This is a genomic window from Epilithonimonas tenax DSM 16811 (assembly GCF_000428485.1).
GTDB classification, from domain to species: domain Bacteria; phylum Bacteroidota; class Bacteroidia; order Flavobacteriales; family Weeksellaceae; genus Epilithonimonas; species Epilithonimonas tenax.
Map to the genome: position 1 here is coordinate 57,672 of NZ_AUAA01000005.1, position 57,671 is coordinate 115,342.

Consider the following 57,671-nt stretch of genomic DNA (forward strand, 5'->3'; position numbering starts at 1 on the left):
TTCTTATCGAAGTTGTGGTATCATCATTAGTGTATTGGGGAATAACACTTCGGACATGCTGATATGGCTAAGGAAAGAACAAGGCCAAAAGATCAAATGGGCAGGAAATCCAGAAAAAGAAACGGTTTCCGAAATCAAAGACGGTGTAGAGATCATCAAATTCTCGCCCAGAAAATCCTTTGAAGTCTGGAAAGAATATGTGAAAAATACAGCGCTCCCTTGGAAAACCAAAGAAATAGAATCTGCAAAATGGATCACTTCAATCATCCTGAAAGCGTCTCATTCCAAATCTTCTCATATCTCTGACCTTAATGCCCAACTGAAAGAGCTGAATGAAGAATTGGATGCGTTTTCCTACACCATCTCGCACGATCTTAATACACCACTGACGGTTATCAAACTCAATGCGCAGCTGATGAAAAGAATGCAGCAGCCTGATGAGAAGACTCAAAAATTTTTGAACACCATCATTACGCAGGTAGATGCTATGAGCGATATGATCAAGAATGTTTTGGAACTGAGTAAAATCAAAAAATCAGAAATCGAACTCAAAAATATTGAAGTTGATGATTTGATTAATAAACTGGCAGAAGATTCTAAAATCAGTTTTGACTCTCCTCATACAGAGGTTATTATAGAAAATACACCGGAAGTTTTAGGCGATCCAACAATGGTTTACCAGGTGTTTGGAAACGTCATCGGGAATGCAATCAAATATTCTTCGAAGTCTTCTAAGCCGAGAGTCAAAATCATTGGGGAAGTGTACGAAAGTGCTGTCACCTACAAAATAACAGACAACGGAATTGGAATAGATAAGCAGGACGCTGGGAAAATGTTTAAGATCTTCAGCAGAATGAGTAATGCAAAAGCCTTCCACGGCAATGGTGTGGGCCTCAGTATTGTTCAGCATCTGATGGAGAAAATGGGTGGCGAGATCACGTACGAAAGTGAAAATGGAATAGGAACTACTTTTATTTTAAAATTTCAAAAACCGGATTATGATTTCAGCATATCTTAAAGAGCAAACAAGGCAACACCACGACGAAACGGAGGACAATCTGCAGTCTAAAAAGATATTCGACAAGTCTTACACACTTGATGATTATAAAAAATTACTGCTTTACAATTACAAACTGATCAACCAATACGAACCGCAGATCGCAGAAAAGCTTAAAGATCACACAGATCTTAAACTTGATCTGAGAAGTAAAATAGAGGCTTTAAAGATTGATCTTGAGAATCTAAACATCGCTATCGAAACTGAAAATCCTATTAGTAATCTGGAAAACGAAGCAGAAGCGTTCGGTGCATTGTACGTGATGGAAGGCTCTACGCTTGGTGGAAATGTGATCGCAAAACAACTGAAAAAAAATCCTGAGTTTGAGAATGTAGAATTCAACTATTTCAGTATGTATGGTGAGAACACAGGACCATATTGGCAGGAATTCAAATCGATTATTGATGAGCAGATTACCGAAGAACAGTATGAAGATTGTGTAAACGGTGCGAAGAAAGCGTATCAATTATTGTCATCACTAGTGATTACCAAAAAAGGAGCGAAAAACTAATTTCACTCCTTTTTTTATGGTTAAATCTGAAAAGATTATTTCTCTATTTTAACAAGCTCAACATCGAAAACCAACCAAGAGTTTGGAGGAATCACACCGCCTGCGCCTCTTTCTCCGTAGCCTAATGCTGGTGGAATAAGCAATGTCGCAGCTTCTCCTTCTTTAAGAAGCAAGATCCCTTCATCCCATCCTTTGATCACTTGACCCACGCCAATTGGAATGTCAATGGGTGCATTTCTTTTGAAAGAGTTATCAAACTCTTCCCCGTTGATCAGCTTTCCTGCATAATGCACAGCGACTGTTTGTCCGGGTGTTGGATTAGCGCCTGTTGTAGTTTTTGTAATTTTGTAGTACAAACCAGATTCCGTAGACTGCATACCTGCTTTCATTTCATTGACCAATTTCTCTTGGTTCGCCGCAAATTCTGCCAATTTCTTAGCTTTTTCTGCTTCAGCTTTTGCTAAGTATGCTTTGTTATTTTCTTCGATTTTTGCTTTACCTTCTGCGAAGATTTTTGCGGCATCATAGTGTTTATACGCGTCACCTTTAGCGAAAACTGCTACTTTTGTCAAGACGATATCAGTTTTTGGTTTGTCCTGAGGTCCTTTTTCCACATTAGCGATAGAATCGATGGTTGCTTCTCCTCCTACTACCTTCCCGAAGATCGTATGTTTCCCATCCAACCAAGGTGTTGCGATCTCTGTAATGAAGAACTGAGAACCATTGGTATTAGGTCCGGAGTTAGCCATAGAAAGGATTCCTTTTCCTGTGTGTTGAAGATCATTTCTCTCATCACCGAATTTATATCCAGGGTCTCCCATTCCTGTTCCTTGTGGATCGCCACCTTGGATCATAAAATCTTTGATCACTCTGTGAAAGATGGTTCCATCGTAGAAAGGCTCGCCTTTTTTCTTTGCTTTGTTCTCGATCTTACCTTCTGCAAGACCTACGAAATTGGCCACTGTTACCGGAGATTTTTCATCTTCGAATTTAACCAAAATCTCTCCTTTGCTTGTTACAAAATTTCCATAAAGTCCGTCTGGCAGACCTTTATAAACTTCTTTGTCTATTTCCAATGTTTTACAATTTAATAGTGTTAATAATGTTATAGAAAGTGCTATAATTTTTTTCATTTTATAATAATAGTTTTTTATAATACTTTTACTTTGATGATCAGTGGCATATCATTACTTATCTTTTTACCATCGCCATAAGTTCCGTACGCTAAGACAGACGGCACCAGGATTTCTACTTCCTCTCCTTTTTTCAGATATCTGATGACATCTTCCACAGCATCCATTTCTTTAAAATGACCGAATACAACCTCCGTATTTCCTATGGGATTTTGGTATAATTTGGTTCTGTTAAAGTCATAAATATCATATTGATAAGAAACTTTGTCACCATTGTTTTTACGCGGCAAGCTTTCTAGGTTTTCCCGATCTACCCAGTAGTTCATCCCCATAGGATAGTACTTTATAGCCTGAGCGTTGATCCAATCCTGTATCTGGTTTCTTTCAAGACTATTCAGATCCTTGGTTCTCTTTTTAGAAATTTCCATATCGCTTTCAGAAATAAACTGTTCTCCCGTGTTTGGCAGTGGATTCTGCTTGGCACAAGCTGATAAAAGCATGATTGATGCGATAAGAATTGTTTTTTTCATATTTTAAAATGTTTTTGAACACCGGAGAAGGTAAGGGTCAAAAAACTCTGGCAAAATTAAGAATTTTCACAGACTTAATTGGCATTAAAACAAAAACCGGAAAATAATTTCCGGTTTTCGCTTTTCAATTTACTTTTTATTTAATTCTATACACCGTATACATTTTCTTCTACCAATACTCTCCAGCCGAAGGTGTCTTCTGCTTTATTAGTCTGGATATTCACCAAGTCATTTTTCAACTGTTCTGCAAAGCTTTCTTCGGGCGAAAGTTTTGGTAATGTAAGATGCTCACCTTGGTAACCCAACGCTTCAAAGATACTCGTTACTACGGCGGTACCAACACCCCAAACCTCTTTCAAAGTTCCGTTTCGCTGTGCTTCTATGACATCGGTCACTTTTACGTCACCAATCACCACATCAATTCCCCTTCTTTCCGCTAGTTGAAGGAAGCTGTCTCTGGTAACACCATCCAAGATCTTATCAGATGTTTTAGGCGTATAGATGGTATCGTTTATTCTTACAAAAACGTTCATCGTTCCACTTTCTTCAAAATATTCGTGAGAACAGTCATCTGTCCAGATGATCTGGTCATAACCTTCTTCTATCGCCAATTGTGTTGGGTAGAAAGATGCCGCATAATTTCCGGCCGCTTTTGCAGCACCTACACCTCCACTTGCTGCTCTGGAGTAATGATCAGAAATTTTAACAGAAACAGGCGCTGTGTAATAGCTTTTGGCTGGTGTTGCAACAATGGCAAACATATATTTTTCTGAGATTCTTGCTTTCAGAGCTTCTTCTGTGGCAAATAATAGTGGTCTGAGATAAAGAGACATTCCTTCTCCTTGCGGAATCCACTCTCTGTCTATATCGACCAATGCCTTGAGGCCATTCATGAAGATCTCTTCGGAAATCTCAGGAATTGCTAATCTTTTTGCGGATTTGTTAATGCGTTCAAAGTTCTTTTCTGGACGGAAAAGGAATACCTGACCATCGTTATCCTTATACGCCTTCATTCCCTCAAAACATGCTTGCCCGTAATTGACCCCCATCATAGCTGGGGTAAAACCTATCGGACCGTAAGGAATCAGTTGAAGATCCCCCCATTTTCCATTCTCGTATTCACAAATTATCATATGATCTATAAAAGTATTCCCGAATGAGAAATTACTGGGATCAAATGTAGAAATTCTTGGGTTTGAAGATTTTTGGATTATCATTTTTTAAATTTTAATTGAGGTATTACAAATATATAATAATTATTTAATAATAAAAATTTAGTTTAAATTTGTAAAAAAAATAATTTGAAAAGAGAATTGGTAGAGACAAATGATGGAAGTAAAACCCTTTTAATCAATGATTTGGGAGAAACTTACCATTCAAAACATGGAGCGCTTCAGGAAGCAATCCATGTATTTATCAATAATGGACTTAATCTGATAAATACTTGCGAAATTAATATTTTAGAACTCGGTTTTGGAACAGGTCTTAATCTTTTAGTGACAATTGATGAATATTTGAAAAATAATAAAAATCAGAAAATCAATTATTTTGGAATAGAAAAATATCCGATTTTTTTTGAAGAAGCGTCAGAACTTGCCTATTCCGAATTATTTTCGACAGATTTTGTAAAAGAGTTGTCTCTGAAAATCCACGAGTTAGATTGGGAAACCTCTAATGAGTTAACGACTTGTTTTAGCCTAAAAAAAATAAAAAAGGACTTTTTTGATTTGAAGGCCACAGATCTTCCGCTGATTGATCTTGTTTATTTCGATTGTTTTGGCGCCAGAGTGCAGCCAGATCTTTGGGAAATGGAACTGTTAGAAATCGTAGCTTCTAAGATGAGATCAGGATCTTTACTGACAACCTACTCATCCAAAGGAAGTGTACGAAGAAATCTGATTGAATTAGGTTTTGAAGTGGAAAAAAAACAAGGCCCTCCGGGAAAAAGAGAAATGATGATTGCCTGGAAAAAATAATTTTACATAAATTAGTAACGCCAATTGACAGCTATGATAGATAAGATCAACATCCGTGTTTATGCACTTTGTATAAAAGATAACAAGATTCTAGCACTGCACGAGGAATATGCAGGAGATTTCCTCGTCAAATTACCTGGAGGCGGTCTGGAATTTGGCGAAAGCACTATCGAGTGTCTGAAACGTGAGTTTCAGGAGGAGCTTAATATTGATATTAATGTCACCGGACATTTCTACACGCAAGATGACTTTCTTGTTTCAAGGTTTCGGGATAACGAACAACTGATCACCATTTATTATCTGGCAGAAATCCTAAATGAGGAAGATCTTCTGATCCTGGATCCTTGTATAGAAAAGACGGAATGGTTTGCTTTGGATGGCGGGAATCCTTTTCAGCTACCCATTGATAAACGTGTTTTTGATATGGCAAAAGAAAAATTCCTGAAATAAGCTTCCTGAATTTTTACGAGTTAGATTCAATCAGGCTTCGTTAGAACATTATAAATTCCAAAGCAAATCTTCATATTTTTTCAGAATAATATCTTTAGAAAAACGAGATTTGATAGAAGTTTTGATGTCTTCTTTGTTACCGTTTCTGTGTACAACGTGCTTTATTTTTTCAGCAAAATCATCGTAGTCTTCAATATTTGCAATTTCTCCGTTGACTTGGTTAATGATTATTTCATCAATTCCGCCAGGACAATTGTTGGCGAGCGCGTAAACACCACAGGTTCCGGCTTCCAAAAGTACATTGGGGAAACCCTCATATCTGGAAGAGAGAATGAAAAGATCAGCAAATTTGAGATACTGGTAAGGGTTGCTTTTCCTGCCGTGAAACATAACGTGATCCAGACCCAACATTTCTTTCATTTGCAGAAGCAATTCTTTGTCTTTCCCGTCACCCAGGATATGCAAAAGAATATTTTGATTTTTGAGACGTGAAAAAACTTTCAACAAATTATCAAAACCCTTTCTGGCAGATAGATTCCCGATAGCAACGACGTGCTTGTATTGCGGAGAAAAGTCGGCAGGTCTTTCGGATTGCTCCAGTTTTTCTTCAATAAAATCTACATCAACCGGATTATTTATTTTCACTAGTTTATTTTTCCTTATCCCAAAATTATCAATCAGATCTATCGCCATATCATTGCTTTGCGCTATGATTCTTTCGTAACTGTTATAAAACTTGTAAAAAAATCTGATTTCTTTTCTGGTAACATGTTGAGACACAACGTTTGTTTCCCGCGCGATGAATTTTGTCTTCGGGAAAAGTTTTATAAACAAGGACAAGTAAGCATTGACTTCTCCAAATCCGGAAAAAACAATATCAGGTTTCCGCCGTTTAATTTCCAAAAGAATCGGCTTTAAGGAATTTCTAATGCGCGGTGTTTTGATATCAATGATCTCAATATCCGGTCTAAGGAAATCAAGATAAGCACCTTCTTTTCTAAGTAGCAGAATAGATGGTGAGAATTTTTCTCTGGGCAGATGATTCGCAATCGTTGTGATAATACGCTCTGCACCGCCGGTTTCCAGATCTGGCAATATGAAAATAATTGATTTTTTCATCATTCAAAATTACAAAACCGAATTGATTTTTCAAATAAAATAAAATTGCCAGTTATTGTCCGGCAATTTTATTTTTAATTCGCAATATCACTGATGAATTTGATTCTCAGAATCCTTACCTCCTCATCTGTGAGGTCATCACCATATTCTGCAAGAAGCGTTTTCATACTGTCGCTTTCTGAGTTTTTCATAAAATCCATAAATTCTTCTACAATATCTTCATCAAAATTCTCATTGACATAATAATCAATATTCAGTTTTGTGCCTTGGTAGATGATACTTTCCATTTCGGAAAGCAGATCTGTCATAGATATGTTTTTAGCTTTGGCAATATCCTCCAGATCTATTTTTTTATCTGTGTTCTGGATGATGAAAACTTTGTGACTGGATTTGTTTGCCACTTGTTTTATCACTGTATCCTGAGTTCTTTCGATCTCATTTTCTTCAACATATTTTTTGATAAATTCCGCAAAGTCTTTACCGTATTTTTTCGCTTTACCTTCGCCCACACCGTAGATTTTTGCTACCTCTTCTACGGAGACCGGATATTGTACAGTCATATCTTCCAAGCTCGGATCCATAAAAACTGTGTATGGCGGGATGCCGTATTTTTTGGCAACGGTTTTGCGAAGTTCCTTAAGTTGTCCGAATAACACCTGATCCAGACCACCGCCAGCCTGTATCTGCACTTGTTCATTGTCGGCTTTGCTTTTGGATTGTGCAAGGTCATACTCTCTATCTTCGGCAATTTGGAACGTCAGTTTTGATGTTCCATTGATGACCTCTTGTCCTTTTTCAGAAACTTTCAAAACGCCGTATGTTTCGATGTCTTTTTTAAGATAATCCTGAACAGTAGCTTGTCTGATGATAGATTTCCAATAATTGTCACTCTCAGATTTTCCAAAACCAAAATATTCCGTCTGTTCCAGTTTGTACGACTTGGTCACAGCGGATTCTCTTCCTGTAATCAATGAAATGAGATCCTTGGTTTTGAATTTTTCGCCCAAAACCTTGATCATTTCAAGGACTTTTTTCAGGTCTTTGGTAGCATCTTTTAAAGTTGGTGGATTTTGAGAATTGTCACACATCAGCGCGCCTTCACCTTTTACGGGATCAAATATCTCTCCAAAGTAATACAGTAAATACTGCCTTCTGCTCATAGATGTTTCTGCGTATCCAACAACTTCATTCAACAACTGAAGACCAATTTCTCTTTCTGAAACTGGTTTTTGAGCAAGGAATTTTTCAAGCTTTTCTATGTCTTTCGGATCGTAAAAGGCCAGGCAGTAGCCTTCTCCTCCATCTCTACCAGCACGGCCTGTTTCCTGGTAATAACTTTCCAGAGATTTTGGAATGTCATAATGGATGACAAACCGTACATCCGGTTTATCAATTCCCATACCGAATGCGATGGTTGCCACGATGACGTCTGCTTCTTCCATCAAAAATTTGTCCTGATGCAAAACTCTCGTCTTTTGATCTAGTCCCGCATGATATGGCAAAGCATTAATGCCATTCACCTGCAAAAGCTGAGCAAACTCTTCCACCTTTCTTCTGCTAAGGCAATAGACGATGCCCGATTTTCCTCTATGCTGATTGATGAATCTTACGATTTCCTTGTCAACATTTACTTTTGGGCGAATCTCATAAAATAAATTGGCTCTGTTGAAACTTTCTTTATAAACAAGTGCATTATTCATGCCCAATGTTTTTTGGATATCGTCCTGCACTTTTGGTGTAGCAGTGGCGGTAAGTGCAATGACGGGAACGTCTGCAATTTTATCAATAATACCTTTCAGGTTTCTGTATTCCGGGCGGAAATCGTGTCCCCATTCCGAGATGCAGTGCGCTTCGTCAATAGCCACGAATGAGATCTGAACATTTTTCAGAAAGTCAACATATTCTTCTTTGATTAATGATTCCGGCGCTACGTAAAGTAGTTTGGTTTTACCGGCAGTGATGTCGTCCATCACCTGCTTGGTCTGGGTTTTATTAAGAGAGGAATTAAGGACATGAGCCACGCCCTCATCAGAAGAAAGTCCATTGACAGCATCTACCTGATTTTTCATCAAAGCAATCAATGGAGATACCACGATGGCAGTTCCTCCAGAAATAAGCGCTGGTAATTGATAACAAAGTGATTTTCCACCGCCAGTTGGCATAAGAACAAACACATCTTTACCATCTAACAGTTCAGTGATGATTTGCTCTTGTTGGCCTTTAAATTTAGAAAATCCAAAATATTTTTTGAGTTCGGCAGATAAGTTGATGTCTTTTGTGTCCATCCTTTGATATAGTTTGCTAAATTTGCATATAATTACAGGTTATACAAATTATTGATAATAATTTTTGTTGTTTTTTTAGATAAAAAAATGAAGCCTAAACTTCATTTCGTAATTTCAAATTATGGAAGTGAAGATACAAAATTAATATTATTAAAAAAAATAATAAAACATTTTAAATTTTGGACCCAAAAGAAATTCTGTTTAATGCGCATCAGGCGCTAGATATTGAAATAAATGAACTTACAAACCTCAGAAATCGCCTGAACGACAGTTTTGTAAAGAGTGTTATAGCGATCAACGAGATCAAAGGGAAATTGATTGTTGTAGGGATCGGAAAGTCTGCGCATGTGGCCAATAAGATTGTTGCCACCCTTAATTCTACCGGGACACCTTCCCAATTCCTTCACGCAGCCGAGGCCATCCACGGTGATCTTGGAGTGATTCAAAAACAGGATATTGTTCTTTGTATTTCCTATTCGGGCAACTCACCGGAGATTGTTAATATTCTACCTTTTTTGAAAACATATTCTACCGCGCTAATTGCTATGACTGGCAATATAGAAAGCAAATTAGCAAAAGCAGCAGATATTATTCTCAACACACACGTCAACAATGAAGCTTGTCCTAACAAACTTGCTCCAACAAGTTCTACAACAGTACAAATGGCGCTAGGAGATGCTTTGGCAGTTTGCCTGATGGATCTGAAAGATTTCAAGGAAGTCGATTTTGCGAAGTTTCATCCGGGTGGAAGTCTTGGTAAAAATCTAACTGCAAAAGTGGAACAATTTGTTTCGAAAAATAAACCGGAAGTGGATCTTGATGCTTCTGTGAGAGATGTGATTATCTCTGTAAGTGGATCCAAACACGGCATTACTGTGGTTGTAGAAAAGGGCGAAATAATGGGTGTGATTACAGATGGCGACATCCGCAGAATGCTTCTGAATCAGGATGATATATCTAAAGTGAAAGCGTCTGACATTATTAGTAAAAATCCTAAAACCATTGATAAAAACCAACTGGCAAAAGAGGCGATGAAGATCTTAAAAGAATTCAATATCGGGCAATTGGTTGTCACGGAAGAAAATCTGTACTTTGGCATCATAGATATCCATAAATTGCTGGACGAAGGAATAAATTAAATTGGCCTGCTTTAGCATATCAGGTTCTAAAAAGCAGATTTAAAAATTATTGATCAATAATCATTTATAAATAACAATGAGTGAACAAAAAGAAATGTCCTTTCTTGGGCATATTGGAGAGTTAAGATCGCATTTGGTAAGATCTATTTTAGCCATCATTATTCTGGCAATTGTGGTCGGATTTAATATCAATTGGGTGATGGATCATATTTTTTTCGGTCCCACCAGAAGTGATTTTTTCACTTTTAAAGTTGTGAATCATTTTTCCAGAGAGATCACGGGTGCTGACAGTTTTATATTACCTGCCAAGTTCAGCGTTCAGCAGAAGCAATTATTCCAACAGTTCAACGTGATGATGGCGGTTTCCATTTTTTCAGGTATCGTTTTGGCTTTTCCTTACATCGTTTGGGAAATTTGGAGGTTTATCAGTCCGGCATTGATGCCAGCTGAAAGAAAAAACTCAATTTTTTATATCAATTCTGTTTGGATCCTTTTTATGCTTGGGGTTATGACGGGTTATTTTTTGATCCTGCCTTTCGCAATTAATTTCGGATTACTTTTCAAAGTATCTGATAATATTGTTCAGTTATTTGACTTGTCAGATTACACGACTCTATTCTTACAGGTAACGATGGGCATGGGTGTTGTTTTCCTTTTTCCGATTGCAGTTTACATCCTCACCTCCATTGGTGTTTTAACGCCTCAATTCCTGAGAACATACAGACGTCACGCTATCGTTTTGATTATGGTGGTTGCTGCCATTATCACCCCTGCTGATGTTTTGAGTATGATGGCTGCGGCGCTACCACTGGTTTTGCTTTATGAGATCAGTGTCATCATGTCGAATGTGATTTACAAGAAGATGCAGAAAAAAAATCTAAATAAAGATCTTACGAAACTGTAAAAGATTAAAAATATAAAATGAAAGTCAGCAATGTAGTCTATTGCTGATTTTTTTTGACTAAAAAATTAACTCGGATTATCCTGTCTTACTTCCTTTATGATGCTACCAAGTAATGCATCTCTATTACAAAGAGTGGACGCACTATTCTTTTAAGGTGCAAATTGAAGAACATCATGTTTTCCTTGAATCAAACACAGATAACATGCTGTTAAAATTTGATTACCATCTACCAGCACTTTGTTTATAACCATAAGCGTATCAGATACCCACGCTCTTTTCTATCTTTTATATGCAGGAATGGTTAGAAATAATTCCTAACATTAATTGTAACCCATTCAGGAAAAAAGAGCTTTTTTTAACAAATCATTTTTCTTACTTATTAAAAATAAAACTGAGATCATTCTCTGATAATATCTTATAATAATTAATGTTTTTTCTAAATCTCCATAACATAAAAAAAAACGGGAAATCTAAATTAGATAGATTTCCCGTCGTGATTGATAAAATATGGTAGAATTACTTCAAAGCATTAATTGCTTCTGTATAATTTGGCTCCTGTCCTATTTCCGGAACTTGCTCTGTGTAAATCACTTTTCCTGTCTCGTCCAAAGCCACAACAGCTCTGCTCAACAAACCTCTCAATGGAGAGTCGCTAAGCGTTACGCCATAGTCTTCTCCGAAATTTCCACGGAAATCTGAAAGGATCTCTACATTATCCAGACCTTCTGCTGCACAAAATCTATTAAGCGCAAAAGGTAGATCTCTGGAAACATTGATTACCACAGTGTTTTCCAATGAACCAGCTTCCTTGTTGAATTCTCTTGCAGATGCTGCACAAACACCAGTGTCGATGCTTGGGAAGATATTTAACAACACTTTTTTCCCTGTATAATCAGCCAGGTGCTTTTCTGAAAGATCCGCACCAACCAGTGTAAATTCCTGAGCGATAGTTCCAACTTCCGGCAAATCGCCAACGGTATTAATAGGATTTCCTTTGAATGTAATTTGTGACATTGTTTTCTGTAATTTATTTTTTCAAAGTTAATGGTTGATTTCTGAATTCTCAAACAATTAATTCCACTTTAATAAAATTTAACTTTTAGGCGTAATTTAAAAAACAATTAATCCATTTTTAAACAAAAATCACCTTTCAGCTATCAAGAAATCATTATAAAATACGTATTTTTGTGATTCAAAACGAAATAAAATCAACGAAATAATGTCAGAAAAATCAAAAATCATTTACACGCTTACGGACGAAGCGCCAATGTTAGCAACGCATTCTTTTTTGCCTATCGTTAAGGCTTTCACAGCTGTTGCAGACGTTGATATTGTTCCTAAAGACATTTCTCTTGCAGGTAGAATTCTTGCAAACTTCCCAGAGTATCTTTCAGAAGATCAAAAGATCGGAGATGCGTTGGCAGAATTGGGACAATTAGCAACAACGCCGGAAGCAAACATTATAAAATTACCAAATATCTCTGCATCAGCACCTCAATTAGAAGAAGCAATCTCAGAATTACAAGCGAAAGGTTTTGCTTTACCAAATTATCCTGCAGAACCAAAGAATGAAGAAGAAAAAGCAATCAAAGCTAAATACGCGAAAGTTCTTGGATCAGCGGTAAACCCTGTTTTAAGAGAAGGAAACTCCGACAGACGCGCACCGAAAGCTGTCAAGAATTACGCTAAAGCAAATCCTCACAAAATGGGCGCTTGGGCTTCTGATAGCAAAACCGACGTTGCGAATATGCAACAAGGCGACTTCTACGGAACAGAAACTTCCGTAACGGTAGAAAATGATTCCAAATTCAAAATCGTTTTCTTTGGAACTGACGGTTATGAAAAGATTCTAAAAGACCTTGCACCACTTAAAGCGGGTGAAGTGATCGATTCTTCTGTTTTAAATATCAATGCATTGAAAGCGTTTGTTCAGGAAGCCATTGAAGAAGCTAAGCAAAGAGGCGTCATCTTATCTGCTCACCTGAAAGCGACCATGATGAAGGTTTCTGACCCAATCATCTTCGGAGCGATTGTGGAGACTTTTTTCAAAAATGTTTTTGACAAATACAAAGATATCTTTAAAGAATTGGATGTCAATCCAAACAGTGGATTGCAAAATCTTTACGATAAAATTGCCGGAATTCCACAGGAAGCGGACATCAAAGCTGATATTGATAAAACAATGGAGGAAGGTCCAAAAGTAGCAATGGTCAATTCTGATAAAGGCATTACCAATTTCCACGTTCCATCCGACATCATCGTTGATGCATCTATGGCTGCACTCATCAGAAATGGCGGAAAAATGTGGGACAAAGCTGGCGCTGAAGAAGATACTTTGGCAATTATCCCAGACAGATCTTATTCCGGTTTCTATCAAGCAGCGATTGATGATATGAAGAAAAACGGAGCACTAGATCCTAAAACGATGGGTTCTGTGCCAAACGTGGGATTGATGGCTCAAAAGGCTGAAGAATACGGTTCTCACGACAAAACTTTCCAGGCAGATGCGGATGGAACAATCAAAGTTCTTGACGGTAATGGAAATACTTTGCTTGAGCAAAGAGTGGAGCAATTTGATATCTTTAGAATGTGCCAGACCAAAGATGCACCAATCCAGGATTGGGTAAAATTAGCTGTCAACAGAGCTAGATTGTCTGATACACCTGCCATTTTCTGGCTAGACAAAGCAAGAGCACATGACAGAGAAATGATCAAAAAAGTAGAGAAATATTTATCTGACTACGACACAACTGGACTTGATATCAAGATCCTGGATGTAAAGGATGCAATGACTGAAACGTTGGAAAGAGCAAGAGAAGGGAAAGACACCATCTCCGTCTCCGGAAACGTTTTGAGAGATTATTTGACAGACCTTTTCCCTATTTTGGAACTGGGAACTTCTGCAAAAATGTTGTCGATCGTTCCATTGATGAACGGCGGTGGACTTTTCGAAACTGGTGCTGGTGGTTCTGCACCTAAACACATTGAGCAATTTATCGAGGAAGGATATTTGCGTTGGGATTCTCTTGGAGAGTTCTTGGCGTTGCAGGCTAGTTTAGAACATCTAGCACAAACGCAAAACAATACAAAAGCTCAGATTTTAGCTGATGCTTTGGATGAGGCTAATGCAAAATTCTTGGCAGAAGACAAATCTCCGGGAAGAAAATTAGGAACTATCGACAACAGAGGTTCGCATTTCTACCTGGCTACTTATTGGGCAGAAGCTTTGGCCAACCAAACCAAAGACGCTGAGATCGCTGCTAAATTTGCGCCTGTTGCACAAGCATTGACAGAAAACGAAAGCAAGATCAACGAAGAATTGATTGGCTCTCAAGGCAAAGCTCAGGAAATCGATGGTTATTACAAACCTGATTTCGATAAAACTGATGTTGCGATGAGACCATCAGAAACACTCAATACAATTGTGAACGACATCTAAACCGTGTTAAATATTACATAAAACCCTCGGCAAATGTTGAGGGTTTTGTGTTTTAACTCTATTTTTGGGCAGCTATTTCCGTCTTCCGCTCCCAATCTTTTTTCCCTCGCCTATGCCAGCGCAAAAAAAGGATTTCCGCTCAAGCCGGGCTGCTATCATTCAATGGTATAAAATATTGTAAATTATTCATTGATAATTTATAACTCATAATTAATTATAAGCTTTTTGATATGAAAAAAATCTTCCTATTTTTTCTATATGTTGTTGGGATGTCACAGCTTGATGCGCAGGACAGAATAGATAAAGCCATCCAGAATCTGGAACAGAATTATCCACAGGAAAAGGTCTACCTTCTCTTGGACAAAGAAAAATATGTGGTTGGTGACCAAATCTATTTCAAGTCCTTTGTATTCAATGGTTACAACCGTTCTACCATCTCCAATACGCTTTTTGTGGAATTGTATGACCACAGTAAAAATCTCGTCGACAAGAAAACGGTTTTCTTAAAAGACGGAGAAGGTGACGGCACATTTGTCCTGAATGACTTCCTGAATGAGGATGTCTATTTTGTAAGAGCTTACACCTCTTGGATGGCCAATTTTCCGGAGGCATTCAACTTTATGAAGGAGGTTCCAATCTATAATCCGACTTCTGAACAGAAACTGGTTCTTGATAAAAACACAAAATGGACAGCCAAGGTTTTCCCGGAAAGCGGAACCTTCATTGACCAAGTTCCAACCAAATTTGCTGTGAGATTATTGTCTCAAGGAATACCGCCAGCGGCATGGAGTGGCTACGTCATCGATTCTGAGAAGCCCAATGAGAAATTGGCAAGCTTTAAAAATCTTGATGAAAATGTAAGCATCTTTACAATCACACCAAAATTTGGTAAAATTTACAAAGCAGTTATTGCAGATAGCAAAGGTACAAAACAAACAATCGCATTACCTACGGTTTCAGGTGCAGGGATCAATCTTCAATTGACCAACGATCCAAAAGGGATCAATTATAAACTTTTGGGGACCAATCTTACCCAAGGTTTACAAGGTTATAGTATTGTTGGGACTATTAATAATCAACTGGTTTACAGGGCTAATATCAAAACCAATACGAGTGAAGCTTCTAGCCAGATTCCGAACAAAGTGAGTGACGATGAAACTGCAGTTCTGAACATTACGGTCTTCGATGAGAAACAAAATGTTGCCGCGCAGAGATTATTTTTCGTCAATCCAAAAAGACTGAATCTTGACGAACCAACTTTGGCTTTTGCCATGAATAATGAACCGAGGGCTTTCAATAGTTTCGATATAGAACCAGACGAGGAGCATTCCAGTTACACAGTTTTGGTAAAGGAAAAGAATCCTTCTGAGAACAAAAATGAAAATACAATCTTGAGCGCAAAATGGCTCACAGGAGATTTTGTATCGCCCATCTTCGATCCGTCACAGTATTTTGAAAAAAACACAGATCCCGAAGCGCTGGACGCTTTATTGATCTCAGAAAAATGGAAACGTTACGATTGGGAGTCTCTCTTGGCGGGCAAAACTCCAGACTTCAATTACAAACCTCAGAAGAATCTTTCGTTCAAGGGAAAAGTAACCAACAATGGGCGTTTCATCCCAAACAAAACGATTAATTTGCTCATGCAAACGGAACATTCTGATAAAAACTTTGTTCCAGCAGTGACAGATGAGAATGGATTTATTTATCTAGAGAATATCTACTTTGACGAACCTTTAACCATTTCTTATTACCTTAATAAAGACAAGAAACAGACCAGCGATACTGATAACCTGAATATTACTTTCCAGCCCTTGGTTGCTAATGTTCCTTACAAATCCGCCTTACCTTCCTCCAACTATCATTTGGCTGATGATCATAATACCGCAACAGATCCAGGCATTGCCAAGGCCATTCAAAATAGAAAAAACAACAAGGGAATTGATGATTTCAAAAAAGAAACATTGATTGAAGAAGTCAAAGTAACGGCGAAGAAAATCGATAAAAAAGCAGAATTGGATAGAGAACTTTCGAGCGGAAAATTCAGCAGTATGAATGCTACAATTTTTGATCTGGTAAATGAAAATCAGGATGCTCAGACTTCTCAGAACATCCTGCAGTGGCTGCAAGGAAGAGTCGCAGGACTTACCTTCACCATGGATAGTTTTGGTAACTACATCCCGAGCATCCGAGGTTCTCAAGCGAGCCTGTTTATTGACGAGATGTCTGTAGATCCTGGTATGATCAGCTCTCTTCCAATCAGTAGTATTGCGATGGTAAAAATTTTGAAAAATGACGGTCTGGTTGGCAATGCGATTGCAATCTATACGCGCCGCGGCAATATGATTGCTGAGGAAGATAAAAACAAGGAGAAGGTCAACAAGCTTGTTCTGAAGGGTTATGACAAAGCCACAGAATTTGAATTACCAGACATCACTGGAGATGCTTACAAAAACATCAAAAACGATACCCGGGAAACACTCTACTGGAACCCTTCTCTTTCCGAAGATGGCGGATTGGCTCCGAGAGCTAAATTCTTTAATAATGACGACGCCAAAAACCGACAGATCATCATCATCAGCTTTGATAAAAATGACAGACTACTCTATTACAATGAAATTGTAAAATAATTGTTAAAATACGATTAAAAAGACTTTTCAATGGAAAGGTCTTTTTTTATGGTCTAATGTTTGGATGAAACCAATCAAATATAAACATCAAAAATTTAACATTATGCCGTACATCACAAAAGACATTGACAAAAGCTACAGTATTTATTACGAAGATTTCGGACAAGGACAGCCTGTTATTTTAATTCATGGATGGCCACTCAGCGGTAAATCCTGGGAGCCGCAAGTGGCAGCACTTATGGGTGCAGGGTATCGTGTGATTACATATGACAGAAAAGGTTTTGGGAAATCGCATCCTACCATGGGCGGTTATGATTACAATTCTCTTACAGACGATCTTCTGGAACTTATCACACAATTGGATCTTCAAAAAGTAGTACTTGTAGGATTTTCTATGGGAGGTGGTGAAGTGGTACGGTTTCTTAGCAACAACGGCGCAGAAAATATAGACAAAGTGGCTTTGATTTCTTCAATTATCCCTTTGGTCAAACAAAAAGAAGATAATCCTGATGGCGTTCCGGAAAGTGACTTAAACGACATTCTCGAAAACCTAAAAAAGGATCGTGTGACTTTTCTTGAAGGTTTTCACAAAAAATTTTATAATTACGGACTTTTATCGCAAACCGTGAGCGAGGCTCAATTAAATTATGACTGGAGTATCGCTTCTCAGGCATCACCTATTGCTACAATCAAATGCGCGGAAAGTTGGGCAAATACAGATTTCCGAATAGAATTGAAAAACGTGACCGTTCCTACGTTGATCGTTCACGGAGATGATGATAAGATCGTTCCTATTGCAACAGCTGGCGAACAAGCAGCGAAGGGAATTGCCAATAATCAGTACCACGTGATTTCTGGCGCTCCACACGGCCTCAATGTGACTCACGCTGATGAACTCAATCAGATTTTAATTAATTTTCTTAAGAATTAAGAACAACAACAAGTTAAAAATAGAAAGCAATGACTGAAAAGTGATTGTTTTTTTTAATGATGAGCTGACAACAGATTTTGAATGATAGTTCCAATTTCTTCCGGCTGATTAACAGTCATAAAATGTCCTCCACCCGCGATCACATAATCAGGTTTTATATTATTGATAGGTATAATCCGGTCTTTGTTGCCGTGAATGTGAATGGAATGAGTGGGACTGACTTCATTTTTCCAATTCACAATCTCGTGGATGGCCCACGAAAAGAAATTGGGATCTGTATCGTGAAGAATATTTTTCAAAAGTTGTTTTTCTGATTCAGTTTCGATGCCGAATAGCCAATTGGTAATGAAGTTTTGTTTTTTGAAGATTGATTTTGGAATTAATTTGTTCAATTTTAATTTTCCTGTCAATCTGTAAACAGATGGCAATTCATACTTATTTTTTGCCGAAGCAATCAGAATGATTTTGTCTGTCCTAAGGATTTTAGAAATCTCTACCGCCACTATCCCACCGAAAGATAAACCAATCATAATAGGATTCTGGCTGGTGATTTTTGATGAAATCCTTTTTGCGTAGTTGGCTAAAGATTCATTTTCAATTGGCGCAATCCAATCAACAAATTCTATATCCAGATTTCCGAAATCAATATTATCGAAAACCCGTCTGTCCACACCAAGACCACTGAAAATATAAATTGTATTCATTTTATTCATCATGAAACTTCAATTCAACAAAAAAGACTGAATTTCTTCAGTCTTTGATTTTATAACATTTTTAAGGTATTCACTTCCAATTCCGTTAGGATTCTCCAATGTCCTCTTTTTATATTTTTCTTGGTAAGTCCTGCAAACATTACTCTGTCAAGGGCTTCTACTTCATAACCCAATTTCTGAAAAATTCTGCGGACCACTCTATTCCAACCGATGTGAAGTTCTATACCGATTTCATTCTTCGGTTTCCCTTCGATGAAAGAAATGCTGTCTATCTCTGCCACACCTTCTTCCAGACGAATGCCTTCGCCAATCAGTTTCATATCGTCATTCGTCAGTTTTCTGTCAAGGGTGACGTGATAAATTTTTCTCATCGCGAAAGATGGATGCGTCAGTTTTTTCGTAATATGACCATCGTTGGTCAATAGGATAACGCCTGTCGTCTGTCTGTCCAGTCTTCCAACGGGGAAGATTCTGTAAGGTGACGCATTGGCTGTCAAATCCATGACGGTTTTTCTGGCTTTTTCGTCTTTGGTTGTGGAGATATAACCTTTGGGCTTGTTCAATAGAACATAAACTGGTTTTTCCGGCGTGATATTCTGGCTGTCAAAAACAACTCTATCGGTTTTCTGAACCTGATAACCCATTTCTGTCACCACTTTCCCGTTCACTTCCACAAGACCTTGCGCGATCAGTTCGTCCGCCTCTCTTCTACTGCAAATCCCAGAATTGGCAATATATTTATTAAGTCTAATGGTATCTTTGTGTACCTCTTTACTGATTTTTTCTAATCTTCTTTTTTGGATAAAAGATTTAGTTTTATCTTCAGTCGTTTCCGGTCGGATGTATGGTTTTTTGTTGCTAGGCTTTCTATTAAATGGTTTTTTGTCACCATCTTCGTACTTGTCTCTGCTGTCAAAATGACGCTCGCCACCTCTTGTCGTCTTCGGTTTACGTGCACCACCTGCAGGAGGCCTGCTTTTGGACGTTCTTTCGCCAGAGCCACGGGAGTTTCCAGAAGGTCTGCTACTACCTGCACTTCTTGGTTTTTTATCTCTTTCTGGTCTTTTTCCGTCTTCGCTCATTCTAAAAATTTTTGCAAAGATAGTGAATTAGTTAAGAGTTACGAATTCTGAGTTTAATAATTACGAAAATTGAGAATAATGTAATTTTAAATTGCAAATAAATAACAACCTTTTGTAGAAAATGTAATGATAGCTTGCACTCCAAGCTGTTTCATCAGAACGGCAATCTGTGCGCGATGATAAGTAGAATGGTTGATAAAATGAACGAAAATCTCTTGTACATAATTTTCAAAAGCATTTCCTTTTGAGTTTCTATAACTGATTTTGTCCATCAGTTGTCTTTGATTAAGTATGAGCGAACTATGGATCTAATTTTCATCATTAATATGGAGTAATTCATCATCAGCATTGTTTTGCCAGACTTCAGATCCTGCTTCTCCGAAGATTCTTGCCTTCCATATCTGATGTGCATTCAGAATATGATCAAGAAGAGTTCTGCTTTTTCCGTTCCAGACGGCATTATTTTCAAGATAATTCTGTATCAATATGTTATTGAAATGCTCATTATACTTTCACAGATCGAGAAAATGCGCTTTCATTACTCAAACATCTCCGCCAAACGTATGGGTTTTATTTGAGAAGAATCATACAATTCCGAAACCGACTTTTTAACTTCCAGTTTGGGATAAAGATTGACCCCAATGATTTTGATCTTCCCTTGTTCGACCCAAGTTTGCTCCTTGGTAGCTTGTGCGAAAATCATTTGCTGGATTTCCCCAGACTTTAATAATTCAAGATAACCGCCTTTTTCTTCGATGTCAAGAAATAGTTTCCAGGATTTTTCTGCGAACTGCCGCGTCATATCTTCTACAAAATAGCTTCCGGAAGCGGCATCCTCAAAAACATTGATAATACTTTCATACGCCAAAACGATCTGTTGTTTGAAGGCGATTTCTTTGGACAATTCTGATGGATCTTCAATCTTGTAATTATTACAAAAAACAGCGTCTGCTCCGCCAATCATAGCAGAAGCCAATTCCAGTGTAGAACGGATCAGATTGTTGTCCTGATCGTTTGCAGCCTTATTTCTGAATGATGTCTCAACGAAGATATATGGGATAAGATCTTTATCAAATTCCTTAGAAAGCTGATTGAAAAGATATTTGAAAGCCCGGATCTTTGATATCTCAAAGAAATACTGACTTCCAACCGCAAATTTGAAGCTCAATCGATCCAAAATTCCGGACCCCAATTTCTCCACCAATTCTTTTGATTTGGACAAGGCAAAACCCAATTGCTGAATGATAGAAGCACCAGAATTCTGATGAAGACTGACATCCACACAGATATTGCGTTCGAATGATTTTGCTAATAATTCTGCGGCAAGATGTGCATTGATCTCCGCTTCGCGATCATCAGAAAAAACATCGATCAAAGAAACATACCGATTGTTTTCATCTGTAACAATGTGTCCTGCAAAATCTTCATTATTGATAAAGATGGTCTTATCATCTAGGCCTTCCACATTTTCATTAAGAAGAAAAGCAAAGGCCTGATCTGTCAATCCATCCTGGAATTCTGCAACAAGGTGCGTGCTCTCCTCAATCTTTGGAAGGATCTTGTAAACAGAATTGTTTTGATAATATGGTTTTACATCTATATTTTCGAGATTCTCTTTTTGAAGGAGCTCATAGATATTCTCTGTTTTAAGTTGCTTTTTTACAAGCTCTTCCCATTTTTCCAGCGCACTCATAGTTAGGGTTTTATATTACTTTTTTGCAATTTTAGAGCTGTCTACTACCAAGATGAAAATCTCTTCATTAGGTTTTTTCATAAAGTAATTTTCTCTGGCATACTTCTCTTTTTCCTCCTTGTTGTTCATGAGTTTACGGTAGAATTTGTCATTCTTTTCGTATTCTGTCTTATAGAAATCAAGTTGGTTTTCGTAACGTTTGATCTCACCATTCAGTTCATTAATCACCAGAAAAGAGGTGCTGTCAAAAAACACCATCCAAACCAAAAAACCGACAAGTGTCAAAAGATATTTGTTGAAAATGTAAGTCTGGAAAAATTTAAGTGCTGGTGATTTTTTTTTGATTTCTTTGATAAGTTCTTGCATAATCGTAACTTTTAAAACACTGATTTCAACTCTAAAATCTGATGTCTAACTTCCAACATCTCTTTTTAATGAGCTTTTTTGAGAGAATTATTAATCACTGTTGTCAGAAAATCAATAGCCACAGAGTTTTGTCTCATGTTCGGGACAATAAGATCTGCTTCGTTTTTGGAAGGCTCTATGAATTCCTGGTGCATTGGTTTCAAAGTGGTCTGATATCTGTGCAGGACTTCCTGCAGATCGCGACCTCTTTCCTGCGTGTCTCTTCGGATTCTTCGTATCAATCTCTCGTCTGAATCTGCGTGTACAAAGACCTTGAGGTTAAACTCTTTCAGTAATTCTTTATTAGTCAAAACCAAAATCCCTTCTACGATCAAAACATTTTTGGGTTCTACCGTGATGAGATCTCCTGTTCTGGAATGCGTCACGAAAGAATAAATAGGCTGCTCTATACTCTGGTGATTTTTGAGCGCTTTCACATGCTGCAACATCAGTTCAAAATCAATGGATTTTGGATGGTCGTAATTCAGCACTTCTCTTTCCGATAAAGTCAAGTTTGGATTATCGTGATAATAATTATCCTGAGAAAGCACATTAACACCTTCTATATTAAGCTGTTGTAATATTTTGTTTACAACTGTAGTTTTTCCGGATCCTGTTCCTCCGGCAATTCCAATCACGAGCATCGTTACTTTTTTTACAAAAATAATATAATTTTAATTCCTACTCGTTTTTTAACAGGTTAAATTTGAAAAACTGGAAATAAGATAAGCCAGTCAAACGAGATTTCTGATTATCGTGATCCGTTTGATCCTTGTGAACGCATATTTTCCTGAACCGCAGATTGCAATCTTACATTATTGCTCGGAGATTGCGATCTTGTATTTTGAGACTGCCGACGGACGCCATTATTGGTGTTGGTCTGACCTCTCACATTATTCTGACTTCTCACACCACTATTCTGCGTTTTTGTGCCATTGTTTTGATTGGTATTGATGGTTGGCATCTGTCTGCCTGTGGTATTACGGTTGGAATCTTTATTCTGATTACGGCTGTTATTAGACCTGTAAATATGGCCGTTTCTGTAAGAGTTACTTTTACTATCGGAATAGATAATTCCTGGCGCATACCAGTATCCATCTGGTGATCTGTAATAACCATCAACATAGGTATTAGAATAGGTTTGATCATCAGAACCTTTATAACCATTATGATCCTGTGTTGCACTTCCCATACAAGACATAAGAGAGATTGTGATGAACGACGGGACCAATATTTTAAATAAATTTTTCATTTTTCTAAGTTTTAATAAGCATCTTAAATGACAGTAATTGTTTAATGACAAAGAATCTGCCAAGTGGGGTGTGAGCAAATTTTACAATGAAATGCTTGTGACTGATGACAACTATTCTTCTGGTGAAATCCCAAGAATATAATAGAAAACCGCAAGATCCCGGGCGAGAAATTCTCGGGTGTGATTCCTGTAAAAACTTTCATTTTTTGTCACATCCCGGGCATCAAATCCCAAAGCGTTCATCCCGTTATTTCTTGCGAAGAACAAAGCACGCAGGTTGTGAAACCCTTGCGAGACGATGATGACGTTTTTTTGTTTGTAGGTGTTTTTGCAGTTTAAGATACTTTTGTGTGTATTGAAACCTTTCGGGTCTTTTAGGATAATTTCTTCTGGAACACCTTCGTTATAGACCAAGAATTTCTTCATTGCTTCTGTCTCATCGTAGTTCTTGCTTTTCTCTCCACTTACGATGATCTTTTTGATCTTTCCGTGGTGGTACAGTGTTCCTACAGCGTCCATCCTTGCTATAAAATAAGGATTTGCAACACCGGAACGCATTTTCGGAGAGGTTCCCAGGACCAATGCACAATCCCTTGGTGGCACTTTGCTGATTTTGTTGTACGTTCTACCACTGGTAAGCGCAAACACCCAGAAATTGGCTAATATCATCAGCAAAAACCCGAATTCCAGAAGCCTGAAAGATATTTTCAAAAAATTAGTAAGCGCCCTAAGCATAATTAAATCATATCAAAGTCTAAGAAAATTCTCTTGCTCATCGCAATGGCTGTACAAGGTAAGATTTTTCCCTGATGTTTTTCCTTATCGGTCAGATATTCGTCGTCTGTCATATCCACCTCGCCTGCTTTCAGATAACAAAGACAGCTTCCGCACACGCCGGATTTGCAGGAATAAGGTAGTTTGTAGCCCAAGTCCAATAATTGATGAAGGATTTTTCGTTCATTATTTTTAAGGATAATACCATCCTTTTCTATATGATTGAATTTGATTTTAACTTCAACATTTTCAATGAGTGGGAATTCTTTTTCTCTTGGGTAGATGTCTTCATTATAAGCCTCGAACAATTCGAAATGGATATTTTTCTTCGGAATACCGTGGTTGTAGCAGGCATTGGCTACAGATTTTATCATGGCACCAGGACCGCAGATCAAGACTTTGTCTGTGCTGTCCCAGATGGTGGATTCCTCGTCATCCTCGTCCAGATGTAGGATTTGGTTGATGATAAGCGATACTTTCTTTTCATCGATTCGCCCTTGAAACAGTTTGTCTTTCACAGGCTCCTGCGAAATGAAATAGAAGCATTCCAATCTTCCGCCAGATTCTTTCTGAATATTTTCCAATTCATTTTTAAGAATAATATCATCGTAATTTTTGTTTCCGTAAAAGAGGAAAATCCTGGTCGATGGTTCTTCAATCAGTATATTTTTGATGTGACTCAAGATTGGCGTAATTCCAATCCCAGAAGCAAAAGCGATGATTGTTCGTTTCTCATTTGGTTTAGAATTAAGGAAGAATCTACCCAAAGGTTCACTTACAGAAATCTCATCACCTGCTTTATAATGATCAAAAAGAAACTTTGTAGAACTTTCTTCACCATTGATTTTAATTGCTAAAGCCAATTTTTGTTCAGAAGGTGCAGACGTAAAAGAATAATCGTTTTGAATTTCCTTCTCTTTAAAATGATATTTTAACGTCACATATTGCCCAGCGCGAAATTGAAATCGAAATTTCAACGCTTCAGGAATCTCCAGTTCCAAAGCAAAAGCTTGTTTGGTCAGTTGTTGTTTTTTAGCTATTTTTAGCCTGTGAAACTGAGGTTGGTTGGCTACTGTTAATTGATTCTCCATTGTCAAGAACCAAATTTAATGAAAATTGACAAAAGAAAAAATCTAAATTCAAGACAAGCTCGTAAATTCATTTAAATTAAAATTCTATGAAAAAAATTATAATATATTCTATCTTGTCACTCAGCTTTTTAGCTTGTAAAAAAAACGACGAAAAAGTCGCAGAAACTCAGGCAAAAGAAGATTCGACACAAGTTGAACCTTCGAAATCCGAAGCCGACGTCGCAGAATTGATAGAATTTTCTCCGGAAAAAATGACAGCGTACATTCAAAATAAAAATCCCGACACCTTGTACGTGACCAATTTTTTCGCCACTTGGTGCGGACCTTGCATGCAGGAAATTCCGTTTTTCCATAAAAAGATGGAAGAACTGCAAGGTCAACCTGTGAAATTCACCTTTGTAAGTCTTGATAATAAATCCGACTGGGCAACCGAAGTCAGTGATTTTGCAGATGAATATAACATCAGAAAACATGTCGTATTACTGGACGGAAATCTTTTGAAATCCGAGTTTTTCAAAGATAATTTCAAAACTTGGACAGGAGAAGCCATTCCTTTTACCGTGATTAAAAAAGGTGATAGATCTGATGAAACCGTAGGATCAATGAGCGAGGAAGCTTTAAATCAAAAAATTAAAGATCTAATGGCGTATCAGCCAGCTTCAAAAAACGGAGAAAAGAAAGAAATAACGCCTAGTTCGGTTTCTAAAAAAGCTTTGAAATAATCTGAGAATGCTGACCAAACGCTTCTTTTTTTTGATCTCCTTTTTGATGATTTTTGGAATGATTGCGTTTGTCATCAATCTGAATACTGGTTTTGCCCAGCTCTCATTCAATGATTTTGTGAATTCCGAAACGGATCAGTTTCAAATCGCAGGATTCAGAATCAATCGCGCACTAGCAATGGTTTTGGCAGGAATTGCAATCCCGACGAGTGGATTTCTTTTACAGGAATATTTCAAAAACCCTTTGGCTGGTCCTGATGTGTTGGGAATCACGTCGGTTTCCAGTTTGTTTGTAGCGTTTTATATTTTTTTTTCGCAAGATATTGTGATTCCGGATTTCCTTCAGAATAGTTTCATCAGTTTGTCTTCGATTTTGGGAAGCGTCGTTTTGATGATGGTTTTACTACTATTTTCAAATCGTTTTCGGGATAAAAGTTTCATTATCATTTTTGGATTTTTGATTTCAGCTTTGGCTGGAGCAGTGGTTTCATTTCTTCAATTTTATGTAGAAAGTCAAAGTCTGAAAAATTACTTACTGTGGACTTTCGGAGCCAATAACCAAGCCAATTTGACGCAAATCTCAATTTTGACCGTTTTAATAATAACAGGACTTCTTTTCACTTTCAAATCCATCAAACCATTGATTGGAAATGCTTTGGGTTCAGCTTATGCGCAGAGTTTTGGAGTCAGTCAATCGAAATTGAAGATCAGTATCATTGTGGCCTCCTCCATTCTATCGGCTTCTGTGACGGCTTTTCTTGGGCCGATTTTATTTATCGGTGTTGTAGTGCCTCATTTTTCCAGAATGCTTTGGAATCCGGCTCAACTGTGGCACCAGTGGATTTTGAACATTGTTTTAGGAATTTTAATAATGCAGATTTTCTCCGTTCTTTCCGAACTCAGTCAGTTTCCGATTAATATCATTACGACTTTTTTCGGTATTCCGGTGATTTTGTTGATGTTAATAAAAAACAAAAGATAATGGGTTTTCTTAAAATTAATAACGCATCAATCGGTTATTCCGAAGCATTAATCTGTGACATCAATACTTCCTTAGAATTAGGTGAAGTTTGCCTTTTGATGGGAAATAACGGCATTGGAAAAACAACTTTAATCAAATCCATTCTCGGACAAAATAAACTTTTAAACGGCGAAATTTCTATCAACGGAACATCAATTCTGAAACTGAATCCAAACGAAATCGCTTCCCAAATTGCCATCGTCTTTTCTAAAGCCGAAATTCCTGATAATTACACCGTTACCGATTTGATCTCATTAGGAAAATACATCCACTATCCTTATTATTTTAAATTGAATGAAAAAGATAAAACTGAAATCAGTGACATAATTGACAAACTAAATCTCACACAATTTCGAAACAAAAAATTAATCGAACTGTCTGACGGAAATCTTCAGAAAGCCTTTATAGGAAGAGCCTTAGCACAAAACTCGTCCTTCATTATTTTGGATGAACCAACAACGCATCTGGATGAGGAAAACAAATTGATGATTCTTTCATTGATTCGAAATTTAGCGAAAAATGACAACAAACTGATTCTTTTCTCTTCCCACGACTGGCGGTTGGCAAAGGAGTTTTCCGATCAAATATGGTGGCTCAAAGATCAAAAACTCATCAGCGGCATCTCTGAAGAAGTGATTCTCAATAATCCGCAACTGATTACACCCAAGATCTTGGATTTTAATATCAAATTCCATCCACCTGAGATCGATGCACCGAAATTGGAAAAAGAAATGATGTTTTCTTTTTTACAAAAAAACTTTGCCTCAGATTTGACTAAATTTAAATTGACGTTTAAAAATAACAATTGGGAACTGAAAACGGAGATTTTTTATGACAATTATCATACCTTGACAGAAATTAAACAATCTCTGCAAAAGCTGATTAATATTGATCATCACAGTTAAATTACAAATGTCATATTTAAAACATTGAGATTCGCATAGTAATTAAAATACTGTAAATCAACAGGTTAGATAATACGAACAATAAATACTATGCATGCATAGTATTTTTTTTATATTTGTATAAAGCACTTCAATATGCCAGTTATGGAAAAGAAAAATTCAGAAAAAGTCGAAAGTGTTGACTTAATGCTCAAGTCGGCTTGGTTAGCAGTTTCAAAAATGTATTCGGATCAGGCTTCCCTGTATAATTCAACTGCTGTACAAGCACTTACTTTATTGAAAATCGATCCAAAGGAAGGAACCAGAAGTACCAATCTGGGACCAAAAATGGCGATTGAACCTACTTCTCTTACCAGGATCATCAAACTTCTGGAAGACAATGGCTATATATATAAGGAGAAAACGACAACCGATAAACGTGAAGTCATCATAAAACTAACAGATAAAGGCATCAATTCCAGAAACTTATCAAAGGAAGTTGTTCTCAATTTTAATAAGAAAATACTGGAAAGAATTCAGCCAGAGAAATTTGAAGTCTTTAAAGAAGTGATGAACGATATTTTGAAAATCGCCAACGAACTTAATAATAGAAAATAATCATAAATCTTAAGAAATGAACAGAAAAATAAAACACGTTACAGTCCTAGGCTCCGGCGTGATGGGTTCCGGAATTGCCTGCCACTTGGCTGGTAACGGCATTCAGGTTTTGATGTTGGATATGCCTCCGAAAGAATTGTCCGAAAAAGACAAGGCTGCGGGCGTAAATCCAGAAAGTAAAAAATTCAGAAACAGTGTAGCTCAAGGTCATCTTGACACTGCTCTGAAAAGCAATCCTTCGCCCATCTACGACAAATCTTTCGCTTCCAGAATTACAGTTGGAAACTTCGAAGATGATTTGGAGAAAATCAAAAATTCGAATTGGGTGATTGAGGTGATTGTAGAGAGATTGGACATCAAACAATCTATGTTCGAAAAAGTTGACAAACTTAGAAAACCTGGAACTTTGATTACTTCTAACACGTCAGGAATTCCGATTCATCTGATGTCAGAAGGAAGGTCAGAAGATTTTCAGAAGCATTTTTGCGGAACGCATTTTTTCAATCCGCCAAGATATTTGAAATTATTTGAAGTAATTCCAGGTCCGAAAACGGATAAATCTGTCGTTGATTTCTTTATGTCTTACGGCGAGAAATTCCTAGGAAAAACGACTGTTCTTTGTAAAGATACACCAGGTTTTATTGGTAATAGAATCGGTGTTTACTCGATGGCGAAAATTATGGAACTGACTGAGGAAATCGGTTTGACCATTGAAGAAGCTGATTCTTTGACAGGAGATTTATTGAACCGTCCAAAAAGCGGAACTTTCAAATTGGGAGATTTGGTTGGATTGGACACCGCTTTCAACGTTACGAAAGGACTTCAAGCCAATTTGAAAGAAGACGAAATGGTTCAGGCTTTGAAAGATTCAAAGACTTTAAATCATTTAATTGAAAATAAATTCCTCGGCGATAAAGCTAAAAAAGGATTTTATTATAAAGAAAAAGACGCTGGCGGAAATGTCAACCGTTTTGTTCTGAATTATGAAACGCTTGGCTACGAACCGACAAAGCAACCAAAACTTCCAATTGTAAAAGCGGCAAAAGAAGCCGGAAGTTTGAAAAATCGTTTGCCGATTTTGTTGAAAGACCAAACCAAAGCTGGTGAATTGATAAGAAAACATTACGCTTCACTTTTCGCTTATGTTTCTCAACGTGTTCCGGAAATTACCGATGTATTCTACTCCATCGATGATGCCATGAAAACCGGTTATGCGTGGAAATATGGACCATTCGAAAACTGGGATTTCTTGGGAATCCAAAAAGGAATTGATCTGGTTGAAAGCGAAGGTTACAAAGTCGCTGATTGGGTTAAGGAAATGCTCGCTTCCGGGAACGAATCTTTCTATAAATTAGAAAACGGAAAACAGTTATTCTACAATCAGAATACGAAAACTTACGAACCTATTCCAGGTTTGGATGCTTTCATTATTCTTGATAACATCAGAAAAGAAAAAACGATTTGGTCCAATTCCGAATCAGCATTAATCGACCTTGGCGACGGTATTCTGAACTTCGAATTCCGTTCAAAAATGAATTCTCTTGGAGGAGGCGTTTTGGAAGGTCTTAATAAATCCATTGACATTGCTGAGAAAGATTACAGAGGTTTGGTTATAGGAAATCAATCTGATAATTTCTCTGTCGGAGCCAACCTGGCGATGGTCATGATGATGGCCGTTGAACAAGATTGGTACGAACTGAATATGGCCATTGCAATGTTCCAACAAACATCAATGAAATTGAGATATTCATCAATCCCGGTGATTGCGGCACCCTTCGGAATGACGCTTGGTGGCGGTTGCGAATTCTCAATGCATTCGGACAAAATAGTTGCAGCCGCAGAAACTTACATCGGTTTGGTAGAAGTTGGCGTTGGTTTGATTCCAGGCGGTGGCGGAACAAAAGAGTTCGCTCTTAGAGCTTTAAAAGGTGCACTTCCTGATGATGTTAAAACCAATCATTTGCGAAATTACTTTATGAATATTGCAACGGCAAAAGTGGCAACTTCTGCCCACGAAGCTAAGCAAATGGGAATTTTGACCGACAAAGATGTCATCGTTGTCAACAAAGACCGACAAATTGCAGAAGCAAAACGTCAGGCCATTGTGATGGACGAATTAGGATATACAGCGCCAGTTCCTGAGAAAATAAAAGTTCTTGGAAAAGAATCAATGGGAATGTTCTATGTGGGAACCGACCAAATGGTTGCCGGCGGTTACGCATCAGAACACGACAGATTGATTGCCAACAAAATCGGTTATGTAATGACCGGCGGAAATCTTTCCGAACCAACAGAAGTTTCCGAACAATATCTTTTGGATCTTGAAAGAGAAGCCTTCCTTTCACTTTGCGGTGAGAGAAAAACGCTTGAAAGAATTCAGACAATGTTGACAACTGGAAAACCACTTAGAAACTAGAACTGAAAAATTAGATATTAGAAGCTAGATGAAAGCGCATAGATTACAAGACTTACAGATTTGGAAAAGGTCAATGAATTTGGTTAAAGAGATTTACGTCATTACCCAAAATTTACCGGCTGAAGAAAAATTTGGATTAATAAGTCAGATTCGAAGATGTGCAGTTTCAATTCCTTCTAATATTGCTGAAGGTGCAGGAAGAAATAATGTTAAAGAATTCATTCAATTTTTAGGAATAGCATCTGGTTCTGCTTATGAACTTGAAACGCAATTAATCCTTTTGTTTGGACTAAATTTTAAACAAGAAATCGAAATCACACCTTTAACAAATGAACTTGCTGAAATTCAGAAAATGATTTATTCATTTAAAACTAAATTAAATAATGGTTAGAATTTAAATCTAATTTCTAACATCTAAACTCTAACATCTTCAAATAAATGGAAGCATATATAGTAACAGGATACAGAACAGCAGTTGGTAAAGCACCGAAAGGTTCTTTGCGTTTTACCCGACCAGATGATATGGCGGCAACTGTGATACAACATCTGATGAAAGATGTTCCAAATCTTGACCCGGCTCGCATCGACGATTTGATCGTCGGCTGTGCAATGCCGGAAGCAGAACAAGGACTAAACGTCGCAAGACTGATTTCATTAATGGGATTGGATACCGACAAAGTTCCGGGCGTGACCGTCAATAGATATTGCGCCTCAGGCTCAGAAGCGATCGCGATTGCGGCGGCGAAAATCAAAGCTGGAATGGCAGAATGTATCATTGCTGGTGGTGCAGAAAGTATGTCTTACATCCCGATGGGCGGATACAAACCAATTCCAGATACGGATTTGGCCAAGAAACATCCCGATTATTATTGGGGAATGGGATTGACAGCCGAAGCTGTTGCCAATGAGTTCAAAGTGAGTCGTGAGGAGCAAGACTTATTCGCCTACAACTCGCACCAGAAGGCAATGAAAGCCATCAAAGAAGGAAAATTTGAAAGTCAGATTGTTCCGATTGATGTCGCATACAATTTCCTTGACGAAAAGGAAAAAATCCAGACCAAAGAATACGCTTTCAAACAAGACGAAGGCCCGAGAGCTGATACATCCGTTGAAGCTTTGGCAAAATTGCGTCCGGTTTTCGCAGCGAATGGTTCTGTGACGGCAGGTAATTCATCTCAGACTTCTGACGGCGCTGCTTTCACAATGGTAATGTCTGAAAGAATGGTAAAAGAATTAAACCTAACGCCGGTTGCGAGACTTCTCTCCTATTCGACTGTCGGTGTTCCGCCAAGAATTATGGGAATCGGACCAATGTTCGCCATTCCAAAAGCTTTGGAACAAGCTGGACTTAAACAATCCGACATCGATTTGTTTGAGTTAAATGAAGCTTTTGCTTCTCAATCTGTTGCGATATTAAGAGAATTGGACATCAATCCGGAAATTGTCAACGTAAACGGCGGCGCCATCGCACTTGGACATCCACTTGGCTGTACAGGAACGAAATTAACAGTCCAACTTCTTGACGAAATGAAACGCAGAAACAGCAAATATGGTGTTGTGACAATGTGTGTTGGAACTGGTCAAGGCGCAGCGAGTGTATTTGAGTTGCTTTAAGACAAAGAGATAATAGACGGATAGATGATAGACTAATTGAAATATTAAAAACGCAATAGATGAATGAATTCAAAAGACATAACTTTAAAAAGCTTAAGATTTGGCAAATGGGTTTGGAATTATCAAAATTGACTTTAGACCAAACTGATACTTTTCCAACTTACGAAAAATATGGTTTAAAAAGTCAAATGGACAGATGTTCAATATCAATTCCTTCAAATATAGCTGAAGGGTCAAGCAGAACGAATAAGTCTTTCAGTCATTTTTTGGATATTTCTTTAGGCTCATCTTTCGAATTACAAACTCAGTTATTATTAGCAAATCATAGAAAATATCTACCAGAACAACAACTTGAAATTTTCGAAACTAAAATCGAGGAATTTCAAAGAGCAACAATGGTATTTCAAAACACACTAAAAGACTAAAAGATGATAGACGGATAGATAAGAGACTAAAAAATGCAGAAAAACTATGCAGTCAAAGTCTATCATCTATCAGTCTATTATCTATCATCTCAAATAAAAAATTTAAAATCACAATAATATGTCAACTGAAACCCAAACATTAAACGGTGGCGAATTCCTGGTAAAGGACATCACTGCTCAGGAAATCTTCAGCATCGAGGAACTTTCCGAAGAACAAAAAATGCTTCGCGATTCTGCGAAAGAATTCATCGATAAAGAAGTGGTTCCGAACAAAGAACGCTTCGAGAAAAAAGATTACGCCTACACGGAAGAAGTGATGCGCAAAATCGGGGAAATGGGATTCCTTGGAATAGCAGTTCCAGAAGCTTACGGCGGACTGGGAATGGGATTCGTGACCACAATGCTGGCTTGCGATTACATCTCCGGAACGACTGGCTCATTAGCAACAGCTTACGGCGCACACACGGGAATTGGAACTTTACCAATCCTACTTTACGGAAGCGAATATCTGAAAAACAAATATCTTCCGGACTTAGCGGCCGGAACTAAATTCGGTGCTTACTGTTTGACTGAACCAGACGCAGGTTCCGACGCAAACAGCGGAAAAACAAGAGCAAAATTGTCTGATGACGGAAAACATTACATTATCAACGGCCAAAAAATGTGGATTTCGAATGCAGGTTTTGCAGACACTTTCACATTGTTTGCCAAGATTGACGATGACAAAAACATCACTGGATTCGTCATTAATCGTTCAGAATTGGAAAATCCTGAAAGTATGACTTTCGGAGAGGAAGAACACAAATTGGGAATCCGTGCGTCTTCTACGCGTCAGGTTTTCTTCAATGATATGAAAGTTCCGGTTGAGAATCTTTTGGGCGAAAGAAACAACGGTTTCAAAATCGCACTGAATGCCCTAAACGTTGGCCGAATCAAATTGGCTGCGGCTTGTCTGGATGCACAAAGAAGAATCCTGAACCATTCATTGACTTATTCTACGGAGAGAAAACAGTTTGGCGTTTCTATCAACACTTTCGGTGCGATTCGCAAGAAGTTGGCAGAGATGGCGACTGGCGCTTTCGTGAGTGAGGCTGGCTCTTACCGTGGCGCAAAAGATGTCGAAAACAAAATCGAGGAATTGGTTGCCGGCGGAATGAACCACGAGGAAGCGGAACTGAAAGGCGTGGAGGAATTCGCAGTTGAATGTTCTATCTTGAAAGTTTTCGTTTCAGATTTGGCACAACATTCTGCGGATGAAGGGATTCAAATCTTCGGTGGAATGGGCTTCTCGGAAGATACACCAATGGAATCTGCCTGGAGAGATTCAAGGATTTCCAGAATTTATGAAGGAACCAACGAAATCAATAGACTTTTAGCCGTTGGAATGCTCATCAAGCGTACGATGCAAGGGAAAATAGACCTTTTGACGCCTGCAAAAAACGTAGGAAAAGAATTAATGGGAATTCCGTCTTTCGACATTCCGGATTATTCAGAATATATGTCTGAGGAAAAAGAAGTCATCAAAAATCTGAAGAAAGTCTTCCTGATGGTTTCCGGTTCTGCCCTTCAAAAATATATGATGGACATCGAGAAACAACAGCATCTTCTCCTGAACGCTTCCGAAATCCTGAACCAAATCTATATGGCAGAATCCGCCATCCTGAGAGCGGAGAAACATTTCGACACCGATTCTGTAGAAGCATCAATGGCAAGACTGAATCTTTACAAAGCCGTTGACATCATCGCCACCAACGCAAAAGAAGGCATCGTCTCTTTCTCCGAAGGCGACGAGCAAAGAATGATGCTGGCCGGACTAAGACGTTTCACAAAATACGTAAACACGCCAAATCCAATTGCTTTGACGGAAAAAATTGCAGAGCATTTTATTGCGAAAGGTTCTTACTAAATCATCGATTTTATTGAAATAAATAAACCCTCTGAATTTTTTCGGAGGGTTTGTTAGTTTAAATAACACTCAGATATTTTCGGGAGTTGAGCTATTTTAGGATTATTAAAGAAAAATTTTTCCCGGCTTGGATGTAATCTTTGAAAATTAGAAAAGTCAGAAACTTTTTCTTTTGTATGAATTAGATACATTGTATTTCTCCCTTTTTTATCATAGCTAACACCTATTGTATTAGGTGTGTCAATTTCTGATTTGTGAGTTTTTATTTCGTACGAACTTAAATATCCAATCTCAGTTAAAATTGCTTCTTCAGAAATAGTTAGAAGCTTTTCTCCTATTGATTCTGCCAACTCAAAAAAATCATTTTCTGTTTTTGTAAAAGAAGTAAAATCCAAGTTTTTTTCGCTCAAAATGAAACCTTTATTTCCAGTTTCAAACAAGACATAGAAATAGCTTTTGCCGTCGAATTTATAGTTTGTCATTTTTTATTGATTTTTAAGATAAATTTAATTGAGAATAGTCAGTAGAACTCACAAGTTTTATTTTTTCATTAACCTTCGCAATCAATAAATCATCAAAAAAGCCTTTAAGTATTACTTGTCCTTCGTAAAAAGATATTGATGCTTTTTTTGAAATATAAACATTCATCGAACTATTATTTTCTTTTATAAAAGTTGTGTATAAAAAATGTTTTGAATTAGCTCTCACAGTTTTATGTACAGAAATATATCCTTCCTTTTTCATAAAATCTTTAACTGAATAAACCTGAATTTTTGGTATATCCACTACTTTTTTGTCATTGGGTAATATTTTTCTTTTTAAAATATTTGCTTTTATGATATTAGTAATTTCTTCTTTATCTCCATCATTTTCGAATAACACTTTATTAGAAATACGAGTAGAACTATTTAATAAAGGATGGTTTGTGTACATTAATTTCATCACTTCATCATCTACTACGAAATCTTCAAAATCCCTAATACAATAACATAAATAGTCTAAGTCAATAGTTATTAGATTACTTATTGTAGTCCCTTTATATTTCCCAAAACTCAATTGGGTATTTTTATTATACAGCATAGTTTAGTCTAAATTCCAATATACATCATTCATTGTGTCAGGGTCATTTGTACCCGATGCATCCCATAACCAATTCTTATCATTTGGTGTATCGTAAGCCCTCTCAAATTCTCTAGAATTATTAATTTTGTCAATAATTTTACTAACTTCTCTCCAGTAAAAAGAATTTTCGTGTAAATCTCCATAGTCAATATTATCATCTTTGAGATAACCAATTAATGAATTACGCTTTATATCAAACAAAGTAAACATATTATTTATTTTATCAAATTTCAAATTTATTTTTTTAAAATTTAAATAAAAATCCTCATTGTCTAAATAATCTTTCACATTAATTTCTTCACTGATAATTTCATAATCAAACATCACATCATTCAATTTTGTAAGAACTATATTTTTCTCTTCAAGTATTCGCCGTTCAAAGAATGAGGGACTTATGACAAACCATTTCAATTCTCTTATTCCCCACTTTATAAAATCAAAATCTATTTTTGTTTGATGATAATTAACAATATTTTCAGCATTTAGTTTTGAATTATTTCTAAAAGTTTCATTAAGGAACTCAATATAAAATTCAATTATTTTTGAGCTATATTTTTTTAAGTAATCTTCATTTAAGTACAGAAAAATAAAATTATCCGTAACTTTCAAATCAATTCTTTTTTCGATAATATATTCAATACGTTTCCCAGATTCATATGGATTATTTAATTCATCAAAAGAATACACATTTTTTTCAAACATCTCTTGTGTTATCTCTGATATTTTTATTAACCAATTATTACAGGCAATATTCTCTATTGGTCCTGTTAAAATTTGAATTAAATCTTTTCTAATTTGAGAGGAAGAATAAAATGAATATGGTAATAATGATGTGTCGATAAATTGCTTTTTATGTAATTTATCCAAATCAACTTTAATAAATTTATTTTTTACAATTCCATTTTGTATTTCTATTATTAGCAGAAAATTTGGACAAAAATATTTATTGTCGTAAGATTCATCTTTAACTCTTATGCACAAATTATGACTAACCCAATCCGCAAATCTATCGACTCGTGAAAAAGTTTCGCCTTTTGAAAGATATAGTTTCTCAGATTTAATTATCCAAAAATATTCATCTGAATTAGTTTCTTTTTCACTCAATAAATCTGCTAAAGTATCTTCATTGAAATGAACACCTTTATATATAATTTTCATTTTTAAGAATTAATAAATTATACTACTACCATTAACACCTTATTCAATATTTTGATTTCCAACTAATAAGTTATCAAATCTTAATACTCAATTCCAACCGCCCGCCAAAACCAAGTTCAACAATCTTTTGAAGCGTCGAGATTCGAGTTTCTTTTAGATTATTTTCAATTTTTGAAATGTAGGATTTAGTCGTTCCTACTTTTTCCGCTAATTCTTCTTGTGTCATTCCAAGTTCTAAACGTGTATCGTGGATGAGCGCTCCAATCTTAAAATTTTCGTAACCATCTTCAAGTTCGTCACGTTCTTTTATTCCACGTTTACCGAAGTTTTTCTCTTTGAAATCATCAAAAGTTGTTAGATTTTTATTTGCTGTCTTCATATCTCATTCTGGTTTCTTTTCACAATATAAAGATAACAAAGTTTCACTAAAGTGAAACAAAAAGAAGAAATGTTTTAGATTAATAATAAAAAAATGTTACTGAAAATCAAAACAAACTCAACTGAATCCCACCATTCCCTTTCCCCGGCTTCGCATCACCAAAAACCGTTTTCCCACCAAACCGCCAAGAGTTTTGTCGCTCCTCTTCTATCACTTCTTCAAGGTTAAAATCCGGCGTGAAGTTCGCTTCCGTTCTCAAAGCAATCTCGTGAAGTTTCTTGATGGCTTGACTCTTATCCGTATTCCCCAACTTAGATTTCTCGATGCCGGTTCTTAGGATAGAAATGGTTTCGTCGTAGGTTTTGGTAGGCACAGGAAACGGATGACCGTCTTTCCCGCCGTGCGCAAAAGAAAACCGCGCTGGGTCTGAAAATCTCGACGGTGCACCGTGAATCACCTCACTCACAAGAGCCAGAGACTGCATCGTTCTGGGACCAACGCCTTTCAGCATCAGCAATTCCTCAAAATTCTCAGGTTGGTTTTCTCTCGCCAACCAAAGAATATTTCCGAGCTTTTTCATATCCACATCACTCGCCAAAACCTCGTGATGCGCGGGCAAAATCAAGCGTTGGAAATCCTGCATCCATTTCTCGGAATCGGTTTTTGTGATGTCAACAATCCCGTTTCTGCTTTGTTCCGCTTGAGCAGAAGTCAGATTGAGAATATGCCCAAGATTCACACCGGAAATTCCCGTATGAGGCTCATTCACAAAAGAGTTGACATTCTCAGAAAGCCAATGGTAACGCCTCGCAGTCCCATTGGAATCGTGCATTCCTTGCTGAACAACCGCCCAATTCCCCTGATCCGATAAAATAAAATTATGAAGATAAAGCTGATAACCATCCTGAATAGCCGTGTTATCAACCTTCGCAGAAAGTTTACTGCATCGCACGAGTTCTGTGCCGTCAAGTCCGGTGGAATCTGCAATGTTCAGAAGTTCGTTTGGCGTTTCTTTGGAGAATCTTCCTTTTCCGCCAGCAATGTAGATTCCCAGTGATTTAGAATTAGGATTGATGGAACGTTTCAAAGCGCCCATCACAGAGGTCGTGATGCCGGACGAGTGCCAATCCATTCCCATCACCGCTCCAAAACTCTGAAACCAAAACGGGTCTGCCAATCGCCTCAGAACTTCATCTTTGCCATAATCCGCAAGAATCACCTCTACGATGGCAAGCCCAAGTTTCGACATCCGCTCATAAAGCCAAGGCGGAACCTGACCGTAATGTAAAGGCAAATCTGCAGTTCCAGAACGTTTCATTGTGTGAAATTACGACTTAATTTTCTGTTTAAAAAAGTTAATCAAGCAAAAAAAAATCCGAAACGATTATCGCTCCGGATTGCTTTACTGTACAAATTTTATTGCTTAATTTTCTTTCTTAGAAAGGAAATAATCTTTTAATTTACCAAGATTTATTTTGTCGCTACCAACGAAGATTTCTTCTTCTGTCAGGAAAACCGGACGTTTCAAAAACGTGTAGTGATCCAATAGCAATTCTTTATAATCTTTCTCCTGAAGGGTCTTAGGATCAAGCTCCTGCAGTTTTATCTGATTTGATTTCTTATTGAAAAGTGCTTCATAAGAACCAGCCAATTTGTACATATCCTCAATTTCTTCCTCAGTGATGGGGTTGATTTTGATTTCGCGCATTTCCCAATCTCTAGTGTCATATTGTCCTAATATTTTTCTACAGGTGTCGCAAGTTTTAAGATAAAATACTTTTTTCATTTGGCGAAAATACGGATTTTTTTTCACATGGGAGCTATCTCATTGAGTTTTGTTATGTTACAGCCAGCCGCACGGTCTCATCTTCTGCATATTAGCTATGAAAATTTAACTTTCATTAAGTATTATGATGGCAGCTTGATCCGTCCTCCACTCCCGCTTTTTTGTTGTTGCGAAGGACGTTTGGCCATCAGTTGATATCCTGCCCTCGCAACAACAAAAAGAGCTCCGTTCAGGCCGGGCTGCGGATTCGTCTTCAAATCGCGTTTAGTCATCAACATTGAAGGTTTCCATTTCTAATCAAAATTATTTTCCGCGACCCTAAAGGAAGTAATTTTGCTTTACGTTCTAATTTATTTTTGCTCCCTTGAGGGCTGGGGCAAACAAAAATCAATTAGAATAACTGCAAATACAAAGTTCAAAAATCAACTTAAAAAACATTACATTTGAATTTAATTTTCAAAAAATGGACAACAAACCAATTACTTTTCAGTTTATTTCAGAACCTACAGATGTCAATTTCGGTGGTAATGTGCACGGCGGAAGTGTGATGAAATGGATAGATCAGGTGGGTTACGCCTGCGCAAGCAATTGGTCATCCACCTATTGTGTCACAGTCTATGTGGGCGGAATTCGTTTTTATCAACCAATTAAAATTGGTGAAATCGTCAAGTTAGAATCCCACGTGATCTATACTGGCAGTTCCAGCATGCACATCGCAATTGATGTCTATTCCAGAAATATCAAGGAAAAAATCTTTGAAAAGAAAACGCACTGCATCATCGTTTTTGTAGCCGTAGACGAAAAGGGCAAATCTGTGCAGGTTCCAAAATGGACACCCAGCACAGAACAGGAAATACAAATGGAGCAATACGCCATCAAACTGATGAATCTCCGCCGGGATATAGAGGACGAAATGAAACCTTTTCTATAAATGTATTCTGCAAGAAAAACCTGATATTTTTACATTCCAAACTTACGTACCGCTTTTCAATTGAATAAAATTTATCAGATAATGCGCGATCAATACGAATAACAATTTTTACATTTGTTCCCGAATTTAAAAATGTATTCAAATTGAATAAAAAAATGATCAGTTTATTAGCCTTATCATTAGTGGCTAATATCAATGCACAAGTTTTCAATGCCGGTTTCGAGAACAACAACGGAACGCCTTTATCACAATTTAAAACCATCAATGCAGACGGAAACACAGTTCCTTTCTATGCAGAAGTTCAGGATTTCAATACAGAAGCCTGGATCCAGTTTTATGATGGTTATGATAATAAGATCGCTTTCAGTACGTCTTACTACGATCCCGAAGGCCAATCCAACGATTGGCTGATCACGCCCGCGATTACTATTCCGCAGGAGGGAACGCCTACACTTAACTGGAAAGGAAAATCTTACGATTTTGATTTTACAGATTCTTATGCTGTCAAAGTTTCTGAGACCAGTAATAATGCAGAATCGTTCACCACTACTCTAGCTCAGATTGATGCCGAGCAGGCTTTTGATTTTGGAAGCCACACGCTGGATCTTTCTGCTTACAAAGGCAAAACAATCTATTTGGCTTTCGTTAATAATACCAATAACGGCACTTATCTGGCATTGGATGACCTTTACATCAGTCAGTCTGCCAATTGTGTGATGCCTTCTTTGGACGGATTTTCCGTTTCTAATTTGAAACCGAACTCCGTCACTATCAATTGGTCTGCAACGTCAGGAATTGCCAGTTACGATACAGGACTCACGAATTTTGACACGGCTGTTTCTTCAAAAGGAACAACGGCTTCAACAACCAATAGTTTCAATAACCTGCAATCAGGAAAAAGATACCAGTTTTTCCTGAAAAATGCGGATTGTGGATCTGGCTGGGCTGGACCAAAATCGGTTTGGACCCCTTCAGAATTACCGTATTCTTATAATTTCGAGAAAACATTAGAAAACTTTGGGGAATACGATTCTGATGGTTGGGCTTCCACAACCTGGCTGAATGGCGAAAGCGAAACAGCTGCTCAAAACGGAACTGGATATGTTTTCAATAACACCAGTGCGACTACAACAAAAAATGACTGGATCTTCTCTTATCCTGTGTATCTGAAAAAAGATGAATCAGTGACCGTGACCTATTATGCCGCGATTGGCAGTGCCACTGCAAGTCCGGCAACGCTCAAGTTGGCAGTTGCTAGCAGTCAGGACAAAAACAGTATGATAGAAACCTTGAGCACAGATGCCATTTCTAGCAATGCTTACACAGCATTCACAAAAACCTACAAAGCAACTTCGGATAATGTGTACTATTTTGGATTTGGTAATACCACAGCCCCTGTTACTGTAACGACTTCATTAAGAGTTGACAATGTGTCATTGACAAAAAATACCTTAGCCGTCAATGATCTAGTTAAAACCAATATCAAAATGTATCCAAATCCAGTGGTTGATCAATTAAACATTAAAACGGATGATATTGTAAAATCAATACAAATATACGCTGTGGATGGAAAACTACTGAAAACAATAATCGGCAATACTGATAAAGTGGACTTTAGAAATTACCCGAAAGGATCTTATCTGATGAAGATTGAGACCAACAAATCAGTTACTTCTCAGAAGATTATAAAATAATTTGAATTTAGTTCGAAAATTTTTCAAAAAAATAGTTGCAGAATTAAAAATCATTTCTAAATTTGTCGCAATGAAAATTATGAACAAAAATAACTGGTGGTGGCTTTCTAACTCTTTGTCGGGTCTGAAAGGCTTATCGGTGTTCTAAATTCTGAACTAACTATAACGCAATCATAATAAGACTTCGGCATTTTTTGTTGAAGTCTTTTTTTTATCTAAAATTTAAAATTAAATCTGATGAAATTCAGTAAAACCATAAAAGTAAAAACTACCGTAAAATCCCAATTGGCAGACCTTTTCACGCCAATCGGCATTTACCTGCGACTTCGCGACAAGTTTCGGGACACCATTCTTCTGGAAAATGCAGGAAATCAAAATTCGGAGAACTCGTTCTCGTTCATCTGCGTCAATGCCATTGCAGGAATCGAGATCAGAGATTATCACGAAGCTGAATTCAAATTTCCTCTGGAAAATCCACAGAAAATAAAATTAGAAAACGAAACATTGTCTGATCTTCTTCAGGAGTTTTCTGATACTTTCCAATGTGAAAAACCAAACCTTGAGATTGGGAAAAATGCGCAGGGATTTTTTGGATACACCAGTTATGACGCCATCCCTTTCTTTGAAAATATACAATTCAAAGAACTTTCTGAGGAAAACAAAATCCCGCTGATGCGTTACCGATTGTATCAATATGTGATCGCAATCAACCACCACAACGACGAAATGTTCCTGATCGAAAACAAAATCGATGGTTTGAAGTCTGAACTTTCTACCATAGAACATTTTATCAATCAGAAAAATGCACCCGTTTTTCCATTCGAAATCACCGCAGAAGAGAGTTCAAATTTAAAAGATGAAGAATTTCTGGAATCTGTAGAATTCGCAAAGAAACATTGTTTCCGGGGCGATGTGTTCCAATTGGTGCTGAGCAGACGTTTTGAGCAAAAGTTCCAGGGTGATGAGTTCAATGTTTACCGTGCTTTACGGAATATCAATCCGTCTCCTTATCTATTCTTCTTTGATTATGGCGATTATAAATTAATGGGATCCAGCCCAGAAAGTCAGCTGATCATCAAAAACGGAAAAGCCATTATTCATCCAATTGCAGGCACTTTTAAACGAACCGGAAACATAGAAAAAGATCTGGAATCTGCAGAAGAACTCAAAAAAGACCCAAAGGAAAACGCCGAACACACGATGCTTGTTGATCTTGCAAGAAATGACCTGAGTATCCACGGGAAAAATACAACGGTTTCTAAATTGAAGGAAATTCATTTCTTTTCCCACGTCATCCATATGGTTTCCGAAGTGGTTGCCGATGTAAAAGAAGGTCAAAACCCTTACGAAATGATCGCCACTACTTTTCCGCAGGGAACATTAAGCGGCGCACCAAAATACAGAGCAATGCAACTGATTGATGAACACGAGAAAACTTCCAGAAGTTATTACGCCGGTTGTATTGGTTTTGTCGGCTTTGACGGAAGTTGTAATCAGGCCATTATGATCCGGACTTTCTTGAGTAAAAACAATACTTTATTTTATCAGGCCGGAGCCGGAATCACCGCCAAATCCGTTGCAGAAAGTGAACTACAGGAAGTGAATAATAAATTGGGCGCTTTGAAGAAAGCGGTTTTAAAAGCGGAGAAATTATGAAAATATTAGTGTTTGACAATTACGACAGTTTCACTTACAATTTGGTTCAAATCATAGAACAAATTATGGGTGAGGAAGTAGATGTTTTCCGCAATGATCAAATTGCTTTGGAAGATATCCAAAAATACGACAAAATCATCCTGTCTCCAGGGCCAGGAATCCCGGAAGAAGCAGGAATTCTGTTAGAGTTAATCAAAAAGTACGCACCAACGAAATCTATTTTCGGAGTTTGTCTGGGACAACAGGCGATTGCGGAAGCTTTTGGCGGAAGTCTGATCAATCTTTCAGAAATTTATCACGGTATTGCCACAGAAGCCAATCAAGTGAAAGAACATCACATCTTTAAAGATCTGCCACAAACTCTGGAAGTGGGAAGATACCATTCCTGGGCCGTTAACATAGACGATTTCCCTGAAGAATTGGAAATCACCAGTATTGACAAAAACGGAATGATTATGAGTCTGAAACACAAAACGTACGATGTTCACGCTGTACAATACCATCCTGAAAGTATTTTGACACCTGATGGAAAAAAGATCTTAGAAAATTTTTTATTGAATTAAAATGAAACAAATATTACAATATCTCTTCAACCATCAGACTTTGACAAGAGCCGAAGCCAAATCTATCCTGACAGAGATTTCCCAAAATAAATTCAATGAGAGTGAAGTGATTTCCTTCATCACGGTTTTCCTGATGAGAAGCATTACACTAGAAGAACTGACAGGTTTTCGTGAAGCTTTACTTCAGTTGGCAAAACCTATCGACTTAGGAACGAATGATTTGGTAGACATCGTAGGCACTGGTGGCGACGGCAAAAACACCTTTAATATTTCAACTTTGGCAAGTTTTATCGTGGCAGGAACAGGACAAAAAGTGGCCAAACAAGGTAATTACGGAGCTTCTTCAATTTCCGGTTCATCTAATGTTTTGGAGGAGTTGGGCTATCAATTCAAAGATAATTCTGAAGATTTGAAAGCCGACTTGGAGAAAGGAAACATCTGTTTCATTCACGCACCACTCTTCCATCCAGCTTTGAAATCTGTAGCACCTTTAAGAAAGCAATTGGGACTGAAAACATTTTTCAACATTCTGGGACCATTGGTAAACCCGGCGAAACCCAAATATTCTATGATTGGCGTGGCGAATCTTGAGATTGCCAGAGTGTACCAATACCTTTTGCAGCAGCAGAAAAGCGACTTTATGCTCGTCCACGCTTTGGATGGTTATGATGAGATTTCTTTGACTGGTGACAGCAAAATCTTCGATAAAAATGGAGAAAAAATATATTCAGCAGAAGATTTGAAATTTAAGAACATAGATCCGGAAAGCATTTTTGGAGGTGACACCAAAGAAGAAGCCGCCAAGATGTTTACCCAAATTCTAGAAGGAAAAGGAACCAACGCGCAGAATTCTGTTGTTCTCGCAAACGCTGCAATTGCACTTCTTAATACTGGAAAATTCGGAAGTTATGACGATTGTCTGGCCTTGGCAAAAGACAGTTTGGAAAACGGAAAAGCCTTGCAAAGTTTGAAAAATATTATGAATTAGAATGATGATGGCGACAAATTCCGTCTTCCGTTCCCGCTTTTTTTTCCGAAGCTTTCCCTAGGCTAAAAAAAGAGCTCCACTCAAGCCGGGTCGCAGTTTCGCCATCAATTGAAAAGTACCTTACAAAATGACCATACTAGATAAAATCATAGAAAGAAAAAAACAGGAAATTGCAGATTCAAAATCTAAGATTTCTATGGACCAGCTGAAAGATTCGGCGTTTTTCGCAAGACCCACTTTTTCATTAAAAGAAACCCTGAAATCACAATCAGGGATCATCACAGAATTCAAAAGACAATCACCAAGCAAAGGCATTATCAACGACAGAGTTGCGCCTTTGGATGTGGTTTCTCAATATGAACAATATGGAGCAAGCGCCGTATCTGTTTTAACAGATCAAGATTTTTTCGGCGGAAGTTTTGAAGATATTTTGAGTGTCAGAAATCATATTAATATTCCGATTCTGAGAAAAGATTTTATGATCGATGACTACCAATTCTACGAAGCCAAATCAATCGGCGCAGATGTCATTTTGCTGATCGCATCCTGTCTTTCGCCAACTCAGGTTTCGGAGTTTACGGAATTGGCACATTCTTTAAACCTTGAAGTTTTATTGGAAATACATTCCGAAGAAGAACTGAAACATATCAATTCAAAAATTGATTTTGTAGGCATCAACAACAGAAATTTGAAAGATTTCAAGGTGAATCTGCAACATTCTGTCAATCTGAAAAACCAACTTCCAAAAGATATTTTGTCCATTGCAGAAAGCGGCATTTATCATGAAAAAGATTACAGATTTCTGAAAGAAAAAGGTTTTAACGGTTTCCTGATGGGCGAATATTTTATGAAAAATGAAGATCCCGGAAAGAAATTTGGAGAATTTGTTTCTAATGTAGCAATTTAAAAGTATAATAGTTGACCAATCATGGAAAGCCAAAAGCCAGAAGCCAAAAACCAATTGCAACTTAAAGTTTGCGGATTGACCAAAATCAAGCAAATTCAGGAAGTAATTGAGCTGAAAGTTGATTTCTTAGGATTTATATTTTACGAAAAATCACCAAGATTTGTTCTCGAGTCTTTAAGTTTGGTACAGATTTCGGAGATCGACCATCAGAGAAAAGTTGGCGTTTTTGTGAATGAAGATTTGGACAACATTTTAGAAATTGCTGAAAAGGCAAAATTAAATTTCATCCAACTTCACGGCGATGAAGACGACCATTTCATTTCAGAATTAAGAAAAAAAATGAACCCAGAAATTGGAATTATAAACGTCATCAGAATAGGAAATCAGACTGCAGAAGTACTCCAGAAAACCGTTAGCGAGCAAACGAAAAGCATCAACTATCTGCTCTTCGACACAGACTCAAAAGCTTTTGGTGGCACAGGAAAAACCTTCGACTGGGATATCCTCAATAAGATAGAGATAAGTCTTCCCTATATTTTAAGCGGCGGAATTTCATTAGAAAACATCCATCAGCTGACCACTATCAACCAGCAACCTATTGCTCTCGACATCAATTCAAAATTTGAGATTGGACCGGGCAATAAAGATATAGAAAAAATAAAAGAATTAAAGAGATTAATCTAAACTTAGATTCCTATGGAGTCTCAAACATCAATTTACAGCTATGAATTTTCAAAACCCAGATAAAAACGGCTATTACGGCGATTTCGGAGGTGCTTTTGTACCAGAAATGCTTTACCCAAACGTTGCCGAATTACAGGAAAAATACATCCAAATTATCGAATCCGAGGAGTTCCAGGCCGAGTTTCAGGATTTGCTTAAAAACTATGTTGGACGCGCAACCCCACTCTATTTTGCAAAGAATCTGAGCGAAAAATACCAAACGCAGATCTATCTTAAACGTGAAGACCTTAATCATACAGGTGCTCACAAAATCAACAACGCCCTGGGACAAGCTTTGCTAGCAAAAAAATTGGGGAAACACAGGATCATTGCAGAAACCGGCGCCGGACAACATGGCGTTGCAACTGCGACTGCCTGTGCGTTGTTAGGCTTGGAGTGCATCGTGTATATGGGCGAAGTAGACATTGCCAGACAGTCTCCAAATGTTGCCCGAATGAAGATGCTTGGTGCCACCGTGATCCCAGCAACGTCGGGTTCCAAAACCCTGAAAGATGCCGTCAATGAAGCTTTGAGAGATTGGATCAACAATCCAGAATCGACACATTACATCATTGGAAGTGTGGTTGGTCCGCATCCGTTTCCCGATTTGGTGGCTAGATTCCAAAGTGTGATCTCAAAAGAAATAAAGGAACAGCTGAAAGAAAAAATCGGCCGAGAAAACCCGGATTATCTCATTGCCTGCGTTGGCGGTGGCAGCAATGCAGCAGGCACTTTTTACCATTATGTGAATGAGCCGGATGTGAAGATTATTGCGGCAGAAGCGGGCGGTTTCGGTGTCCATTCCGGGAAGTCTGCGGCGACCACTTTTCTCGGAACTTTGGGAATTCTGCACGGCAGCCAAAGCCTTGTGATGCAGACGGAAGATGGCCAGGTGATAGAGCCGCATTCTATTTCCGCAGGTTTGGATTATCCGGGAATTGGACCTATGCACGCCAATCTATTCAGAGAAAACAGAGCAGAATTCTTCAGTATTAATGATGATGAAGCTTTGAAGTCTGCTTTTGAACTCACCAAGATCGAAGGCATTATTCCGGCTTTGGAAACGGCGCACGCGTTGGCAGTTTTGGAAAAAAAGAAATTCAAAAAAGAGGATGTGGTTGTGATCTGTCTTAGCGGTCGTGGTGATAAAGATATGGAAACGTATGTCCGAGTACAAAGTACCATGTCGTAGTTAAAAAACAGCGCTCTATCATCCATTTAAAATACATCGTACTTTGTACATTATACTTTTTACAAGCCTATGAAAAAACTAAACATATACTTCACAGCCGGAGTGCCGGAGTTGGAAGATACAGGAAAAATTGCCAAACTGATCCAAAATTCTGGGGCAGATATGATGGAGATCGGGATTCCGTACTCTGATCCGGTTGCGGATGGACCAGTGATCCAGGACGCACATTCTTTGGCTTTGAAAAACGGAATGAGCATCAAAAAACTATTCGAACAACTAGGAGACATCAAGGATTCTGTGACGATACCGAAGATTTTGATGGGTTATCTGAATCCAGTTTTGCAATTTGGGTTTGAGAATTTTTGCCAGAAATGTGCGGAAGTGGGCGTTTCGGGATTGATCATTCCGGATCTTCCACCCATTGCGTTTGAAACCAGATATGGTGAGATCTTAAAGAGATATCATCTTAATTTCACTTTTCTGGTAACGCCGGAAACATCTGAAGAACGCATCAGGTATTTGGATTCATTGAGTTCAGGATTTCTTTACGCCGTAAGCTCATCGTCCACCACAGGAAATGCAAATGCTGTTTTGAAGAATGAAAATTATCTGAACAGATTGGCTTCCTTAAACCTGACAAATCCAGTTTTCATTGGATTCGGGATCAAGGATAAAGCGGATTTTGAAAATGTGACAGAGAAAGCGCAAGGCGGCATCATTGGAACGGCTTTCGTCAATATCTTACTGGAAAAGGAAGATTGGGAATCGAAAGGGAAAGCGTTTATCGAAGGTGTGAAAAACTAACGGAGATTATCCCAGTTATACGAAAGAAAAAAGAGTTTCAATGGCTGAAACTCTTTTTCTATTTTTAATTGTCGCTTTCGAATATGGTTGAGAAAGCCGACGTGACCAAAGACAGTAAAATACTGAACAGAAGTGCCCACCAGAAGTCTGCCACCTGCATACTGTCCATCAGATAGTCGGCCAACAAAATGATCAACGCATTGATCACAAAGGAAAATAGGCCTAAAGTTAAAATCGTAATGGGCAATGATAAGATCGAGAGGATTGGCTTTACAATCAGATTGAGTATTCCCAAAACAATGGCGAAAATAACCGCCGACATAAAGCCATCGAATTGCACGCCCGAAAGGATTTTGCTAAGGATAAAGGCTGATATTGCGGTAATCAGCAAACGGATAATGAAGTTCATAGTTGATAATTTTAATGATTTATTTTCTCATTCAAAAACCAGACCTAATTAGGTTTCGCTGTCCAGATAGCGCCATTTTTGGTTGTCAGTTTTTCCAGTTTTCCTGTGGAGGCGAGTTCGTCCAGAATCTTTTCGCTTTCTTTCCTGTTATTCCCAGATAGCTCGCTGAACTCTTTTGCAGTGAGAGAACTGTACTTTTTGAACAAGGATTCCCAATCTTTTGCGTATCCACTCTTTGTCGCTTTTGGCTGGGCGGTTAGGATCGCCGTTTCATAGAAGGTATATGGTTTTGTTCCATAAACCGTTTGAGATTCACCGTTGAAATCCACGAAAAACAAAGTAGGAAATCCTCTCACACTCAGTTGTCTGGCGAGCTTCAGATCGTCTTCGAAAAGGGTTTTTGCTCTGCCATCGTAATCCGATTTTAATTGATCAACATCTAGTTCAACTTTCTCTGCTGCCAAAGCAATGTTTTCCCATTTGGCGATGTTTTTCTTTTTCAAGAAGACCAATTCTCTTAGTTCTCTCATAAAGAGAATCGCCTTATCATCGCTCTGTAACTGCGCTGCTTTGAAAGCTATGGACGGCGGATAGGAGGAATCTAACGGATCTTCTAACCACACATCACCGTCAATAGGCATATCGTAATAACCACTCACCTCGTCCCAATGGTGCGCAACATCCGATGGCTGACTGATCCCGCCGGTGTTGTAATTCCAGTCTGGCAGCAAGCCTCCCATATGATATTCCAGCTCTATTTCCTGGCCATACTCCAACTTCATTTTTCTCAACTGCGGTTCTATTCCCCAACAGGAGGAGCAGATCGGGTCTGTGAAATAGATGACCTTGATGGATTTTTGTTTGTTATCGATTTTAACAGAGCTGTTCTTCCCAACTTCTGGAACGCCGCAAACGCCAGTTTCTGCGTCGCAAAGCAATGGATTGTTGTGTGTTGTAGATTCGTTCATCGTTTTTTTATTTTTATTTATTTGTCCGTCCAAGGAGAAAGACCATAGACTGAGGCTTAATAATATGAGTTGTTTAGCATTCATTTCTCAGGAATTACCTTGTCACAGCGTTGCTTTTCTTATAAAACTGCAACGTCTTGTAAGATTCATTTCTTTCTTTTTCCAATTTATCCGATATCAAAACCCCGAATAAGTGATCAATCTCGTGCTGGAAGATGACAGCCGTGAAACCTTCCACCATTTCGTCGTGCTTCTTATTGTCGAGGTCATCATATTGCAGCCGGATGCTGTAGCTTCTGTAGAAATCGCCGCGAAAAGTGTCTATCGACAGGTCTCCTTCCGGACCTTTGTTCAGTAGTTCCGACCACCAGGTGATCTTCGGATTGATAAAATATTCTACCGGCGCACCTTCCTTGTCAAACCTTTGCACCAGCACCACTCTCCTATTGATCCCAACCTGAGGCGCCGCAATCCCGACGCCACCGCCTGTTGCAGCCAAAGCTAACCTCATCCTCTCGATTAAGATTGGTAAGTTTTTATCCTTCGGTGAGATCTCTTCGGACTGTTTCAGCAGTACTTTGTGCTGTTCCTCTTTATCGGTTTGATAGATCGCCAAGGCCGTTTTTGGATCTCCGGCAAGGATCAATTTTTTTTCTTCTTTTGAGAATTTCTGAGAAAAAGCAAAGCTTCCCAAAAACACTACTATTAAAACCGTAAAATTCCGCATCGTCTATTTTTATTTCAAAGATAAATATTTTGGGCACCTGATCCGTGCTCCGTTCCCGCTTTTTTCTGTCATTGCGAACGATGAGAAGCAACATATTGAATTGTCGTACACCCGCAATGCCAGAAAAAGAGCTCCACTCAGCCCGGGGTGCGCTTCGCAAAGTTGAAATTTTCAGATTTTAATTCCCGTTTTTCCAATAATTTTAAAGATCTTTTAAAGCTAAAAAACGCCCTTCGCCAAGTGCGATGGATAGCGTGTTTGAAGCGGTCATTAAATGCATCAAGACGAATTTATCAAGTCATCTTGATGAATTAAGAAAATCAACTTGATGAATTGATCAAAAGGTCTTGCTGATTTTGCAAAACATTCAGTTTGATTTTCAATTTGATGTTAATTATTAAAAAAAACGTTCCCCCGAAATGATCCGCGAGAACGCCAACTAGAGAAAGAAACTAACAACTATAACTTAACTAGAGTATAATGAATTTGTGTTTTAATTGATAACTTCATTTTTCCGTCTGTTGAAGATCCAGAAGATGATCGGGAAAATAAGAAGAGTTAATATTGTTGCGGTCATCAGTCCACCAATGATGACGATTGCCAAAGGCTTCTGAGACTCAGACCCGATTCCGGTGGAAAGTGCCGCTGGTAAAAGACCAATCGAAGCCATAAGTGCGGTCATCACAACAGGCCTCGTTCTCACTTTCACACCTTCCATAATGGATGAATCCAACGATAAGCCGTTCTTCACATTTTGATGGAACTCGGAAATCAGGATGACTCCGTTTTGGATACAAATCCCAATCAAAGCGATCATCCCTACTCCGGCAGAGATTCCGAAATTCATATGCGTTAAATGCAGTGCGATGATAGCACCAATCAGGGCAAAAGGAACATTCGCCAAAACCAAAAGTGAATCTTTCATATTCCCAAACAGAATGAACAACAGGAAGAAGATCCCAATAATACTGATGGGAACAACCTGCGTCAATCTGCTGGTTGCTCTCTGCTGATTTTCAAACTGCCCGGTCCATCCAATCGAATAGCCATCCGGCAATTTGATCTTTTCTACTTTTTTCTGAGCATCCGCAATCGTTCCTCCAAGGTCACGATCACGGATAGAGAACTTGACCCCGATGTAACGTTTGATATCATCTCTGTAGATGAACGCCGCGCCATTTTCTTTCTCAATCGTGCTGATCTCTTTCAATGGGATTTTCGTACCATCCTGGGTGGGAACCATCAAGGAAGCGATATCGGTTTCATTCTTTCTGTATTCCCGTGCGTAACGCAATCTGATCGGGAACTTTCGCTCGCCATCAAACATTTCAGAACCGGTCTTTCCCCCAAAAGCCATTTCCAGAACGGATTGCGCATCTGCTGGCAATACGCCGTACGCCGCCATTTTGCTTCTGTCCAAAACCACACTGATCTCTGGTTGCCCAATATTCTTGATAATGCCTGGATCTTTCACACCATCCACATCTTTGATAGAAGCCAAAACTTCGTCCGCCAGTCTGTCCAAAGTGTGAAGATTTTCGCCATAGATCTTGATTCCATTTTCTGCTTTGAAACCTGCAACCGCTTCTGCCACATTATCAGAAATCGGTTGAGAATAGTTGAAAGTAATGCCTTGGTGATTTTTCAGTTTTTTATTAATCTGCTCAATCAAGTTGTCATAAGTGATCTTACGTTTCCATTCTACTTTTGGTTGGAGACTCACGGCGAACTGTACGAAACCAAATCCGTTCGGGTCGGTTCCGTCATTGCTTCTTCCCGTTTGTGATAAAACATCTGTGACTTCTGGGAAACTCATAATGTCTTTTTTGAGTTCATTGGCTGTAACGAGAGATTTGTCTAAGGACGAACTCATCGGCATCTCTGCGGTGATCCAAAGGGAACCTTCATTCAATTGTGGGAGAAACTCTGTTCCCAGGAATGTCGCTGAAAATAAAGTGATTGCCAAAACCACCGTGGAAACCAGAAGACTTATTTTCTTGTATCGGAAGGTGAACTTCAAACCTTTCATCACGTATTTGTCCCAGAATTCTACGAATGGATTGTGTCTTTCTTTCACATTTTTCTTTAATAACAAGTGCGACATCACAGGAACTAAAGTCAAAGTGAATATCAAAGCGCCCAACAAAGCAAAACCTAAAGTGAATGCTAATGGCGAGAACATTTTACCCTCCACTTTTTGGAAAGAGAAAATCGGTAAAAGAGACGTGATGATGATTAATTTTGAAAAGAAGATCGCTTTCCCCAATCCAGTTCCGGTATGTTTGATCCAACCTGCTTTTGCCATTTTGTTGAAGCGTTCCATTCCATATTTCTTCGCTTTGTGGTCTAGCATGACGAATAATCCTTCGACCATCACGACGGCGCCGTCAATGATGATTCCGAAATCCACAGCACCTAATGATAACAAGTTGGCGCTCATTCCTGCCATTTTCAGACAGAAAAAAGCAAACAATAAGGACAATGGAGTAATGATGGAAACAATTAAAGTCGTTCGCCAATCTGCCATAAAAATCAATACAATGACCGTTACGAGGATGATACCTTCCAAAAGGTTATGCATGACCGTATTGGTGGTAAAATCCATCAGGTTCTGGCGGTCATAGAAGGTTCTCATTTTAACATCCTTCGGAAGAATTTTGGTATTCAGTTCAGCGATTTTGGCTTTCACCAGTTTCAGAACTTCCTGCGCATTCTCGCCTTTTCTCATCACGACAATCCCTTCCACTGTGTCATTCTCATTGTTAAGAGAAGCTTGCCCTACTCTCGGCATAGAACCTTCGTGAACATCGGCCACATATTTGACGAGGATTGGATTTCCGCTGTCATTGTGAACGGTGATATTTTCGATATCAGCAATAGACTTTACCAGACCAATTCCACGCACCACATAAGCTTGCCCACTTTTCTCGATGACATCGCCGCCGACATTCAGGTTGCTGTTGGTTACCGCGTCCATAACTTCGGCTGGTGTCAGGTTGTATTTGTCTAATTTTCTGGGATCGATACTTAACTCAAAAACTTTGTCCTGACCTCCGAAAACATTCACGTCCGCAACACCGGGAACACTTCGTAAGGCTCTATCTACAACCCAGGTTTGGAGTGTCAAAAGGTCTCTGGAATCACGGTCTTTGCTTTCTAAGGTGTAACGGTAGATTTCACCAGTTGGTCCGTAAGGTGGCTGAACTTCCGGGTCAATTTCGTCTGGTAAACTGACAGTTCGCAATTGGTTGTTGACCATATTCCTAGCGAAAATATCGTCCACACCATCTTCAAACAAGATCTTGACGATGGAAAGTCCAAACATTGTGGTACTTCGGACGCTGGTCTTTTTCTGAACGGGACTCATTGCCAGTTCTATCGGTGTGGTGACGAAACGTTCTACCTCTTCTGCACTTCTACCATTCCATTGCGTGACAATAACGATCTGTGTATTGGTCACATCCGGGAAAGCCTCGATGGGCATATTTTTGAAACTGATGAAACCTGCAACCGCCAGAATCGCCACCCAGATGACTGTGAACGCTTTATTTTTAAGGGAAAATCCTATGATACTGTTTATGAAGTTGTTCATATTTTATATTTTGAATCACAATTTTTAGTTATGATTATTCATATTAAGATTGACCACAGAGCAAATCTGCAGCAATTTGTATTAACCATAGGTTCACCTACGGCTACTGATGTTGAACCCTTTCGGATTTTAATCGGATGAAAAAGTTGAATGAATTTGATGAGCTATCCATCAATAAAACACACCAATAGGATGTCTTTTATCTTTATTCTATTTTCTTTCATCTACTTAATTATTCAGAGAGCGGTAAATCAGTAATTGATTGTTGGTCACCACGGTTTCACCTTCTGCAAGGCCGCTTGCAACGTAGGTGTTCTCTGTGTTCTGTTTGAGGATTTTGATTTCTTTAACTTTAATATCGGTTGGGGATTTATAAACCACCACGAAATAACGGTTATCATCAAAGATCAATGCGCTGGAAGGAATGGCCAAAGCGGTTTCATTTTCTGCAGAAGAAACTCTAATAGTTGCTTTACTTTCCGGGATCAATAAGCCTTGAGAATTATTCAGGACTACCCTAGCCTGCATAGAATTGGTATCCGGATCGATGATTTTGAAGACTTTATCAATCTTACCAAAAAAGACTTTATCAGGATAAGATAATGTGGAAACATGGGCTTTCATCCCCAGATTAATTTTATCGATATCTGCCTCGTTCACGTTCATTATTGCCCAGACATTTTTGGTATTTGTGACGTCGAAGATATTTTCACTTCGGTCACTTCTGAGTTCCATATCTTTATTGATATCCTTATGAACAATGTAGCCGTTGATTGGCGAAATAACACTGTAGATGTTTCCTTTTTTTATATTGTAAACAGTGCTCACCGCGTTGGATCTGTGCAAGGCGTCTTTGGCTTTTTGAACCTCACTTTGTGCTTCCAGAATATCTTTTTCGGTATTCAGTTTTCCGGCGTACATTTCTTTGGCCACGCGTAGATTATTTTCGGCAACCAACAATTCGGTTTTTGCATCGCTGACATCTTTCTGAACTTCCGCCAGTTCTGTACTTCTGATGGTCGCCAGAACCTGACCTTTGTGAACATAATCTCCCAATTCTACATTCACGCTCAAAACGTTTCCGCCAACCAAAGGGAAAATATCGATATAAGTATTCTTGTCAGCAGAAATTTTTCCGTAGAAACTGTATTCGTCCTCGATGAATTTCTTCTGCACTTTTGCGAATGTTGTGGACTTCAGCATCGTTTGGCTCAATTCAAAACCTTTCGTTTCTTCCTTCACGGTTTCTTCCTTTTTAGAACAGGATATCAAACTGATGGCGAGGATAATGGGAATGATAATTTTTTGCATTAATAAAAGATTTTGGTTTGTACTAATTGATTGAGCTGCTCTGCGGAGATCATAATCTGTTTTTTCATTTCGTAGATCTGCAAAACGGTTTGTCTGTAGCTTTCCAGAAAATCTGTGAAGTCCATCAGGCTGATGTTTCCGCTTCGGAAGTTTTTGAGAATGCCATTGTAAACTGTATTGAGGTTTTCAACATCCACAGGTTTCAGTTCGACATATTGGTCGTATTGGTTTTTCCAGGTCTGATAGGCCGATTCTACCTGCGTTTCGAGATTCAGTTTTTGATATTCTGAGTTTTTCTCGTTTTGTTGGATCGCATATTTTGCTTTTTCAACATTTCCTTTGTTCACTTTCCAAAGTGGAATTGGGATGCCGACTTTCAGATTGATCTCATTTCTGAAAGTTCCCGAGTTTTGATCATACTCCACACCCAGATTAAGGTCTGGTGTGGACAATGATTTTTGCCATTGGGCGAAGAGTTTGCTGTTCTCTATCAATCTAAGATTATAAAGATAATCGGCGTTGTTGACCAAAGCTTTTTCTTTTAGGATCTCCAGATCGCCGAAAGGTTGAGAGATCAAAATATCATTCTCCTCAAGCTTGGAAATATGGGGAAGAATGTTGTCCGAAATGCCTGTCAGGATCTTCATGGTCTGCTGGAACGCCAGAATGTTATTGTTGATCTCGATCTTATCATTGTTCAACTGAATGACGATGCTTTGAAGTCGCACATAATCTTTGAGTGAGATATTGCCTTTATCAGTCTGGACCTTGTAAGCTGCCAGAAGCTCATTCATATATTTCAATTGGCCATCGATGCTGATCTGTTTTTTCTGTTCGTAGATCAGGTTGTAATACGTTTCCCGAAGTTGAGATCTGAGGTCAACCAGCAATTGATTGAATTGTAGTTGTGAAAGTTCTTTGTTGGATTTGGCAAACTGTATTTCGTTTTTCTTTTTGCCACCGAGGTAAATGAGTTGTGTAATCTCTGCACCTTTCGCTCGCCCAATATCAAAAGCGCGTTTGTCCTCGGGATTGTAAACATTCACGTAACCGCTGATCTGTGGAAGTTCCCAGATCTTGGTCTGCATAATATCGGCGTCTGCCATATTGATATTATATTGTGCGGCGAGAACTTGAAGGTTGTTTTTTTGAAATGCTAATTCGCAATCCTGAAGAGACATCTGCTGTTGTCCGGATAGACAAACAAATGCCGAAACGGATAACACCAGCGTTGTTATTTTATTCATTTTATCTCGTTTTGGTTTTGCAAAAATGCTTTACCTCGATTAAAACGGACTTAAATGGCACTTAAAAAAAACTTAATTGTGGTTTAGAGAATAGAATATAGACGGATAGATGAAAGACTTTTATAAAATATTCTTTCTTAAATTTTGCAGATTTGAATTGATTGACAAAAGTTGAATCATTTGCGAAGCTGCAGCCCGACTTGAGTGGAGCTCTTTTTGTGATTGCGATGGTAGAAAAGTTCTATGTAGTAAGTCACGTTTTTCGCAATGACAAAAAAGCGGGAACGGAAGGCGGAACAGCTGCCCAAATAAAATATTATCTATTAAAATTGATGGTGAAAAGGTTCTCATGATCTGAAGGTGAATGGTAAGAAATCTCTGCTTTGTGGTATTCCAAAATACGTTTCACAATGCGCAAACCAAGGCCGGAACCTGATTTGTTCTGAGAGTTGCTGCCTCGCATAAAGGCTTCGAAGAGTTTTTCTCTTTCTGATATTGGAATTATTGTTCCTTTTGAAATGACATTTACGATGATGTTGCTTTCAGTTTCTTGGATGGAAATATCCACTTCCTGATTGTCTGAATACAAAGCGGCGTTTTTGAATAGGTTGACAAAGGTAATTTCGAGAAGCGATTTCACGCCTTTTACGGTCAGGATTGCGTCATCACTGCTCTCTTCATGGATCTGGAAATCCATTTTGAAATCAGGAAAATTGCGGTTTACCTTTTCGAAAGCGTCAAAAACCACTTCGTCTATTCTCACTTCTTCGTAAACGCTGGCAATGCCTTCTTTG

General features: G+C 38.2%; 56 protein-coding genes (2 of these 56 cut by a window edge). 27 read left to right on the top strand and 29 right to left on the bottom strand.

The window, feature by feature from the left end; translation table 11 throughout:
* Nucleotides 1-1,018, top strand: the 3' portion of a protein-coding gene (locus F564_RS0103725) for an ATP-binding protein (protein ID WP_034980650.1). Its footprint begins 1,187 nt before the window's first position; the window shows 1,018 of its 2,205 coding nt (coding positions 1,188-2,205); its start codon lies beyond the left edge, outside the window; the stop codon is at nucleotides 1,016-1,018.
* On the top strand, nucleotides 999-1,568 hold the full coding sequence (locus F564_RS0103730; protein ID WP_028121427.1) for a biliverdin-producing heme oxygenase: 570 nt from the start codon (nucleotides 999-1,001) through the stop codon (nucleotides 1,566-1,568). The genes F564_RS0103725 and F564_RS0103730 overlap by 20 nt, the downstream gene beginning before the upstream one ends.
* 35 nt (nucleotides 1,569-1,603) lie before the next feature.
* Here F564_RS0103730 and F564_RS0103735 read toward each other — a convergent pair whose 3' ends face one another.
* From F564_RS0103735 to F564_RS0103750, 3 genes are all read right to left on the bottom strand, one after another.
* Nucleotides 1,604-2,701: a peptidylprolyl isomerase gene (locus F564_RS0103735; RefSeq protein ID WP_034980653.1), complete on the bottom strand. Its 1,098-nt coding sequence runs from the start codon at nucleotides 2,699-2,701 to the stop codon at nucleotides 1,604-1,606.
* 17 nt (nucleotides 2,702-2,718) lie between these two features.
* Nucleotides 2,719-3,231 carry an FKBP-type peptidyl-prolyl cis-trans isomerase gene (locus tag F564_RS0103740; RefSeq protein ID WP_028121429.1) on the bottom strand — a complete coding sequence of 171 codons (513 nt, stop codon included), beginning with the start codon at nucleotides 3,229-3,231 and terminating at the stop codon, nucleotides 2,719-2,721.
* A 146-nt stretch (nucleotides 3,232-3,377) separates the two neighbouring features.
* Nucleotides 3,378-4,448 carry a branched-chain amino acid aminotransferase gene (locus tag F564_RS0103750; protein WP_028121430.1) on the bottom strand — a complete coding sequence of 357 codons (1,071 nt, stop codon included), beginning with the start codon at nucleotides 4,446-4,448 and terminating at the stop codon, nucleotides 3,378-3,380.
* A gap of 84 nt (nucleotides 4,449-4,532) precedes the next feature.
* Here F564_RS0103750 and mnmD point away from each other — a divergent pair, with 84 nt between their 5' ends.
* A complete protein-coding gene (mnmD, locus tag F564_RS0103755) occupies nucleotides 4,533-5,207 on the top strand; it encodes a tRNA (5-methylaminomethyl-2-thiouridine)(34)-methyltransferase MnmD (protein WP_028121431.1) in 675 nt (224 codons plus the stop codon).
* Nucleotides 5,208-5,240: 33 nt separating this feature from the next.
* Nucleotides 5,241-5,657, top strand: a complete 417-nt coding sequence (locus F564_RS0103760) for an NUDIX domain-containing protein (RefSeq protein ID WP_028121432.1) — start codon at nucleotides 5,241-5,243, stop codon at nucleotides 5,655-5,657.
* A gap of 48 nt (nucleotides 5,658-5,705) precedes the next feature.
* On the opposite strand, the gene F564_RS0103765 is transcribed toward F564_RS0103760, so the two are convergent.
* Entirely contained in the window at nucleotides 5,706-6,779 is a 1,074-nt protein-coding gene (locus tag F564_RS0103765; protein ID WP_028121433.1) for a glycosyltransferase, read from the bottom strand.
* Nucleotides 6,780-6,850: 71 nt separating this feature from the next.
* On the bottom strand, nucleotides 6,851-9,061 hold the full coding sequence (recQ, locus tag F564_RS0103770; protein WP_028121434.1) for a DNA helicase RecQ: 2,211 nt from the start codon (nucleotides 9,059-9,061) through the stop codon (nucleotides 6,851-6,853).
* A gap of 179 nt (nucleotides 9,062-9,240) precedes the next feature.
* On the opposite strand from recQ, the gene F564_RS0103775 reads away from it, so the two are divergent.
* On the top strand, nucleotides 9,241-10,200 hold the full coding sequence (locus F564_RS0103775; protein WP_028121435.1) for a KpsF/GutQ family sugar-phosphate isomerase: 960 nt from the start codon (nucleotides 9,241-9,243) through the stop codon (nucleotides 10,198-10,200).
* Between the two features lie 76 nt (nucleotides 10,201-10,276).
* Nucleotides 10,277-11,104, top strand: coding sequence for a twin-arginine translocase subunit TatC (gene tatC, locus F564_RS0103780; RefSeq protein ID WP_028121436.1), 828 nt, complete (start codon nucleotides 10,277-10,279; stop codon nucleotides 11,102-11,104).
* Between the two features lie 516 nt (nucleotides 11,105-11,620).
* Here tatC and tpx read toward each other — a convergent pair.
* Nucleotides 11,621-12,118, bottom strand: coding sequence for a thiol peroxidase (gene tpx / locus F564_RS0103785; protein ID WP_028121437.1), 498 nt, complete (start codon nucleotides 12,116-12,118; stop codon nucleotides 11,621-11,623).
* Between the two features lie 205 nt (nucleotides 12,119-12,323).
* Here tpx and F564_RS0103790 point away from each other — a divergent pair, with 205 nt between their 5' ends.
* From F564_RS0103790 to F564_RS0103800, 3 genes are all read left to right on the top strand, one after another.
* Nucleotides 12,324-14,543, top strand: a complete 2,220-nt coding sequence (locus F564_RS0103790; RefSeq protein ID WP_028121438.1) for an NADP-dependent isocitrate dehydrogenase — start codon at nucleotides 12,324-12,326, stop codon at nucleotides 14,541-14,543.
* 230 nt (nucleotides 14,544-14,773) lie between these two features.
* The gene (locus F564_RS0103795; protein WP_028121439.1) at nucleotides 14,774-17,173 is read left to right on the top strand and encodes a hypothetical protein; all 2,400 of its coding nucleotides are present in this window, start codon (nucleotides 14,774-14,776) and stop codon (nucleotides 17,171-17,173) included.
* Between the two features lie 103 nt (nucleotides 17,174-17,276).
* Nucleotides 17,277-18,104 carry an alpha/beta fold hydrolase gene (locus F564_RS0103800; RefSeq protein WP_028121440.1) on the top strand — a complete coding sequence of 276 codons (828 nt, stop codon included), beginning with the start codon at nucleotides 17,277-17,279 and terminating at the stop codon, nucleotides 18,102-18,104.
* Nucleotides 18,105-18,157: 53 nt separating this feature from the next.
* Here the strand turns inward: F564_RS0103800 and F564_RS0103805 are convergent, their stop codons facing one another.
* The 10 genes from F564_RS0103805 to F564_RS0103850 all read right to left on the bottom strand — a co-directional run bounded on the left by F564_RS0103805 (nucleotide 18,158) and on the right by F564_RS0103850 (nucleotide 25,114).
* A complete protein-coding gene (locus F564_RS0103805; RefSeq protein ID WP_028121441.1) occupies nucleotides 18,158-18,808 on the bottom strand; it encodes an alpha/beta hydrolase in 651 nt (216 codons plus the stop codon).
* 59 nt (nucleotides 18,809-18,867) lie between these two features.
* On the bottom strand, nucleotides 18,868-19,899 hold the full coding sequence (locus F564_RS0103810; RefSeq protein ID WP_028121442.1) for a pseudouridine synthase: 1,032 nt from the start codon (nucleotides 19,897-19,899) through the stop codon (nucleotides 18,868-18,870).
* An 86-nt stretch (nucleotides 19,900-19,985) separates the two neighbouring features.
* Nucleotides 19,986-20,171 carry a DinB family protein gene (locus tag F564_RS20390; protein ID WP_028121443.1) on the bottom strand — a complete coding sequence of 62 codons (186 nt, stop codon included), beginning with the start codon at nucleotides 20,169-20,171 and terminating at the stop codon, nucleotides 19,986-19,988.
* 36 nt (nucleotides 20,172-20,207) lie between these two features.
* Nucleotides 20,208-20,384 (bottom strand): hypothetical protein, encoded by a 177-nt coding sequence (locus F564_RS20530; protein ID WP_154656800.1) that lies wholly within the window; start codon nucleotides 20,382-20,384, stop codon nucleotides 20,208-20,210.
* Nucleotides 20,385-20,437: 53 nt separating this feature from the next.
* Nucleotides 20,438-21,592 (bottom strand): methylmalonyl-CoA mutase family protein, encoded by a 1,155-nt coding sequence (locus tag F564_RS0103825; protein WP_028121444.1) that lies wholly within the window; start codon nucleotides 21,590-21,592, stop codon nucleotides 20,438-20,440.
* A 15-nt stretch (nucleotides 21,593-21,607) separates the two neighbouring features.
* The gene (locus tag F564_RS0103830) at nucleotides 21,608-21,958 is read right to left on the bottom strand and encodes an FtsB family cell division protein (RefSeq protein ID WP_028121445.1); all 351 of its coding nucleotides are present in this window, start codon (nucleotides 21,956-21,958) and stop codon (nucleotides 21,608-21,610) included.
* Nucleotides 21,959-22,023: 65 nt separating this feature from the next.
* Nucleotides 22,024-22,641, bottom strand: a complete 618-nt coding sequence (udk, locus tag F564_RS0103835) for a uridine kinase (RefSeq protein WP_028121446.1) — start codon at nucleotides 22,639-22,641, stop codon at nucleotides 22,024-22,026.
* Nucleotides 22,642-22,748: 107 nt separating this feature from the next.
* Nucleotides 22,749-23,249: a hypothetical protein gene (locus F564_RS0103840; RefSeq protein WP_154656801.1), complete on the bottom strand. Its 501-nt coding sequence runs from the start codon at nucleotides 23,247-23,249 to the stop codon at nucleotides 22,749-22,751.
* 111 nt (nucleotides 23,250-23,360) lie between these two features.
* A complete protein-coding gene (locus F564_RS0103845; RefSeq protein WP_034980674.1) occupies nucleotides 23,361-23,918 on the bottom strand; it encodes a SanA/YdcF family protein in 558 nt (185 codons plus the stop codon).
* A 68-nt stretch (nucleotides 23,919-23,986) separates the two neighbouring features.
* The gene (locus F564_RS0103850; protein WP_028121449.1) at nucleotides 23,987-25,114 is read right to left on the bottom strand and encodes a 2Fe-2S iron-sulfur cluster-binding protein; all 1,128 of its coding nucleotides are present in this window, start codon (nucleotides 25,112-25,114) and stop codon (nucleotides 23,987-23,989) included.
* Between the two features lie 86 nt (nucleotides 25,115-25,200).
* Between F564_RS0103850 and F564_RS18665 the strand changes: the two genes are divergently transcribed.
* From F564_RS18665 to F564_RS0103895, 9 genes are all read left to right on the top strand, one after another.
* Nucleotides 25,201-25,836, top strand: coding sequence for a TlpA family protein disulfide reductase (locus tag F564_RS18665; RefSeq protein ID WP_051259556.1), 636 nt, complete (start codon nucleotides 25,201-25,203; stop codon nucleotides 25,834-25,836).
* A gap of 7 nt (nucleotides 25,837-25,843) precedes the next feature.
* A complete protein-coding gene (locus F564_RS0103860; RefSeq protein WP_028121450.1) occupies nucleotides 25,844-26,818 on the top strand; it encodes a FecCD family ABC transporter permease in 975 nt (324 codons plus the stop codon).
* Nucleotides 26,818-27,762, top strand: a complete 945-nt coding sequence (locus F564_RS0103865) for an ABC transporter ATP-binding protein (RefSeq protein WP_028121451.1) — start codon at nucleotides 26,818-26,820, stop codon at nucleotides 27,760-27,762. The genes F564_RS0103860 and F564_RS0103865 overlap by 1 nt, the downstream gene beginning before the upstream one ends.
* Nucleotides 27,763-27,906: 144 nt before the next feature.
* The gene (locus F564_RS0103870; protein WP_028121452.1) at nucleotides 27,907-28,359 is read left to right on the top strand and encodes a MarR family winged helix-turn-helix transcriptional regulator; all 453 of its coding nucleotides are present in this window, start codon (nucleotides 27,907-27,909) and stop codon (nucleotides 28,357-28,359) included.
* A 16-nt stretch (nucleotides 28,360-28,375) separates the two neighbouring features.
* A complete protein-coding gene (locus F564_RS0103875; protein WP_028121453.1) occupies nucleotides 28,376-30,775 on the top strand; it encodes a 3-hydroxyacyl-CoA dehydrogenase/enoyl-CoA hydratase family protein in 2,400 nt (799 codons plus the stop codon).
* A gap of 28 nt (nucleotides 30,776-30,803) precedes the next feature.
* Complete coding sequence (locus tag F564_RS0103880) at nucleotides 30,804-31,166, top strand: four helix bundle protein (RefSeq protein WP_028121454.1); 363 nt, start codon at nucleotides 30,804-30,806, stop codon at nucleotides 31,164-31,166.
* Nucleotides 31,167-31,213: 47 nt separating this feature from the next.
* Complete coding sequence (locus F564_RS0103885) at nucleotides 31,214-32,389, top strand: acetyl-CoA C-acyltransferase (RefSeq protein ID WP_028121455.1); 1,176 nt, start codon at nucleotides 31,214-31,216, stop codon at nucleotides 32,387-32,389.
* Between the two features lie 59 nt (nucleotides 32,390-32,448).
* A complete protein-coding gene (locus F564_RS0103890) occupies nucleotides 32,449-32,814 on the top strand; it encodes a four helix bundle protein (protein WP_028121456.1) in 366 nt (121 codons plus the stop codon).
* A 118-nt stretch (nucleotides 32,815-32,932) separates the two neighbouring features.
* Nucleotides 32,933-34,720, top strand: coding sequence for an acyl-CoA dehydrogenase family protein (locus tag F564_RS0103895; RefSeq protein ID WP_028121457.1), 1,788 nt, complete (start codon nucleotides 32,933-32,935; stop codon nucleotides 34,718-34,720).
* A 53-nt stretch (nucleotides 34,721-34,773) separates the two neighbouring features.
* Here the strand turns inward: F564_RS0103895 and F564_RS0103900 are convergent, their stop codons facing one another.
* The 6 genes from F564_RS0103900 to F564_RS0103925 form a co-directional block, all read right to left on the bottom strand.
* A complete protein-coding gene (locus F564_RS0103900) occupies nucleotides 34,774-35,202 on the bottom strand; it encodes a hypothetical protein (RefSeq protein ID WP_028121458.1) in 429 nt (142 codons plus the stop codon).
* Nucleotides 35,203-35,215: 13 nt separating this feature from the next.
* Nucleotides 35,216-35,800, bottom strand: coding sequence for a hypothetical protein (locus tag F564_RS0103905; RefSeq protein WP_028121459.1), 585 nt, complete (start codon nucleotides 35,798-35,800; stop codon nucleotides 35,216-35,218).
* A 3-nt stretch (nucleotides 35,801-35,803) separates the two neighbouring features.
* The gene (locus F564_RS0103910; RefSeq protein ID WP_028121460.1) at nucleotides 35,804-37,000 is read right to left on the bottom strand and encodes a hypothetical protein; all 1,197 of its coding nucleotides are present in this window, start codon (nucleotides 36,998-37,000) and stop codon (nucleotides 35,804-35,806) included.
* Nucleotides 37,001-37,073: 73 nt separating this feature from the next.
* Nucleotides 37,074-37,379 carry a helix-turn-helix domain-containing protein gene (locus F564_RS0103915; RefSeq protein ID WP_028121461.1) on the bottom strand — a complete coding sequence of 102 codons (306 nt, stop codon included), beginning with the start codon at nucleotides 37,377-37,379 and terminating at the stop codon, nucleotides 37,074-37,076.
* 106 nt (nucleotides 37,380-37,485) lie between these two features.
* Nucleotides 37,486-38,697, bottom strand: a complete 1,212-nt coding sequence (locus tag F564_RS0103920) for a DUF763 domain-containing protein (protein ID WP_028121462.1) — start codon at nucleotides 38,695-38,697, stop codon at nucleotides 37,486-37,488.
* Nucleotides 38,698-38,802: 105 nt separating this feature from the next.
* Complete coding sequence (locus tag F564_RS0103925) at nucleotides 38,803-39,165, bottom strand: arsenate reductase family protein (RefSeq protein ID WP_028121463.1); 363 nt, start codon at nucleotides 39,163-39,165, stop codon at nucleotides 38,803-38,805.
* Between the two features lie 463 nt (nucleotides 39,166-39,628).
* Between F564_RS0103925 and F564_RS0103935 the strand changes: the two genes are divergently transcribed.
* From F564_RS0103935 to trpA, 9 genes are all read left to right on the top strand, one after another.
* Nucleotides 39,629-40,096 carry an acyl-CoA thioesterase gene (locus F564_RS0103935; protein ID WP_028121464.1) on the top strand — a complete coding sequence of 156 codons (468 nt, stop codon included), beginning with the start codon at nucleotides 39,629-39,631 and terminating at the stop codon, nucleotides 40,094-40,096.
* A gap of 155 nt (nucleotides 40,097-40,251) precedes the next feature.
* Entirely contained in the window at nucleotides 40,252-41,790 is a 1,539-nt protein-coding gene (locus F564_RS0103940; RefSeq protein WP_154656802.1) for a T9SS-dependent choice-of-anchor J family protein, read from the top strand.
* A gap of 237 nt (nucleotides 41,791-42,027) precedes the next feature.
* Nucleotides 42,028-43,446 (top strand): anthranilate synthase component I family protein, encoded by a 1,419-nt coding sequence (locus F564_RS0103945; RefSeq protein ID WP_028121466.1) that lies wholly within the window; start codon nucleotides 42,028-42,030, stop codon nucleotides 43,444-43,446.
* A complete protein-coding gene (locus tag F564_RS0103950; protein WP_028121467.1) occupies nucleotides 43,443-44,009 on the top strand; it encodes an anthranilate synthase component II in 567 nt (188 codons plus the stop codon). The genes F564_RS0103945 and F564_RS0103950 overlap by 4 nt, the downstream gene beginning before the upstream one ends.
* Before the next feature lies 1 nt (nucleotide 44,010).
* A complete protein-coding gene (gene trpD, locus F564_RS0103955; protein ID WP_028121468.1) occupies nucleotides 44,011-44,997 on the top strand; it encodes an anthranilate phosphoribosyltransferase in 987 nt (328 codons plus the stop codon).
* 127 nt (nucleotides 44,998-45,124) lie between these two features.
* On the top strand, nucleotides 45,125-45,904 hold the full coding sequence (gene trpC / locus F564_RS0103960; protein WP_028121469.1) for an indole-3-glycerol phosphate synthase TrpC: 780 nt from the start codon (nucleotides 45,125-45,127) through the stop codon (nucleotides 45,902-45,904).
* 21 nt (nucleotides 45,905-45,925) lie between these two features.
* Nucleotides 45,926-46,588 carry a phosphoribosylanthranilate isomerase gene (locus F564_RS0103965; RefSeq protein ID WP_051259557.1) on the top strand — a complete coding sequence of 221 codons (663 nt, stop codon included), beginning with the start codon at nucleotides 45,926-45,928 and terminating at the stop codon, nucleotides 46,586-46,588.
* A gap of 40 nt (nucleotides 46,589-46,628) precedes the next feature.
* Nucleotides 46,629-47,819 carry a tryptophan synthase subunit beta gene (trpB, locus tag F564_RS0103970; protein ID WP_028121471.1) on the top strand — a complete coding sequence of 397 codons (1,191 nt, stop codon included), beginning with the start codon at nucleotides 46,629-46,631 and terminating at the stop codon, nucleotides 47,817-47,819.
* 69 nt (nucleotides 47,820-47,888) lie between these two features.
* Nucleotides 47,889-48,623, top strand: a complete 735-nt coding sequence (gene trpA / locus F564_RS0103975) for a tryptophan synthase subunit alpha (protein WP_028121472.1) — start codon at nucleotides 47,889-47,891, stop codon at nucleotides 48,621-48,623.
* 64 nt (nucleotides 48,624-48,687) lie between these two features.
* Here the strand turns inward: trpA and F564_RS0103980 are convergent, their stop codons facing one another.
* From F564_RS0103980 to F564_RS0104015, 7 genes are all read right to left on the bottom strand, one after another.
* Complete coding sequence (locus F564_RS0103980) at nucleotides 48,688-49,032, bottom strand: phage holin family protein (RefSeq protein WP_028121473.1); 345 nt, start codon at nucleotides 49,030-49,032, stop codon at nucleotides 48,688-48,690.
* Nucleotides 49,033-49,076: 44 nt separating this feature from the next.
* Nucleotides 49,077-50,000 (bottom strand): DsbA family protein, encoded by a 924-nt coding sequence (locus tag F564_RS0103985; RefSeq protein ID WP_028121474.1) that lies wholly within the window; start codon nucleotides 49,998-50,000, stop codon nucleotides 49,077-49,079.
* A gap of 94 nt (nucleotides 50,001-50,094) precedes the next feature.
* On the bottom strand, nucleotides 50,095-50,727 hold the full coding sequence (locus F564_RS0103990; RefSeq protein WP_028121475.1) for a peptide deformylase: 633 nt from the start codon (nucleotides 50,725-50,727) through the stop codon (nucleotides 50,095-50,097).
* Between the two features lie 493 nt (nucleotides 50,728-51,220).
* Nucleotides 51,221-54,319, bottom strand: a complete 3,099-nt coding sequence (locus F564_RS0103995) for an efflux RND transporter permease subunit (RefSeq protein WP_028121476.1) — start codon at nucleotides 54,317-54,319, stop codon at nucleotides 51,221-51,223.
* 228 nt (nucleotides 54,320-54,547) lie between these two features.
* The gene (locus F564_RS0104000; RefSeq protein WP_028121477.1) at nucleotides 54,548-55,630 is read right to left on the bottom strand and encodes an efflux RND transporter periplasmic adaptor subunit; all 1,083 of its coding nucleotides are present in this window, start codon (nucleotides 55,628-55,630) and stop codon (nucleotides 54,548-54,550) included.
* A complete protein-coding gene (locus F564_RS0104005; protein WP_028121478.1) occupies nucleotides 55,630-56,877 on the bottom strand; it encodes a TolC family protein in 1,248 nt (415 codons plus the stop codon). The genes F564_RS0104000 and F564_RS0104005 overlap by 1 nt, the downstream gene beginning before the upstream one ends.
* Nucleotides 56,878-57,193: 316 nt before the next feature.
* A protein-coding gene (locus tag F564_RS0104015; protein ID WP_028121480.1) for an ATP-binding protein crosses the window boundary here: on the bottom strand, nucleotides 57,194-57,671 show its end. Its footprint extends 887 nt past the window's final position; only the last 478 of its 1,365 coding nucleotides appear in the window; its start codon lies off the right edge, out of view; the stop codon is at nucleotides 57,194-57,196.

Excerpts from the sequence above, each read along its gene's own strand:
- F564_RS0103890 (WP_028121456.1), top strand. The coding sequence starts at position 32,449 with ATGAATGAATTCAAAAGACATAACTTTAAAAAGCTTAAGATTTGGCAA.
- F564_RS0103995 (WP_028121476.1), bottom strand. The coding sequence starts at position 54,319 with ATGAACAACTTCATAAACAGTATCATAGGATTTTCCCTTAAAAATAAA.
- F564_RS0104005 (WP_028121478.1), bottom strand. The coding sequence starts at position 56,877 with ATGAATAAAATAACAACGCTGGTGTTATCCGTTTCGGCATTTGTTTGT.
- F564_RS0103790 (WP_028121438.1), top strand. The coding sequence starts at position 12,324 with ATGTCAGAAAAATCAAAAATCATTTACACGCTTACGGACGAAGCGCCA.
- F564_RS0103760 (WP_028121432.1), top strand. The coding sequence starts at position 5,241 with ATGATAGATAAGATCAACATCCGTGTTTATGCACTTTGTATAAAAGAT.
- F564_RS0104000 (WP_028121477.1), bottom strand. The coding sequence starts at position 55,630 with ATGCAAAAAATTATCATTCCCATTATCCTCGCCATCAGTTTGATATCC.
- F564_RS0103895 (WP_028121457.1), top strand. The coding sequence starts at position 32,933 with ATGTCAACTGAAACCCAAACATTAAACGGTGGCGAATTCCTGGTAAAG.
- F564_RS0103935 (WP_028121464.1), top strand. The coding sequence starts at position 39,629 with ATGGACAACAAACCAATTACTTTTCAGTTTATTTCAGAACCTACAGAT.
- trpD (WP_028121468.1), top strand. The coding sequence starts at position 44,011 with ATGAAACAAATATTACAATATCTCTTCAACCATCAGACTTTGACAAGA.
- F564_RS0103840 (WP_154656801.1), bottom strand. The coding sequence starts at position 23,249 with ATGAAAAATTTATTTAAAATATTGGTCCCGTCGTTCATCACAATCTCT.
- F564_RS0103915 (WP_028121461.1), bottom strand. The coding sequence starts at position 37,379 with ATGAAGACAGCAAATAAAAATCTAACAACTTTTGATGATTTCAAAGAG.
- F564_RS0103940 (WP_154656802.1), top strand. The coding sequence starts at position 40,252 with ATGATCAGTTTATTAGCCTTATCATTAGTGGCTAATATCAATGCACAA.
- F564_RS0103950 (WP_028121467.1), top strand. The coding sequence starts at position 43,443 with ATGAAAATATTAGTGTTTGACAATTACGACAGTTTCACTTACAATTTG.
- F564_RS0103860 (WP_028121450.1), top strand. The coding sequence starts at position 25,844 with ATGCTGACCAAACGCTTCTTTTTTTTGATCTCCTTTTTGATGATTTTT.
- F564_RS0103925 (WP_028121463.1), bottom strand. The coding sequence starts at position 39,165 with ATGAAAAAAGTATTTTATCTTAAAACTTGCGACACCTGTAGAAAAATA.
- F564_RS0103730 (WP_028121427.1), top strand. The coding sequence starts at position 999 with ATGATTTCAGCATATCTTAAAGAGCAAACAAGGCAACACCACGACGAA.
- F564_RS0103965 (WP_051259557.1), top strand. The coding sequence starts at position 45,926 with ATGGAAAGCCAAAAGCCAGAAGCCAAAAACCAATTGCAACTTAAAGTT.
- F564_RS0103900 (WP_028121458.1), bottom strand. The coding sequence starts at position 35,202 with ATGACAAACTATAAATTCGACGGCAAAAGCTATTTCTATGTCTTGTTT.
- F564_RS20390 (WP_028121443.1), bottom strand. The coding sequence starts at position 20,171 with ATGGACAAAATCAGTTATAGAAACTCAAAAGGAAATGCTTTTGAAAAT.
- F564_RS0103750 (WP_028121430.1), bottom strand. The coding sequence starts at position 4,448 with ATGATAATCCAAAAATCTTCAAACCCAAGAATTTCTACATTTGATCCC.
- F564_RS0103830 (WP_028121445.1), bottom strand. The coding sequence starts at position 21,958 with ATGCAAGAACTTATCAAAGAAATCAAAAAAAAATCACCAGCACTTAAA.
- F564_RS0103805 (WP_028121441.1), bottom strand. The coding sequence starts at position 18,808 with ATGAATACAATTTATATTTTCAGTGGTCTTGGTGTGGACAGACGGGTT.
- F564_RS0103875 (WP_028121453.1), top strand. The coding sequence starts at position 28,376 with ATGAACAGAAAAATAAAACACGTTACAGTCCTAGGCTCCGGCGTGATG.
- F564_RS0103845 (WP_034980674.1), bottom strand. The coding sequence starts at position 23,918 with ATGATATTAGCCAATTTCTGGGTGTTTGCGCTTACCAGTGGTAGAACG.
- F564_RS0103980 (WP_028121473.1), bottom strand. The coding sequence starts at position 49,032 with ATGAACTTCATTATCCGTTTGCTGATTACCGCAATATCAGCCTTTATC.
- F564_RS0103740 (WP_028121429.1), bottom strand. The coding sequence starts at position 3,231 with ATGAAAAAAACAATTCTTATCGCATCAATCATGCTTTTATCAGCTTGT.
- F564_RS0103735 (WP_034980653.1), bottom strand. The coding sequence starts at position 2,701 with ATGAAAAAAATTATAGCACTTTCTATAACATTATTAACACTATTAAAT.
- F564_RS0103810 (WP_028121442.1), bottom strand. The coding sequence starts at position 19,899 with ATGAGCGAAGACGGAAAAAGACCAGAAAGAGATAAAAAACCAAGAAGT.
- tatC (WP_028121436.1), top strand. The coding sequence starts at position 10,277 with ATGAGTGAACAAAAAGAAATGTCCTTTCTTGGGCATATTGGAGAGTTA.
- tpx (WP_028121437.1), bottom strand. The coding sequence starts at position 12,118 with ATGTCACAAATTACATTCAAAGGAAATCCTATTAATACCGTTGGCGAT.
- F564_RS0103880 (WP_028121454.1), top strand. The coding sequence starts at position 30,804 with ATGAAAGCGCATAGATTACAAGACTTACAGATTTGGAAAAGGTCAATG.
- F564_RS0103765 (WP_028121433.1), bottom strand. The coding sequence starts at position 6,779 with ATGATGAAAAAATCAATTATTTTCATATTGCCAGATCTGGAAACCGGC.
- F564_RS0103920 (WP_028121462.1), bottom strand. The coding sequence starts at position 38,697 with ATGAAACGTTCTGGAACTGCAGATTTGCCTTTACATTACGGTCAGGTT.
- trpA (WP_028121472.1), top strand. The coding sequence starts at position 47,889 with ATGAAAAAACTAAACATATACTTCACAGCCGGAGTGCCGGAGTTGGAA.
- F564_RS0103985 (WP_028121474.1), bottom strand. The coding sequence starts at position 50,000 with ATGAACGAATCTACAACACACAACAATCCATTGCTTTGCGACGCAGAA.
- udk (WP_028121446.1), bottom strand. The coding sequence starts at position 22,641 with ATGCTCGTGATTGGAATTGCCGGAGGAACAGGATCCGGAAAAACTACA.
- F564_RS0103825 (WP_028121444.1), bottom strand. The coding sequence starts at position 21,592 with ATGAGTGCGCTGGAAAAATGGGAAGAGCTTGTAAAAAAGCAACTTAAA.
- F564_RS18665 (WP_051259556.1), top strand. The coding sequence starts at position 25,201 with ATGAAAAAAATTATAATATATTCTATCTTGTCACTCAGCTTTTTAGCT.
- recQ (WP_028121434.1), bottom strand. The coding sequence starts at position 9,061 with ATGGACACAAAAGACATCAACTTATCTGCCGAACTCAAAAAATATTTT.
- F564_RS0103945 (WP_028121466.1), top strand. The coding sequence starts at position 42,028 with ATGAAATTCAGTAAAACCATAAAAGTAAAAACTACCGTAAAATCCCAA.
- F564_RS0103800 (WP_028121440.1), top strand. The coding sequence starts at position 17,277 with ATGCCGTACATCACAAAAGACATTGACAAAAGCTACAGTATTTATTAC.
- F564_RS0103795 (WP_028121439.1), top strand. The coding sequence starts at position 14,774 with ATGAAAAAAATCTTCCTATTTTTTCTATATGTTGTTGGGATGTCACAG.
- trpC (WP_028121469.1), top strand. The coding sequence starts at position 45,125 with ATGACCATACTAGATAAAATCATAGAAAGAAAAAAACAGGAAATTGCA.
- F564_RS0103910 (WP_028121460.1), bottom strand. The coding sequence starts at position 37,000 with ATGAAAATTATATATAAAGGTGTTCATTTCAATGAAGATACTTTAGCA.
- F564_RS0103905 (WP_028121459.1), bottom strand. The coding sequence starts at position 35,800 with ATGCTGTATAATAAAAATACCCAATTGAGTTTTGGGAAATATAAAGGG.
- F564_RS0103885 (WP_028121455.1), top strand. The coding sequence starts at position 31,214 with ATGGAAGCATATATAGTAACAGGATACAGAACAGCAGTTGGTAAAGCA.
- F564_RS0103850 (WP_028121449.1), bottom strand. The coding sequence starts at position 25,114 with ATGGAGAATCAATTAACAGTAGCCAACCAACCTCAGTTTCACAGGCTA.
- trpB (WP_028121471.1), top strand. The coding sequence starts at position 46,629 with ATGAATTTTCAAAACCCAGATAAAAACGGCTATTACGGCGATTTCGGA.
- F564_RS0103990 (WP_028121475.1), bottom strand. The coding sequence starts at position 50,727 with ATGCGGAATTTTACGGTTTTAATAGTAGTGTTTTTGGGAAGCTTTGCT.
- F564_RS0103865 (WP_028121451.1), top strand. The coding sequence starts at position 26,818 with ATGGGTTTTCTTAAAATTAATAACGCATCAATCGGTTATTCCGAAGCA.
- F564_RS0103870 (WP_028121452.1), top strand. The coding sequence starts at position 27,907 with ATGGAAAAGAAAAATTCAGAAAAAGTCGAAAGTGTTGACTTAATGCTC.